The sequence below is a fragment of the Caballeronia glebae genome (assembly GCF_001545035.1).
Taxonomy (GTDB): Bacteria; Pseudomonadota; Gammaproteobacteria; order Burkholderiales; family Burkholderiaceae; genus Caballeronia; species Caballeronia glebae.
On sequence record NZ_FCOJ02000035.1, the window covers coordinates 1 to 56,756 of the forward strand.

Annotated in this window: 52 protein-coding genes and 1 pseudogene (1 of these 53 running past the window's edge); 27 read left to right on the forward strand and 26 right to left on the reverse strand. The window is 63.2% G+C overall.

Features of this window, described 5'->3' with window-relative positions; genetic code table 11:
* From AWB82_RS22250 to AWB82_RS22285, 8 genes are all read right to left on the reverse strand, one after another.
* A partial coding sequence (locus AWB82_RS22250) for an ESPR domain-containing protein (RefSeq protein WP_200818181.1) occupies window positions 1-293 on the reverse strand: 293 nt, incomplete at its 3' end.
* A 160-nt stretch (window positions 294-453) separates the two neighbouring features.
* The gene (locus tag AWB82_RS22255) at window positions 454-921 is read right to left on the reverse strand and encodes a hypothetical protein (protein ID WP_086971068.1); all 468 of its coding nucleotides are present in this window, start codon (window positions 919-921) and stop codon (window positions 454-456) included.
* A gap of 91 nt (window positions 922-1,012) precedes the next feature.
* Entirely contained in the window at window positions 1,013-2,494 is a 1,482-nt protein-coding gene (locus tag AWB82_RS22260) for a cytochrome P450 (protein WP_086971070.1), read from the reverse strand.
* A 141-nt stretch (window positions 2,495-2,635) separates the two neighbouring features.
* On the reverse strand, window positions 2,636-3,490 hold the full coding sequence (locus tag AWB82_RS22265) for an IclR family transcriptional regulator (protein WP_086971072.1): 855 nt from the start codon (window positions 3,488-3,490) through the stop codon (window positions 2,636-2,638).
* A gap of 70 nt (window positions 3,491-3,560) precedes the next feature.
* Window positions 3,561-4,385, reverse strand: coding sequence for a sugar phosphate isomerase/epimerase family protein (locus tag AWB82_RS22270; protein ID WP_086971074.1), 825 nt, complete (start codon window positions 4,383-4,385; stop codon window positions 3,561-3,563).
* Window positions 4,386-4,399: 14 nt separating this feature from the next.
* On the reverse strand, window positions 4,400-5,011 hold the full coding sequence (locus tag AWB82_RS22275; RefSeq protein WP_086971076.1) for an NIPSNAP family protein: 612 nt from the start codon (window positions 5,009-5,011) through the stop codon (window positions 4,400-4,402).
* The gene (locus AWB82_RS22280) at window positions 5,008-6,753 is read right to left on the reverse strand and encodes an FAD-dependent oxidoreductase (protein ID WP_086971078.1); all 1,746 of its coding nucleotides are present in this window, start codon (window positions 6,751-6,753) and stop codon (window positions 5,008-5,010) included. The genes AWB82_RS22275 and AWB82_RS22280 overlap by 4 nt, the downstream gene beginning before the upstream one ends.
* A complete protein-coding gene (locus AWB82_RS22285; RefSeq protein WP_086971080.1) occupies window positions 6,750-8,531 on the reverse strand; it encodes an FAD-dependent oxidoreductase in 1,782 nt (593 codons plus the stop codon). The genes AWB82_RS22280 and AWB82_RS22285 overlap by 4 nt, the downstream gene beginning before the upstream one ends.
* A 144-nt stretch (window positions 8,532-8,675) precedes the next feature.
* Here AWB82_RS22285 and AWB82_RS22290 point away from each other — a divergent pair, with 144 nt between their 5' ends.
* From AWB82_RS22290 to AWB82_RS22310, 5 genes are all read left to right on the forward strand, one after another.
* Complete coding sequence (locus AWB82_RS22290; protein ID WP_086971082.1) at window positions 8,676-9,563, forward strand: NAD-dependent epimerase/dehydratase family protein; 888 nt, start codon at window positions 8,676-8,678, stop codon at window positions 9,561-9,563.
* 68 nt (window positions 9,564-9,631) lie between these two features.
* Window positions 9,632-11,350 carry a SulP family inorganic anion transporter gene (locus AWB82_RS22295; protein WP_086971083.1) on the forward strand — a complete coding sequence of 573 codons (1,719 nt, stop codon included), beginning with the start codon at window positions 9,632-9,634 and terminating at the stop codon, window positions 11,348-11,350.
* A gap of 163 nt (window positions 11,351-11,513) precedes the next feature.
* On the forward strand, window positions 11,514-12,341 hold the full coding sequence (locus tag AWB82_RS22300) for a shikimate dehydrogenase family protein (protein ID WP_086971085.1): 828 nt from the start codon (window positions 11,514-11,516) through the stop codon (window positions 12,339-12,341).
* Window positions 12,342-12,599: 258 nt separating this feature from the next.
* On the forward strand, window positions 12,600-13,469 hold the full coding sequence (locus AWB82_RS22305) for an alpha/beta fold hydrolase (RefSeq protein ID WP_086971087.1): 870 nt from the start codon (window positions 12,600-12,602) through the stop codon (window positions 13,467-13,469).
* Between the two features lie 204 nt (window positions 13,470-13,673).
* Window positions 13,674-14,156: a hypothetical protein gene (locus AWB82_RS22310; RefSeq protein WP_086971089.1), complete on the forward strand. Its 483-nt coding sequence runs from the start codon at window positions 13,674-13,676 to the stop codon at window positions 14,154-14,156.
* On the opposite strand, the gene AWB82_RS22315 is transcribed toward AWB82_RS22310, so the two are convergent.
* Together AWB82_RS22315 and AWB82_RS22320 are read right to left on the reverse strand one after the other, a co-directional pair.
* Window positions 14,150-15,502 carry an MFS transporter gene (locus AWB82_RS22315; RefSeq protein ID WP_086971091.1) on the reverse strand — a complete coding sequence of 451 codons (1,353 nt, stop codon included), beginning with the start codon at window positions 15,500-15,502 and terminating at the stop codon, window positions 14,150-14,152. The genes AWB82_RS22310 and AWB82_RS22315 overlap by 7 nt on opposite strands.
* Before the next feature lie 108 nt (window positions 15,503-15,610).
* Window positions 15,611-16,570: an MBL fold metallo-hydrolase gene (locus AWB82_RS22320; protein ID WP_086971093.1), complete on the reverse strand. Its 960-nt coding sequence runs from the start codon at window positions 16,568-16,570 to the stop codon at window positions 15,611-15,613.
* A gap of 122 nt (window positions 16,571-16,692) precedes the next feature.
* Between AWB82_RS22320 and AWB82_RS38460 the strand changes: the two are divergent.
* Window positions 16,693-18,302: pseudogene (locus AWB82_RS38460) on the forward strand (IclR family transcriptional regulator).
* Here AWB82_RS38460 and pdxY read toward each other — a convergent pair.
* Complete coding sequence (pdxY, locus tag AWB82_RS22335) at window positions 18,299-19,180, reverse strand: pyridoxal kinase PdxY (protein ID WP_086971199.1); 882 nt, start codon at window positions 19,178-19,180, stop codon at window positions 18,299-18,301. The pseudogene AWB82_RS38460 and the gene pdxY sit on opposite strands and share 4 nt — an antisense overlap.
* Window positions 19,181-19,632: 452 nt before the next feature.
* Between pdxY and glgC the strand changes: the two genes are divergently transcribed.
* Genes glgC through AWB82_RS22360 form a run of 4 tightly spaced genes read left to right on the forward strand, consistent with a single transcriptional unit; the run spans window position 19,633 to window position 24,752 of the window.
* Entirely contained in the window at window positions 19,633-20,907 is a 1,275-nt protein-coding gene (gene glgC / locus AWB82_RS22345; RefSeq protein WP_086971098.1) for a glucose-1-phosphate adenylyltransferase, read from the forward strand.
* A gap of 54 nt (window positions 20,908-20,961) precedes the next feature.
* The gene (gene glgA, locus AWB82_RS22350) at window positions 20,962-22,425 is read left to right on the forward strand and encodes a glycogen synthase GlgA (RefSeq protein WP_086971099.1); all 1,464 of its coding nucleotides are present in this window, start codon (window positions 20,962-20,964) and stop codon (window positions 22,423-22,425) included.
* A 57-nt stretch (window positions 22,426-22,482) separates the two neighbouring features.
* On the forward strand, window positions 22,483-23,283 hold the full coding sequence (locus AWB82_RS22355) for a glucose 1-dehydrogenase (protein WP_086971101.1): 801 nt from the start codon (window positions 22,483-22,485) through the stop codon (window positions 23,281-23,283).
* Window positions 23,284-23,315: 32 nt separating this feature from the next.
* On the forward strand, window positions 23,316-24,752 hold the full coding sequence (locus AWB82_RS22360; RefSeq protein ID WP_086971102.1) for a dihydrolipoyl dehydrogenase: 1,437 nt from the start codon (window positions 23,316-23,318) through the stop codon (window positions 24,750-24,752).
* Window positions 24,753-24,823: 71 nt separating this feature from the next.
* Here the strand turns inward: AWB82_RS22360 and AWB82_RS22365 are convergent, their stop codons facing one another.
* From AWB82_RS22365 to AWB82_RS22375, 3 genes are all read right to left on the reverse strand, one after another.
* Window positions 24,824-25,180, reverse strand: a complete 357-nt coding sequence (locus AWB82_RS22365; RefSeq protein ID WP_235023399.1) for a hypothetical protein — start codon at window positions 25,178-25,180, stop codon at window positions 24,824-24,826.
* A gap of 277 nt (window positions 25,181-25,457) precedes the next feature.
* Window positions 25,458-26,342, reverse strand: coding sequence for a 3-hydroxyisobutyrate dehydrogenase (gene mmsB, locus AWB82_RS22370; RefSeq protein ID WP_086971105.1), 885 nt, complete (start codon window positions 26,340-26,342; stop codon window positions 25,458-25,460).
* Window positions 26,343-26,353: 11 nt separating this feature from the next.
* On the reverse strand, window positions 26,354-27,886 hold the full coding sequence (locus AWB82_RS22375; protein ID WP_086971107.1) for a CoA-acylating methylmalonate-semialdehyde dehydrogenase: 1,533 nt from the start codon (window positions 27,884-27,886) through the stop codon (window positions 26,354-26,356).
* Window positions 27,887-28,087: 201 nt separating this feature from the next.
* On the opposite strand from AWB82_RS22375, the gene AWB82_RS22380 reads away from it, so the two are divergent.
* The 3 genes from AWB82_RS22380 to infA all read left to right on the forward strand — a co-directional run bounded on the left by AWB82_RS22380 (window position 28,088) and on the right by infA (window position 31,105).
* A complete protein-coding gene (locus AWB82_RS22380) occupies window positions 28,088-29,062 on the forward strand; it encodes a LysR family transcriptional regulator (protein WP_086971109.1) in 975 nt (324 codons plus the stop codon).
* Window positions 29,063-29,384: 322 nt separating this feature from the next.
* Complete coding sequence (corA, locus tag AWB82_RS22385) at window positions 29,385-30,362, forward strand: magnesium/cobalt transporter CorA (RefSeq protein ID WP_086971111.1); 978 nt, start codon at window positions 29,385-29,387, stop codon at window positions 30,360-30,362.
* Window positions 30,363-30,838: 476 nt separating this feature from the next.
* Window positions 30,839-31,105, forward strand: coding sequence for a translation initiation factor IF-1 (gene infA, locus AWB82_RS22390; protein ID WP_086971113.1), 267 nt, complete (start codon window positions 30,839-30,841; stop codon window positions 31,103-31,105).
* Between the two features lie 150 nt (window positions 31,106-31,255).
* Here infA and AWB82_RS22395 read toward each other — a convergent pair whose 3' ends face one another.
* The 3 genes from AWB82_RS22395 to zwf form a co-directional block, all read right to left on the reverse strand.
* On the reverse strand, window positions 31,256-32,152 hold the full coding sequence (locus tag AWB82_RS22395) for a Cof-type HAD-IIB family hydrolase (protein ID WP_086971115.1): 897 nt from the start codon (window positions 32,150-32,152) through the stop codon (window positions 31,256-31,258).
* On the reverse strand, window positions 32,152-32,973 hold the full coding sequence (locus AWB82_RS22400) for an ROK family protein (protein ID WP_407643032.1): 822 nt from the start codon (window positions 32,971-32,973) through the stop codon (window positions 32,152-32,154). Before AWB82_RS22400 ends, AWB82_RS22395 begins: the two co-directional genes overlap by 1 nt.
* A 63-nt stretch (window positions 32,974-33,036) precedes the next feature.
* Window positions 33,037-34,584 (reverse strand): glucose-6-phosphate dehydrogenase, encoded by a 1,548-nt coding sequence (gene zwf / locus AWB82_RS22405; RefSeq protein WP_086971117.1) that lies wholly within the window; start codon window positions 34,582-34,584, stop codon window positions 33,037-33,039.
* A 208-nt stretch (window positions 34,585-34,792) separates the two neighbouring features.
* On the opposite strand from zwf, the gene AWB82_RS22410 reads away from it, so the two are divergent.
* The 6 genes from AWB82_RS22410 to AWB82_RS22435 all read left to right on the forward strand — a co-directional run bounded on the left by AWB82_RS22410 (window position 34,793) and on the right by AWB82_RS22435 (window position 39,295).
* Window positions 34,793-35,629 (forward strand): arylamine N-acetyltransferase family protein, encoded by an 837-nt coding sequence (locus AWB82_RS22410; protein ID WP_086971118.1) that lies wholly within the window; start codon window positions 34,793-34,795, stop codon window positions 35,627-35,629.
* A gap of 49 nt (window positions 35,630-35,678) precedes the next feature.
* Window positions 35,679-37,382: a peptidoglycan D,D-transpeptidase FtsI family protein gene (locus tag AWB82_RS22415; RefSeq protein WP_086971120.1), complete on the forward strand. Its 1,704-nt coding sequence runs from the start codon at window positions 35,679-35,681 to the stop codon at window positions 37,380-37,382.
* 124 nt (window positions 37,383-37,506) lie between these two features.
* Window positions 37,507-37,872 carry a hypothetical protein gene (locus tag AWB82_RS22420; protein WP_086971123.1) on the forward strand — a complete coding sequence of 122 codons (366 nt, stop codon included), beginning with the start codon at window positions 37,507-37,509 and terminating at the stop codon, window positions 37,870-37,872.
* Window positions 37,873-37,884: 12 nt separating this feature from the next.
* Window positions 37,885-38,175, forward strand: a complete 291-nt coding sequence (locus AWB82_RS22425; protein ID WP_086971125.1) for a hypothetical protein — start codon at window positions 37,885-37,887, stop codon at window positions 38,173-38,175.
* 296 nt (window positions 38,176-38,471) lie between these two features.
* Window positions 38,472-38,777, forward strand: a complete 306-nt coding sequence (locus tag AWB82_RS22430) for a hypothetical protein (RefSeq protein WP_086971127.1) — start codon at window positions 38,472-38,474, stop codon at window positions 38,775-38,777.
* A 197-nt stretch (window positions 38,778-38,974) separates the two neighbouring features.
* Window positions 38,975-39,295: a beta-xylosidase gene (locus AWB82_RS22435; RefSeq protein ID WP_086971128.1), complete on the forward strand. Its 321-nt coding sequence runs from the start codon at window positions 38,975-38,977 to the stop codon at window positions 39,293-39,295.
* 9 nt (window positions 39,296-39,304) lie between these two features.
* On the opposite strand, the gene AWB82_RS22440 is transcribed toward AWB82_RS22435, so the two are convergent.
* Window positions 39,305-40,162, reverse strand: a complete 858-nt coding sequence (locus AWB82_RS22440; RefSeq protein ID WP_086971130.1) for a formate/nitrite transporter family protein — start codon at window positions 40,160-40,162, stop codon at window positions 39,305-39,307.
* An 85-nt stretch (window positions 40,163-40,247) separates the two neighbouring features.
* A complete protein-coding gene (locus AWB82_RS22445) occupies window positions 40,248-41,315 on the reverse strand; it encodes a HoxN/HupN/NixA family nickel/cobalt transporter (protein WP_086971202.1) in 1,068 nt (355 codons plus the stop codon).
* A gap of 200 nt (window positions 41,316-41,515) precedes the next feature.
* Here AWB82_RS22445 and AWB82_RS22450 point away from each other — a divergent pair, with 200 nt between their 5' ends.
* From AWB82_RS22450 to AWB82_RS22480, 7 genes are all read left to right on the forward strand, one after another.
* Window positions 41,516-42,523, forward strand: a complete 1,008-nt coding sequence (locus tag AWB82_RS22450; protein WP_086971131.1) for a fatty acid desaturase — start codon at window positions 41,516-41,518, stop codon at window positions 42,521-42,523.
* 47 nt (window positions 42,524-42,570) lie between these two features.
* Window positions 42,571-43,374 (forward strand): phosphate/phosphite/phosphonate ABC transporter substrate-binding protein, encoded by an 804-nt coding sequence (locus AWB82_RS22455; RefSeq protein ID WP_086971133.1) that lies wholly within the window; start codon window positions 42,571-42,573, stop codon window positions 43,372-43,374.
* Between the two features lie 121 nt (window positions 43,375-43,495).
* Entirely contained in the window at window positions 43,496-44,491 is a 996-nt protein-coding gene (locus AWB82_RS22460) for an LLM class flavin-dependent oxidoreductase (RefSeq protein WP_086971135.1), read from the forward strand.
* A 236-nt stretch (window positions 44,492-44,727) separates the two neighbouring features.
* Window positions 44,728-44,973: a hypothetical protein gene (locus AWB82_RS22465; protein WP_086971204.1), complete on the forward strand. Its 246-nt coding sequence runs from the start codon at window positions 44,728-44,730 to the stop codon at window positions 44,971-44,973.
* A gap of 447 nt (window positions 44,974-45,420) precedes the next feature.
* Window positions 45,421-45,675, forward strand: a complete 255-nt coding sequence (locus tag AWB82_RS22470; protein ID WP_407643033.1) for a hypothetical protein — start codon at window positions 45,421-45,423, stop codon at window positions 45,673-45,675.
* Window positions 45,676-46,221: 546 nt separating this feature from the next.
* Window positions 46,222-46,626 carry a helix-turn-helix domain-containing protein gene (locus AWB82_RS22475; protein ID WP_086971139.1) on the forward strand — a complete coding sequence of 135 codons (405 nt, stop codon included), beginning with the start codon at window positions 46,222-46,224 and terminating at the stop codon, window positions 46,624-46,626.
* 46 nt (window positions 46,627-46,672) lie between these two features.
* Entirely contained in the window at window positions 46,673-47,278 is a 606-nt protein-coding gene (locus tag AWB82_RS22480) for a copper-binding protein (protein WP_086971140.1), read from the forward strand.
* A 146-nt stretch (window positions 47,279-47,424) separates the two neighbouring features.
* On the opposite strand, the gene AWB82_RS22485 is transcribed toward AWB82_RS22480, so the two are convergent.
* The 6 genes from AWB82_RS22485 to AWB82_RS22510 form a co-directional block, all read right to left on the reverse strand.
* Complete coding sequence (locus AWB82_RS22485; RefSeq protein WP_143756821.1) at window positions 47,425-48,837, reverse strand: hypothetical protein; 1,413 nt, start codon at window positions 48,835-48,837, stop codon at window positions 47,425-47,427.
* A complete protein-coding gene (locus AWB82_RS22490) occupies window positions 48,834-49,091 on the reverse strand; it encodes a PAAR domain-containing protein (protein ID WP_086971144.1) in 258 nt (85 codons plus the stop codon). The genes AWB82_RS22485 and AWB82_RS22490 overlap by 4 nt, the downstream gene beginning before the upstream one ends.
* Before the next feature lie 52 nt (window positions 49,092-49,143).
* A complete protein-coding gene (locus tag AWB82_RS37255) occupies window positions 49,144-50,490 on the reverse strand; it encodes a hypothetical protein (protein WP_143756823.1) in 1,347 nt (448 codons plus the stop codon).
* A complete protein-coding gene (locus AWB82_RS22500) occupies window positions 50,487-54,005 on the reverse strand; it encodes a type VI secretion system Vgr family protein (protein WP_086971148.1) in 3,519 nt (1,172 codons plus the stop codon). The genes AWB82_RS37255 and AWB82_RS22500 overlap by 4 nt, the downstream gene beginning before the upstream one ends.
* Before the next feature lie 125 nt (window positions 54,006-54,130).
* Window positions 54,131-54,529, reverse strand: coding sequence for a hypothetical protein (locus tag AWB82_RS22505; RefSeq protein WP_086971150.1), 399 nt, complete (start codon window positions 54,527-54,529; stop codon window positions 54,131-54,133).
* Between the two features lie 120 nt (window positions 54,530-54,649).
* A complete protein-coding gene (locus AWB82_RS22510; RefSeq protein WP_143756825.1) occupies window positions 54,650-55,165 on the reverse strand; it encodes a hypothetical protein in 516 nt (171 codons plus the stop codon).
* A gap of 362 nt (window positions 55,166-55,527) precedes the next feature.
* On the opposite strand from AWB82_RS22510, the gene AWB82_RS37715 reads away from it, so the two are divergent.
* Entirely contained in the window at window positions 55,528-55,689 is a 162-nt protein-coding gene (locus AWB82_RS37715) for a hypothetical protein (protein ID WP_159462618.1), read from the forward strand.
* 369 nt (window positions 55,690-56,058) lie between these two features.
* Here the strand turns inward: AWB82_RS37715 and rhaS are convergent, their stop codons facing one another.
* Window positions 56,059-56,756: the 3' portion of a rhamnose ABC transporter substrate-binding protein gene (gene rhaS, locus AWB82_RS22520; RefSeq protein ID WP_086971156.1), read on the reverse strand. The gene runs 316 nt beyond the window's last position; 698 of the gene's 1,014 nt are visible here — the last part of the coding sequence; the start codon falls outside the window, past its right edge; the stop codon is at window positions 56,059-56,061.

Here is a 56,756-nt window from a genome sequence, read left to right on the forward strand (position 1 = left end):
GGCCTCGCGATGTTTACCTGATTCAGACCATTCTGCGTTTGAATGACGTGCGCGCCCGACCCCGGAGCGGCCACGATCTGCGCAAGCGAAAGCGTCGAGGCGGTGCCCAGCATCAGCATCGCAGCCAGTGCGACGGCGCGAAGCGGAAGGATCAAACCAGACTGTTGAAAACGCGCGGCAGGAGTCCGCTGCGCGCTGCTGCCTTGGCCGCCATGCCCCGTGGCGAAATCGGCTACCGCGATCATCATGCCGCGAGTCTTATTGAAGACCAATTTGTACAGCTTATTATTCATCAGCCAGCTTCTTCTTATAGTTTGGGTTGCGACTTCCCCTCAGGAAGGGAACGCGCAAAGAACCGGCGATTATTCTCCTTTGCAACAATCGGTCATATACGAATTGTCTGAATTTTGACTATGGCGGGGTTCGCGTGCTTCCGTTCGCGAAAGCGGTTCCTCACGCGTGGTGTTGGGTTGCGGCACGGTGAGCGACCGAGCTAGCGCTGTTCTTGACCTGCGGAGTGAATTCGGCGAGCGTGCCCGCGGCTGGCGGGTGGCTGATGGACAGCACCGTCATTCCGACCGGAATCGGCAGATTGAAAAGGATCTCGGGCGCGCCTTTCAAGATCGGCGTGAGATCGAGCGTCACAATCGCATAGCTCGCGAGATTGACGATGTTGGTGCCCGCAGCGCTTAACGTGCCATCGGCGGCGACCGTGGTGCCGGAACCCGCGATGATCCCGCCGAGCGTCGTCGTGGTCGCAACAGGCAACGAATCAGGCCGGCGCGTGACCAGCACATCGTATTCGCCGTTCACCCGCGACAGGCACAGCGCGAACTTGCCGGGTTGAAGAACGACGCTCGGCGCAGCGACAGGTCCGCCCGTCCAGAGGAAATCACTGCCTTGCGTCAACAGATTGAGCACGCCCGCGCCGAACGCGAGCGCACGGCACGCTCACGGGCGGCGTGCCGGCACCCTCATCCGCGCGCGATGCGGTGGATGCCGGCTGACGCCGCTATCGCAGGAAAAGACGCATCGGCATTTCGCTCGGCACCGCGGTGAACGTGCAGACTTCGTGAATATTGGCTGGGTCGGTGGCGAGTTGCGCGGTGAAATTCGCCGTCAGCATCGACACGACGAGCCGCATCTCCACCGCCGCCAGATGCCGCCCCGGACAAACGCGCGGTCCCGCGCCGAACTGCAGATAGGCGCGCGATTCATGCGCGCCACGCGGCGACAAAGATGCCGGCGCATCGCTCTCATGCCGACGCTCATGCAGCCATCGATCGGGATCGTAGCGCGCGGGAACGGCGTAGTTTTTCGGGTCCATCATCGCCGGCCGATGCAGCATGAACATCTTCGTGCCGGCGGGCAGGCGCACGCCGCGCAGCCGCACTTCCTCAAGCGGTTCGAGCGACAGATACGGCGCGATCGGATGCAAACGGCTCGCTTCCGTGCACACGGCCTCGCACAGGTCGAGTTCGCGCATCGCGCCGTAACCCGGGCATACGGCCGATTCGCCGAGGACGCGCCGCGCGCTGGCGGCGACGCGGGCCTGCAATGCGTCGTCGGTGCCGAGAAAGAGCAGCGCCCACGCAATCGACGTCGCGGTCGTCTCCTCGCCCGCGACGAGCATCGTCAGCACGTTAGCGGCGACTTCGTCGTCGGTGATGCCGGAGCCGGGCGCGTCGCGCAACGCGAGCATCGCTTCGAGCAGATTGCGCGGCGCAGGGGCCGTCTCGGCGAGCGGCGTTGCGCACGCTTCGATGGCCGCTTCCTCGCGCATGCGGGCGCGCGTCCGTGCCATCAATTCGCGGATATGCCGATGCACGTCGATCATCGCCGCGTCGAACTTGCGGTCGCGCGGAAACCTGACGTAACGCCAGTACGCGAACGGCGCGTTCACGCGCGTCATCAGCATCGGCAGGAGCATCGCCAGTTGTTCCTGGATCAGCACGTGCTCGTTTTCCAGCGTGTTCGGATCTTCGCCGAACGCGAGCGCGCTCGTCACGTCGACGGTGAAGCGACGCAGATCCTCGATCATGTCGACGACGCCCCCGGCGCGCGCCGCCGCGTCCCAGCGCCGCCGCAGCCGTTCGGTGATCGCGGCGAGCGTCGGATAAAACGCCTTGATGTGCGGAATCGAAAGCGCCTGCATCACGAGACGGCGCTGCGGCTCCCAGGCCGCGCCTTCGATCGAGAAGAGACCATTGCAGCCGAATTCCTTCAGGATGTTCTCGATGGGCGCATAACGGCGATAACGATGCGGCCGCTCGCGCATGACGGCATGCGATAACTCGATGTCGTTCCAGACCGTGACGGGAGTCGTGCCGAAGCGGAACACGTAGGGCGTGCCGAGTTCGGCGGCCCAGCGCTCTAGCGTCAGATGGTGCGTGGCGGGTGGCAACTGATGCAGATTGCCGAGCAGAGGAAGGCCGCGCGGCGACGGTAAATCATCGACTTCGCGCGGGGACACGCTGACGGACGCTGCGTTCATGATCGGCCTCGCGAGGGCTTGATCTGTGCAGGATAGTGCAGGAGCGCAACGCCGGCGTGGAAAGTGTGAAGCGGCGCTTCACACTCATTTGCGCATGGCAAACATCCTTGAAAACGACAGTCTCGGCCACTCCGCGCAACGTCAAACGCTGCTCGCTTTCTTCGCTTTCGTCTTCGCCGCAGGTGCCGCGGCCGCGTCTTGCGCCTGCACCGCCGGCCGCTTGAAATAAGGCGAACTCAGGGTCGCCGCGCCCATGTCCGTCGCCGCTTCGAGCAGCGCCGGCGCGAGCTCCTTCAGGCGCGCATCGGGCAAACGGCTCGTCGGCCCGGCAAGACTCACGACGCCCACGACGACACCCGTCACCGGATGATGGATCGGCGCGGCCATCGACGTCATGCCGGCCTCGTAAGTCTCGCTCGCGACGCCGTAGCCGCGCTTGCGCGCCGCCTGCAGATCAGCGAGAAACTGCTGGATCGTCTTGGGCGCTTTCGGCCCGCCCGAGCCCGGCTTGCCGAGACCGCCCTGTTTCGATACGAGTTCGAGCGCCTCCTCATCGGAAAGCGACGACAGCCACGCCTGCCCGCTCGCCGTGCAATGCAAGGGCGGCTGGCTGCCCATGTCCGGGTCGTAGCGCAAGCCGGACTTCGCGCCCTGCGCCTTGCCGACGAACGTGATGTGATCGTCCTCGACGACGCCAAGCCGCGCCAGCTCGCCCGACTGCGAAGCGAGCCGGTCGAGCACCGGCTGCGACACATCGAGCACGCCGCCCGTCGACAGATAAATGAGCGCGAGCGACACGAGCTTCAGCGCGAGCATGTATTCGCCGTGATCCTCGTCCTGCCGCACATAGCCTTCGTCGATCAGCATCGCGAGCAGGCGATGCGTGCCGCTGCGCGGAATATCGAGCGTATCGGCGATGGCGGCGAGTTGCATCCGCCCGCCGTTTTTCGCCAGAAGCTCGATGATCGACAACGCCCGTTCAAGATTTCCCGCCATTTCTCGATCTCTCGAAGTTCCGAATCCCAAATGAGAACATGATTCCACCTCGGAATTCAACTGGCAGGCATCAGTGGCCGGCGTATGTTTCCTCCAGCACCGCAAGCGTCGCGTCGCGCAGGCGCTTCGCCCGCGTAAGCGCGCTCGCCGTTTTCGCCCATTCGTTCATCGGCACTTCGATCGAGAGCGGGAGATCGTCCGGCAACGCGCGCAGGATGCCCGCGAGATCGATGCCGCCCTCGCCCGGAATTATGCGTTCGGCGCGCGCCTGATACAGCAGCGTGTCGAGATCGGACGGGCGCTCGGCGGGCGCGTCGCAGAACTGCACGTAGCCGAACCATTCGCGCGGCAAATCGCTCAGCATCTGGGTCGACGATCCGGCGCGGTCGAAGTGGATCGGATCGACGATCAGGCCCGTATTCGCGCGCCGCGCCGCCTTCACGATGCGCGCGCCCTGCACGATATCTTTCGCGTCGGTCCAGGGCATCGGTTCGAGCGACGGCGACAATCTGTACGGTTTCGCGAGATCGCACAACGCGGCGAGCCGTTCGGCCGTGCGCGCCTCGTCGGGATCGTTGCCCGCCACGAGCACGTAGCGCGCGCCCAGTTCGGCGGCGGTTTCGAGCATCGGTTCGTAATCCACGACGTTCGTGTCGGGCTTCAAGCGCAGGATTTCCGCATCGAGTACGCCGATGCCGGTGTCTTTCAGCGCCGCGAGCGTTTCGCGCTTCAACGGCGTCGCGCCGACGATCGCGTGGCGCGCTTCCGTATCGGTCGCGGGCACGAGCCGCAGGCCCACGAAATCGTAACCGGCCTGCGCCGCGCACTCGACCATCTGCGGCGGCGTCAGTTCGAGGATCGTCAGCGCGGACAAAGATAGCTTGCGTCGTGACATCGGAAAGTCTCCGGTTAGCGCAGCGGCGAGAACGGCGCGGGCACGTAAATGGTCGATTCCATCGTCGTCAGATGCGCCGGTCCGCCCTTAGGCGGCCAGATGCCGTCCTTCACCGCTTCCGCGCGAATCCGCGAGCGCTCGTCCACGCTCTTGTACGGCCAGATGTTGAGAAAGCGCGGCACGGTGCCGTCGAGCGCATACATTGCGCCGATGAGCGGCGAGCGCTGCGTGCGCTCCGGCACGGCGTTGCGCCATGCATCGATCGTGTGTTGCAGGCTCGCGAGCCTGGTGCCGTAGACGCGCATCTCGTAGATGCCGCCGTGCACGGCCGGTTCGATCGGCGGCAGAAATGGAAACAGCGCGTAGCTATTCACTTCGATATCGGTGATGAACTCGCCGCAGCCGAACGGATTGCCTTCGAGCAGCAGACGCCGCCGTTCCTCAATCAATGCCGCTTCCGATTCGAAGCCGCGCAACACCATGATCTTGCCGAGCGCGCCGATATCCGAATACCAGCAGCCGAGCAGCTTCGAGCCGGGCGTGTCGCCGCTCGTCTTGATGTTCTCGAAAACCTGCGCATTCGCGCCGATCTTCACCGTCAACGTGACTGTGTCGTAAAGAGTCATTGCAGAGTCCTTGCCTGTTTGATGTTGGAGTTGGAGAGATTCGTGATGCCTTCGTCGCGCGGCGCTTCGGCGAGTTCGAGGCCCGCGAGATAGCCGAAAGTCATCGCCGGGCCGAGCGTGATGCCGCCCGCGGGATAGTGTCCGCCCATCATGCTGGCGGCGTCGTTGCCGACCGCGTAGAGACCGGGAATCGGCGCGCGCGCTTCGTCGAGCGCCCGCGAACGCGCATCCGTCGACAAGCCCGCGAAGGTGCCGAGGCTGCCCGGCACGATTTTCACCGCGTGAAACGGGCCGACGACGATCGGTGCGAGACACGGATTGGGCTTCATCGATGCATCGCCCTGCACGCGGTTGTACGGTGTCGAGCCTTTGTGGAACTGCGGATCGAAGCCGTCTTTCGCGTAGCCGTTGTAGGTGGCGACGGTATCGGCGAGGCCGCGCGCGTCGATGCCGCATTGCTGCGCCAGCGCTTCGAGCGTCGGCGCGGATTTCAGATACCCCGAGCGCTCGTAAGATCCGAGCGGAAACGGAAATGGCTTTGCGAAACCGAGACCGTATCTACGCTGAAAGCGGTGATCGCAGACAAGCCACGCGCACGCTTCTTCGCCCGCCTGCGTCGTGCCGATGAGCGCGCAGATGAAGTCGTAATAGGACGACGCCTCGTTCGTGAAGCGTCTGCCCGCGCGCGTCACCGCAATCACGCCCGGCTTCGCGCGCTCGATCAGGTGCGGAAACGCGGCGTCTCGTCCTTCGGACTTCGGCACGAGCGACACGGGCGCCCACGCGGCGGGCGTTTCAAGCGACGCGTCGAAATGCGCGCCCGCCCGTTCGCCCAGGCGAATGCCATCGCCGGTATTGCTCGGCGGCGCGGCCGACCAGTGCGGCATGACCGGAAATGTCTCTGCCTGCCGCTTCGCGTCGTGCGGATAACCGCCGCACGCGAGCACGACGCCGCGCCGCGCGCGCACGTCGTGCATCACGCCATCGATCTCGACGCGCGCGCCGGTCACGCGGTTCGCTTCGCGCGTCAGCGACACAGCCTTCGCCCGCGTGCGCAGATCGACGCCGCGATCCGCCGCCGACTTCAACAAACGCGCGACGAGCGCATTGCCGTTCACGAGATGCATCGAACGCCGATGACGCAGCATGTGCCACGCGAACGTGGCGAAACGCTTCGTGACGTGCCACGCCGACTTCGCGCTGCGCGTCGCGTTCAGAAAATGCGCGAGGTCCTGTCCCGACGCGATCGCCATGCCTTTGATCGTCACCTCGGCCAATGGCGGACGAAGCTTGTCGATGAGCGGTCCCAGCTCGCGTCCGTCGAACGGCATCGCGCAGACCGAGCGGCCGCCCGTCGCCGCGCCGTGCGTCGTGTGGAAATCGGGAATACGGTTGCCATCGATGAAACGCATCGACGTATTGCGCTCGAAGAACTCGATCATGCGCGGGCCATGTTCGATGAGCGCATCGGCTTTCGCGGCATCGAAATGCGCGCCAAGCTCGCTCTTCAGATACGTGCGCGGCGCGCTTTCGTCTTCGACGATGCCCGCGCGCGTCGCCAGCGGATTGCGCGGGATCCACATCCAGCCGCCCGACCACGCGGTCGTGCCGCCGAACACGTCTTCCTTTTCGCAGACGAGCACGGACAGACCGCGCGTCGCCGCGGTGACGGCCGTCGACAGACCGCCCGCGCCGGAACCCAGCACGAGGACGTCGCATTCAAGAATCGGTTGGAGCTTCATTTGGCGTGGGCGTGCGTGGGGAGATCGATTGGCAGGGCAAGCGTGGGCGCCGCGCTCGCCGGTTGCCTTGCGCGCATCGTCGCGTGTCGCGCCGCGAGATAGCCGAACGCGAGACCGGGTCCGAGCGTGATGCCGGGGCCGGGATACACGCCGCCCATCACCGATTGCGCATCGTTGCCGCATGCGTAGAGACCGTCGATCGGCCGGTCGGCGCGATCGAGCACGCGCGCGTCGGTGTCGATGACGAGGCCCGTCGCCGCGCCGATATCGCCCGGATAGAGCCGCACCGCATAGAACGGCGCCGCACCGATCGGACCGAGACACTTGTTCGGGCCGCTCCAGTTGACGTCGCCGTTGGCGTTCTGATAATCCGTCGTGCCGCGCTGAAAATCCGCGTCGACGCCGGTTTGCGCGTAGCGATTCATGCGCGCGACGCTATCGGCGAGTCCGGCCGCGTCGATATCGAGTTTCGTCGCCAGTTCGTCGAGCGTCTTGCCCGCCACGAGATAGCCATCGGCGAGAAACGGCGCGAGTCCCTTGCCGCCCGGACGCACCATGCCGAGACCGTACTTGCGCAATCCTTCGGAGTCCGTGACGAGATACGCGGGCACCGAAGGCGTCGACTTGTTCGCTTCCTGCATCGCGACGCCGAAGAGGTGATACGACGTGTTCTCGTTGAGAAACCGCCTGCCCGACTTGTCGACGGTGATCATGCCCGGCTTGCCGCGATCCATGATGAAGTGCGGGAACACGGCGGTCGTGCCGTCGGCGCGCCGGCGCACGGAAACCGGCGCCCAGAACGCGTTCGACAGCGCGCCTTCGCCGAAGCGCGCGCCGGCCGCGAGCGCGAGATCCTGCGCGCCGCCGCTGTGGCCGGGCGCGCCGGGACACCACGCCGGATCGGCGCCCGGCAGCATCTCGCCGCGACGCTTCGGATGACGGTTGAAGCCGCCGCTCGCGAGAACCACGCCGCCTCGCACGACGACACGCCGCCGCTCGTTGACGTGGCTCAGCGTCACGGCTTCGACGCCGTTCGCGCCCGTATGCAAGGCTTCGATCTTCGTGTTCGTCAGCACGGTCACGCCGCGCTGAAGCAGCGAATACAACAGCCGCCCGATCAGCGCGTTGCCCATCACGAGACGCGTGCCGCGCGGCGAACTCATGCGGTCGCGCGCATGACGCGCGAGCAGTTTCGCCGCATGCCTGAACGAGGCGAACGACTTCGTCATGTTCAAAAGATGCCCGACGTCGTCGCGGTCCACCATCATTGCGCCGAGCACGGTGAATTCCGGAATCGGCGGGCGGATGAGCGAGAACGCGCGACCGAGTTTGCGGCCGTCGAATGGAAGCGGCTCCAGCGCGCGGCCGCGCAAGGTCGAGCCTTCGATTTCCGACAGATAATCCGGATGAAACGGCCGCGCCCGGTATTTCACGTCCGAGTTCGCCTCGATGTGCGCGACCGCCTTCGGGCCGGCATCGAGAAACGCGCGGCGCATCGCGGCGCTGCTGCGCCCGCCGACCGCGCGATTCAGAAAAGCTTCGGCGTTCGCGGACGAATCGTCGGGATTGACGCTCGCCGCATGCATCGACGCGGGAATCCACGTCGTGCCCGCCGAATACGCGGTCGTGCCGCCGACGTATTCCGTGCCTTCGACAAGCAGCACGCGCGCCCCGTCGATAGCCGCGACGAGCGCCGCCGACATGCCCGCGCCGCCCGCGCCGACCACGATTACATCGAACGTTTCGTTCTGTTTCAGACTCTCCAGTGTCTCCGCCATTCGTCCGCTCCGTTGCGTTTCGTCCCGCCTTTTCTCCGACGATTCGAAACGCGTGTTTGCCGTAGAACTCTCTTTGATATTGGAATAGTATTCCAGAATAGCGACGTGAGCCAAGCTCTTTTTTGAGACGAAGGGAGAAACGATATGCGAGTGCTAGTAACAGGCGGAAGCGGTTTTCTGGCAGCCTGGGTGATGCGGCGGCTGCTTATGCGCGGCATGAACGTGCGCGCGTTCGACGTCCGCGAGGATGCGCGCCTTCTGCGTGCGCTCGCCCCCGAACGCGCCGATGAAGTCCAATGGCGCATCGGCGATATCGGCGAAGCGCTCGACGTTGCGCGCGCGCTCGACGGCTGCGATGCCGTCGTCCATCTCGCAGGCGTGCTTACGCCCGCCTGCGCGGCCGATCCGGTGCGCGGCGCGCGCATCAACCTGATCGGCTCGCTCAACGTGTTCGATGCGGCCGTCGCCAACGGCTTGCGCTCGGTGCTGTATGCGAGCAGCGCGGGCGTGTTCGGCCCCGACGATGGCGCGACGCCCTTTCCCCAGACTCACTACGGCGCGTTCAAGCTCGCGTGCGAAGGCTCGGCGCGCGCGTACTGGCACGATCATGGCGTGGCGAGCATCGGCTTGCGGCCGCTCGTCGTGTACGGCGCGGGGCGCGAGACGGGTTCGAGCGCGGGTCCGAGCCTCGCGTGCCGTGCCGCCGCGCGCGGCGAGCCGTACACGATTCCGTTCACCGGCGCGACCGGCCTCGTCTATGCCGACGACGTCGCCGCCGCGTATGAACTCGCCCTCGTACACGCGTTCGACGGGGCGTACGCGTTCACGCTCGCGGGCGACATCACGCCGATATCAAGCGTGATCGCGACGCTCAAGGAGATCGCGCCCGGCGCGCGCATCGACGCGCAAGGCGCGCCATTGCCCATCGCGACGTCCTTTCCCGACGATCCCGCGCTCGCCCGAGTGCTGCCCGGTCTCGCGAAAACGCCGCTCATCGAAGGACTGCGGCAAACCGTGGCGTTCTACCGGTAGACAAACCGACGCTTGGCACCGGCTGTTCCTTGGGGCACGATTCGCTTCTTCAGGAACACGGGGCCACGATGCAAGACACAACCAGAACGCCCGCGGCGCGCAAGACGCTGCTCAAAGGCATCCTTCCCATCAACCGCGCCGGCGCATTGCGCGATGCGCTCGCCGGCATCTCGCTTGCGTCGATGGACATTCCGCAAGTGCTCGGCTATGCGCGCATCGCCGGCATGCCCGCGGTGACGGGCCTTTACACGGCATTCCTGCCGCTCGTCGCGTTCGCGCTCTTCGGCGCGTCGCGGCATCTCGTGGTCGCGGCCGATTCGGCGACCGCGACGATCTTCGCGAGCAAGGTTTCGTCGATGGCCGCGATGGGCAGTCCGGAATACGTCGCGCTCGCGGGCATGGTTGCGCTGCAGACGGCCACGCTGCTTCTGCTCGCGCGGCTCTTCAAGCTCGGCTTTCTCGCCGATTTCCTGTCGCGCACCGTGCTGACGGGTTTTCTCGCGGGCGTCGGCATACAGGTGTCGATCGCGATGTTCGGCGATCTCTTCGGCATGACGGTGCCGTATCCGTCCTCGCGCAGTCTCGCCCAACTCGCCTACGTGATCGGCCATCTCATGCACGCGCATGGACCGACGCTCGTGCTCGCGCTCGCCGTGAGCGTCGCGATTCTCGGCTGCAAGCGCTTCGCGCCGCGCCTGCCGATGCCGCTCATCGCGGTGATCGGCAGCATCGCCGCGAGCAAGGCATTCGATTTCGCCGCGCACGGCATCTCGGTGCTCGGTCCGGTCGAGGGCGGCCTGCCCTCGATCCGCTTTCCCCACGTCACCTGGCAGCAATCGCTCGACCTCGTGCCCGTCGCGGCGTCGTGCTTCGTGATGATCATCGCGCAGAGCGCCGCCGCGTCGCGCGTCTTCGCGCAGCAATATCGCGAGGACGTCGATACCAACGGCGACATCCTCGGTCTCGCCGCGGCGAACGCGGCGGCGGCCATGACCGGCACCTTCGTCGTCAACGGCAGCCCGACGCAAACCGCGATGGCGGAGCGCGCCGGCACGCGCAGCCAGTTCGGACAACTCGTCTTCGCGGCCGTCGTCGCCGTCGTGCTGCTGTTTCTGAGCGGCTATCTGCGCTATCTGCCGCATTGCGTGCTGGCGGCCATCGTGTTCACGATCGCGATCGGCCTGATCAACGTGCAAAGCCTGCGGGACATTCGCGCGGAAAGCCCCGGCGAGTTCGCGCTCGCGCTCATCACGGCGGCAGCGGTGGTGATGGTGGGCGTCGAGCACGGCATTCTGCTCGCGGTGGCGCTGTCGCTGCTGCGGCACGTGCGCCACAGCTATCATCCGCACACGATGGTGCTCACGCCCGTCGCGCCCGGCAAACCCTGGCAGTACATGCCGACGGAGGCCGCCGCGATGACCACGCCGGACCTGATCGTGTATCGCTTCGGCGCGGATCTGTTCTACGCGAACGATCACTTTTTCGCGTCGGAAGTGACGAAACTCGTGGACACGGCTCCCGACGAATTACGTCATTTCGTCATCGATGCCGGCGCGATCACCGATCTCGATTATTCGGCTGCCCGCACGATCGGCGAGTTGGTCGAAACGCTGCGCACACGCGGCGTCGTTGTGATCTTCGGGCGCGTGAGCCGCTTCTTGCGCAACGACATGGACCGGCACGGACTGACGCACGTGCTCGGCGTATCGAACATGTACGACACGTTGCATGAGGCGCTGGCGGCGGTTGGTGTGAGCCCGGGCGCGCATGAGCCGAACGAGCTGTGACAGGCACCTTGGCCGCTGTTTGTGGCGGCCAGGTCGTGGAAAGACCGTTAGTTGCCTCCAATAAACTGAGCACAATTTGTTGAACGCTATTCCATTTTCAACTAGCATTCAGACTATGCGTTCACGAATTTTTTCAATCGGCGTTCAAGGAGGCAATCGAGGCATGGCGCAGGACACTTCTTTTTCCGCATCGCTCGATGCGGGCTTGAGCGGCGCGACGCGCGTCTATTTCATCGTCGGCGATCCGATCGCGCAGGTGCGCTCGCCTTCCGGCGTCACGGCGGCGTTGCGCGCGGCAGGCCGCGACGCGATCGTGATTCCGGCGCACGTCGCGCCCGAGGATCTCGGCGCGTTCTTCGCGGGCATCGCGCCGCTGCGCAATTGCGACGGCGTGATCATCACCGTGCCGCACAAGTTCAGCGCGACCGGACACTGCGGCTCGCTGACCGATGAAGGCGCGTTTCTCGGCGCGGTGAATATGCTCAGGCGCAATGCCGATGGCACGTGGCACGGCGGCGCGTCGGACGGCATCGGCATGGTGGCGGCGTTGAGGGACGCGGGTTGCGAGCCGAAGGGCAAGCGCGCGCTCTTGATCGGCGCGGGCGGCGCGGGGTCGGCGATCGGCCACGCGCTCGTCGATGCGGGCGTGGCGTCGCTCGCGATTCGCGATTTCGATGCCGCGCGCACGGGCGCCCTCGCCGCGCGCCTCGCTGCATTGGGGCGCGGCACGGTGAGCGTCGACGACGATTCCGCCGCCGAAACTTATGATCTCATCGTGAACGCGTCGCCGGCGGGCATGCGGCCGGGCGATCCACTGCCGATCGACGTCTCCCGCCTGTCGCCGACGACTTTCGTCGGCGACGTCGTGACCAAGCCGCCGCTCACGCCTTTCATCGAAGCGGCCCGCGCGCGCGGCTGCACGACCGTCACGGGCACGCAGATGTTCGGCCGCGTGTGCGATGCGATCGTCGCGTATTTATTGAAGGGCTGAATACGCGAAGGAGTACACGCGAGCGATGGCGCATGAGCCGCACCGACGCGGTTCTTTGGCATGTCGAACTAACGGCGATTGCTTTCGAAACGGCGATTTGTGGGCGGCGCTGCGCTTTGCCGCCCTGCCTCGTCGATCGTTCTCGCCGCGTCTCCAGGCGGCTTTCTCTACACGCGGCCTATTACCTTTGGCGTAATTGTGCCGCTCACTTTCTCCTGCGACGATGCAGTCACACCGTTCATCGACGAGGAGAATCACATGTCCGAGAAGCACCGACGAACCCACGCCGAAATCGCCCGCCCGGGTTTCATTGCGACCACTGACGGCGTCGAATTGTTTTACCGCGACTGGCAGCCGCTGGGCGGGCCGGGCAACGGAAGGACGATCCTCTTCGTTCCCAGCTATTCACTGCCGAGCGACATGTGGGCGTATCAGATGTTGCCGCTCGCGCGGCAAGGCTTTCGCTGCGTCGCCTACGACCGGCGCGGCCACGGCCGCTCAAGCGATCCGGGCGGCGGCTACGACTACGACACGCTCGCGGACGATCTCGCCGCCGTCATCGATGCGCTCGATCTGTCGGACATTACGCTCGTCGGCTATTCCATGGGCGGCGCGGAAGCAGTGCGCTATCTGACGCGTCACGGCAGCACGCGCGTCGCGCGCCTCGCGTTGATCGCATCGACCTTGCCGATGCTCGCGAAGACGCACGACAATCCCGATGGCATCGACCGCGCCTATGTCGATGCTTTCCAGCAAGACCTGCTGACCGATTATCCGCAGTGGCTCGCCAGCAACGCCCGTCCGTTCGCGGGGCCGGACGCATCGGAGTCCATGATCGACTGGGTTGGGGAAATGGCGTTGCGCACGTCGCATCAGGCGCTCTTCGCGTGCAACGAAACGGTGAGTCACGGCGATTTTCGCAACGAGTTGCGCGACATCGACGTGCCGACGCTGATCGTGCAAGGCGATCGCGATGTGTCGAATCCGCTCGAACTGACTTCGCAGCGCACCGCGCGCCTGATTCCGCATGCGCGGCTCGTCGTCTACGAAGGCGCGCCGCATGGCGTCTTTCTGAGCGATGCGGCGCGGCTGACGGCGGATATCGGCGCGTTTGCGTCGGCGTCGTGATTCGCTCTGTGCGGTAGCGGCTTAATTAAGTTCAGGCTCGGCGTTTGTCGGATAAGCGCTGAGTCCTGACGCGTTTGAAAACACTCATAACAATAGACTCTGGAAGAATCGCGAACACACCGTAGCACTGCGAATCGACACCCCAGCGCGCGACATGAAAGCATCGCCGCGCACGCCCTCCCACGTTCACCGGAGTCCATCGCGATGATCTTCCACGCATCCATTCCCGCCAACGATCCGAAACACGTCGCGCAGGTGCTCGCCGAACTGTGGGACGGCTTCGCCGCGCCGTTTTCGCCCTTTCCCGACGCCTGGATGGCGGTCGCCGGCGACGATCGCGGCAGCATCATCGAGGTGTATCCGAGCGACCAGGTCATCACGCCGGGCGGCGGCCACGAGGAAAGCGTCAGCTACGGCGCGGACACGATGAAGCGCCCGCAGTACAGCGCGTTCCACATGGCCATCGCGACGAAGCTGAGCACCGATGAAGTCATCGCGATCGGCGAGCGCGAAGGCTGGCGCGCGGTGCGCTGCACGCGCGGCGACAACTTCTTCCACGTGATCGAATTCTGGATCGAGAACTCGACCATGCTCGAATTCCTCACACCCGAAATGCAGGCTGAATATCTCGCCTTCGCGACGCCCGAAAACTTCAAGGCGCTCGCAGCCGCCGCCATGCCTCAATGATCGCCCGCCTTTGAAGCCGCATCGCCGCCGCGCAGCCCGAACATCAGCGCGGCGCCGCTCGCGAACAGCAGCAGCGAAAGCAGGAGCACGGCGAGATCCATGCTGCCCGTCGCGGTGCGGATCTGGCCGATCACCCACGGACTCACGATCCCGCTCGTGATGCCGATACTGCTGATGAACGCAATGCCCGCCGCCGCGCTTTTGCCCGGAAGCTCGCTCGCGGGCACGGCCCAGAAAATCGGCAGCGCGGCGAAAATCAGCGTCGCGGCGAGCGAGAGAATCGCGAGCATCAGCGCAAAACTCGGGAAATGCAGCGTGAGAGCCGCGAGCGCGATGCCGCCGCCGATCGTGCAGCACGCGAAGTGCTTGCGCCGCTCGGCGACGCGGTCCGAATGCCGCGCGATCAGAATCAGCCCCACCGCGCCGATCGCGTTGGGCACGACGGTATAAAGGCTGACGGACATGACATCGGTGATGCCGAAGTCGCGAATCATCAGCGGCATCCAGAAACTCAGCGTGAGCGACGCACAGGTCAGCGAGAAATAGATGAACGCGAAGAGATAGACGCGCGGGTTACGCAGCGCGTCGAGCATGCCGCGGCGGTCGTGCGCGTCGGCGCGGGCGTTCGTTTCGGCGCACAGCGCAGCGAGGCGCTCCTTGTCCGGCGGCGCGAGCCAGTGCGCGTCGCGCGGCGTATCGACGAGCAGACGCAGCGCGATCAGCCCGAGAACGAGCGCGGGCGCGCCTTCGATCGCGAACATCCACTGCCAGCCGTAGAGGCCCATCACGCCCGCCATGTCGCGCATGATCCAGCCCGACACGAGCCCGCCGAACACGCCCGCCACCGCCACGCCCGCGAAGAATACCGACATTACGCCCGCGCGCCGTTTGGCGGGAAACCAGTACGTCAGATAAAGCACGATGCCCGGAAAGAATCCCGCTTCGAACACGCCGAGCAGAAAGCGCAGCAGATAGAAATGGCCGGGCGTCGACACGAACATCATCCCGACCGACGCCGCGCCCCACAGCAGCATGATCCGCGTGAACGTGCGGCGCGCGCCGAACTTCGCGAGCAAGAGGTTGCTCGGCACCTCGAAGAGCACATAGCCGACGTAGAACACGGCGGCGCCGAGGCCGTACATCGCATCGGAGAAGCCCAGATCGTGCTTCATCTGCAACTGCGCGAAGCCGATATTGATGCGGTCCAGAAACGACACCACGTAGCACAGAAACAGAAACGGAATGATGCGCCACGCGATTTTGCTGAACAGCGCATCGTCCGACAGGGCGTGCTGCTCCGCGGCGGCGCTCGGGCTGAGCGCCGCCGTGCTGATCGACTTCGACATGTCTCGCTCCAGATGGGCGTGAAGAGGCCGGCGTCTTGATCGCGCCTGTTGAGCCTTTTGAGAGAAATGCGGCGCGCTCTCGCTAAAACGCGCCGCAAGGGATGAACGTCAGTCCTGCAATGCGGCCCACATGTCCTTATCGCGCTGGGCCGTCCAGATGCGCGGATGCTTGATGCCGCTCGCTTCGTCATAGGCGCGCGACACATCGAACGGCAGACAGTGCTCGTAGATGAAGACGTGACCGAACTTCGGGTCCATCGCGCGGCGGGTGAGCGCCATCGAGCCCTTCAGATCGAGCTTCTCGGCGACCGCGTCGCGGCCCGCCTGCAACAGCGTCGTGACGAAATCCTTCGTGTAATCGATGCCCTTGTCGACGTCCGCCGGCGACAGCAGCGCGGGGCCACGGCCCGGCACGAGCTTGTCGGCTTTCAGCGCGCGCAGCGCTTCGAGGGTCGTGGGCCACGCTTCGAGTTGCGCATCGCCGCAATAACAGGCGGCGTCGTACTCAACGAGATCGCCCGAAAACAGCACTTTCTGCGACGGCAACCAGACGACGGTGTCGCCCTTCGTATGGCCCGAACCGAGATGGGCGATCTTCACTTCGAGCTTGCCGAGGAACAGCGTGATTTCCTTTTCGAAGACGAGCGTCGGCCACGTGAGACCCGGCACCGTCTCGACGCCCGCGAAAAGACGCGGAAAGCGCTCGATCTCCGATTTCATGTCCTGCTCGCCGCGCTCGACGATCATTTCGTATGTGCCGCGGCTCGCGATGACCTGCTGCGCGCCTTCCGCGAAATACGCCGACGCGCCGAGCACGCGCACCGCGTGATAGTGCGACAGCACGACGTACTTGATCGGCTTGTCGGTGACGCTGCGGATTTTGGCGATGAGGTCCTGCGCCATCGCGGGCGTGGCGGTCGTATCGACGATGAGCACGCCGTCGTCCCCGATGATCACGCCCGAGTTCGGATCGCCCTCCGCCGTGTAGGCGTACGCGTTCTCGGAGAGTTGGGTGAAGGTGATCTTCTTCTCTTCCAGGTCGGCCTGCGATGCGAATGCTTTTGCCATGGTCGTGTCTCGCTTCCATTCTCGTGGGGATGGGTGGATGATCGGCGTGTCACCGATTTTTGTCAACAGCAAGCGAACTTGCTATTTGCAAATTACGGGTAAATACCGAATCGCTTCATCGGATGATTCCGGCTCGGCTAACATTTGCGGTTCGTTCATCCTTTATAGATCGCGGAGTGCTTTTGGCTCGTTCCGAAAACGGCGAAGAAAAGAAACAGCGCGGCATCCAGAGCGTCGAAGTGGGCGCGCGTCTGCTCGATGCGCTCGCCGCGCGGCGCGAGCCGCTCGCGCTCAGCGCGCTGGCCGAAGCGTCCGAGCTTTCGAGCGCGCAGGCGCACACCTATCTCGTGAGCCTCACGCGGCTCGGGCTCGTCAAGCGCGATGCGCTCACCGGCAATTACGAGCCGGGACCGCTCTCGCTCAGGCTCGGTTTGTTGAATCTGGAGCATCAGCCAGCGTATCGCGCGGCCGCGCCGCGTGTGTCGGCGCTCGCGCTCGCGACCGGCATGAGCGTCGCGGTCAGCGTCGCCGGGCCGCAAGGGCCAACGGTCGTGCGCTATGAGCGCGGCGGATATCCGCTGCACGTGAATCTGCACGTCGGCACGGTGATGTCGCTCTCGGCAACCTCCACCGGCCGCGTGTTCCGCGCTTTCGACGACGACGCCCGCGTCGCCGCGATGCTCGCGCATCAGGCCGAAGCCGATGCGCCGGAGATGGCGGCGCGCATCGGCGAGATCCGCACGCGCGGCATCGAACGCAGCGTCGATGCGCCGAGTCCGGGCGTAAGCAGCATGAGCGTGCCGGTATTCGACAGCGCGCGGCGCATGCAGCTCGCGCTGACCGCGATCGGGCCGACCGGTCTCGCCGACGTCGACTGGGACGGCCCGCTCGCGCACGCGCTGAAGGACGCCGCGCGCGACATCACCGGACTGCTTTCATGACCGCGTTCGACGAAGACACGAAGCCGCAGCGCGGCATCAACGCGCTCGACGCGACCGGCGATCTGCTGCGCGCACTCGTCGCGGCGGGCCAGCCGCTCACATTGCGCGACCTCGCGGCGGCGGCCGGCATGCCGCCCGCGAAGGCGTTCGCGCATCTGGTGAGTCTCGTGAAGGTCGGCCTGCTCGCGCGCGACGACGCCGGGCTCTTTCACGCGGGTCATTTGAGCCGCGAGCTGGGACTGATCGCGTTGCAGCGCCTTTCGCCGATCCGCGACGCGGAAAGCGAGATCGTCGCGCTCGCCGCGAGCACGTCGATGACGGTCGCCGCCGCCGCGCTCGGACCGCTCGGCCCGACAGTGATCCGGCTGGAGGAATCGGCGCGGCCGCAGCACGTGAGCCTGCGCGTCGGCACGGTGATGTCGCTCGTCAATACGGCGATCGGGCGCGTGTACGCCGCGCATCTTCCCGCCGATATGCTCACGAGCCTGATGGCGCAAGACGCGATCCGCCTCGCGGGCGCGCAACCGGATGCGGGACTCGATGCCGCCTATCGCGCACGGCTCGATGAGATTCGCAAACGCGGCCTCGACACCGCGCTCGGCACGCCGGTGCCCGGCATTCATACGCTGGCCGCGCCAGTGTTCGATCACACGGGCAGCGTGTGTCTCGTGATTGCGTTGATCGGTTCGTCGGGCGGCTTCGACAGCGCCCCGGACGGCCCGCTCGCCCGTGCGCTGCTAGCCGCGACGCGGCGTCTGTCGTGGCGTTTCGGGCTGATGGAGGCGAGTTAGCCGCCCTTGATCGTCCCCGTTCCGGTCACGCGGATCGCGGGGAAACGGTCGGTCGGCTTCGCGATTTCGTCCTGCGACGCGACGATCTCCAGCTCGTAGCGCCCCGCATCGTAAGTCGCCCTGACGACGGCGTTGACCGCCGCGAGCGTGTGCTCCAGCGCGGTGCGCAGCGAATCGCCTTGCAACGTGCGCGCGACGAAAACCGCGCTCGTCAGATCGCCGACGCCCACCGGCTGACGCGCGAACGGATAGAGCGGGCGCTGCGCGAACCACGCTTCGGTGGGCGTCACGGCGAGCATGTTGAAGGTGTCGGCGCGACTGTTGCGATCGAGCAGATGCTTGACCAGCACGATACGCGGCCCCCGCGCGATCAATTCGCGACATGCGTCGACGGCTTCCTCCACCGTCTCGATCGCGCGCCCGGCGAGCTTTTCCAGTTCGACGTGATTCGGCATGATCGCGTCGGCGATCTCGGGCATTGTCGTGACGAGGAAATCCTCGATGCCGGCCGCGACCGTGCAGCCGCCCGTCTGACCCATGACCGGATCGCAGAAATAGAGCGCGCGCGGATTCACCGCCTTCACCATCTTCACGATTTCGACGACCGCGCGGCCCTGATCCGGCGCGCCGAGAAAGCCCGAGAGCACCGCGTTGCAGCGCCCGAGCACGCCGATCGCGCCGATGCCCTCGATCACGTTCTGGAGTTCCTCGGCATCGAACGCGCTGCCGGTCCAGCGGCCGTACTGCGTGTGATTGGAGAACTGCACGGTGTTGAGCGGCCAGACGTTCACGCCGAGCCGCCGCATCGGGAAAACCGCCGCGCTGTTGCCCGCATGGCCGAACACCACATGCGATTGAATGCTCAGGACGTTATTCATGTTCTGCTTTCCCGATTGATCGTGTCCGGTCAGGTGAAACGTTTGTCGCGCCAGGGCCGTGCAGCGCAGCGCGGCGATGGCTTCGGAAAGCCCGCCCGTGGGCGTCGTGGGCGGACAGCGCAACTTTCGTATTGTGCCGTGCCTCGACGCACTGCGGCATGGCGTGCTCGTTTTAAATTGCGAGGGCGCATTTTATCGAGCGATGCGAACGATCGGAAGCTCAAAAAGGTCGCGCCGCCGCAACAAGTACACGGCCCGTGCGACGTTCGGCACGCCACTTGCTCGATCGAGCGGCTGCACCGGCGTTTCGCGCATCGCAAAAAAACGGGCGACTGCAGCACACGAATTCGAATGCGCGCCGGATAATGCTCCATCGGCGCATACGTCGAAAGCATACGAGGACGAACACACGGCAAGACATCAATAGTCGCAGGTCAAATCAGGAGGCTGACATGGAGACGCTGTCGAAGAATCGCACCGATTTGCAGAAGTCGACCCTCGCAATCGTTCTCGCCGGCGGGCGTGGCACCCGGCTCGGTCCGCTTACCGACAAACGCGTGAAGCCGGCCGTCCACTTCGGCGGCAAGTACCGAATCGTGGACTTCGCGCTGTCCAACTGCCTCAATTCCGGCATCCGGCGCATCGCTGTCGTCACGCAATACAAGGCGCATTCGCTCATCCGCCATCTGCAGCGCGGCTGGGGGTTCCTGCGCGGCGAGTTCAACGAGTTCATCGATATCTGGCCGGCGCAACAACGCGTCGATTCGAGCTGGTATCGCGGCACGGCCGACGCGGTGTATCAGAACCTCGATATCGTCCGCTCGATCGGGCCGGAGTTCGTGATCGTGCTGGCGGGCGATCACATCTACAAGATGGATTACACGCGCATGGTTCTCGACCATGTGGAAAGCGGCGCGGACTGCACGGTCGGCTGTATCGAGGTGCCGCGCATGGATGCGGTCGCGTTCGGCGTGATGCACGTCGACGAGAACCGCCGCGTCACCGCCTTCCTCGAAAAGCCCGCCGATCCGCCCGCGATGCCCGGCAAGCCCGACATCGCGCTCGCGAGTATGGGCATCTACGTGTTCAGCGCGAAGTATCTCTACGACATGCTGCAGGAGAACATCGAAACGTCGAACACGGATCACGACTTCGGTAAGGACATCATTCCGCGCGTCGTGACGACCGGCAAGGCGATCGCACATCCGTTCGGCATGTCGTGCGTGACGTCGAGCAGCGACCCGGAGGCGCCCGCGTACTGGCGCGACGTCGGCACCGTCGACGCGTACTGGTCCGCGAACCTCGATCTCGCGTCGACGATTCCGGAACTCGACTTGTACGACCGTAAATGGCCGATCTGGACGAATCAGGAGCAACTGCCGCCCGGCAAGTTCGTGCGCGACCTGAACGGCCAGCAAGGCGCGATCACCAATCTGCTGGTGTGCGGCGGCTGCGTGATCTCGGGATCGCAGGTGTCGAAGTCGGTGTTTTCGTCGGCGGTGCGGGTGCACTCGTTCTGTAACATCAATGAGGCAGTCTTGTTGCCGCAAGTGACCATCGGGCCGAGTTGCAGATTGCAGCGCGTCGTGATCGACCGCGGTTGCACGGTACCCGAAGGGCTCGTGGTCGGCGAGGACCCGGACGACGACGCCGCGCGTTTCTTCCGCACGGAGTCCGGCATCACGCTCATCACGCGCGAGGCGCTGGCGCGGCTGCCGCAAAGTTAGCCGGCGGCGCGCCGGACGACCACGACAACACGAATCCATCCGACGGGAGCGCCGATGACCGTATGCGTGCTGCATGCCGCAGCAGAAATGTTTCCGCTGTTGAAAACCGGCGGTCTCGCCGACGTGGTCGGCGCGCTGCCGCCCGCGCAATCGCAACTGGGCACGCACGCGCGCGTCGTGTTGCCGGGCTTTCCCGCCGTGCTGGCGGGGCTCGACGACCTTCAGAGCGTCGCCGATCTGGGCGGCGCGTTCGGCGCGGGCAATATCCGGCTTGAGCGCGGCGTGCTGCAACCGCACGGCGTGGTCGTGTACGTGGTGCGCGCCGATCAGTTCTACGACCGTCCGGGCAATCCGTATCTGGATGCAGGACATCGCCCATACGCGGATAACGATCGCCGCTTCGCGCTGCTCGGCTGGGCGGCGGCGCGCATCGCGACGGGCGCCGATCCGGCGTGGAAGCCGCATATCGTCCACGCGCACGACTGGCACGCCGGGCTCGCGCCCGCGTATCTGCGCGCGTTTGAGCGTGGCGGCGCGGCCCGGGTCGGCAGCGTGATGACGGTGCACAACCTGGCGTATCAGGGCACGTTCCCGGCGTCGGAGTTCGGCGCGCTCCAGTTGCCCGGCGACTTTTACGCGGTGGAAGGCGTCGAGTTCTATGGCCACGTCTCGTTTCTCAAAGCGGGCCTCTATTACGCCGATCGCATCACGACCGTCAGCCCGACCTATGCGCGCGAAATCCAGACGCAGGCCCAAGGCGCTGGTCTGCACGGGCTGTTGCAGACGCGCACGCACGACATCACCGGCATTCTGAACGGCGTCGATTATTCGATCTGGAGCCCGAGCTCCGATGAATCCATCGCGTCGAAATACACGCAGTCGAAATTCGGCGGCAAGTCGAAGTGCAAAACGGCGCTGCAGGAACGCATGGGTCTCGCGCGCGACGACGACGCCCTGCTCTTCGGCGTCGTCAGTCGGCTGACCGAGCAGAAGGGACTCGATCTGCTGCTCTCGGCCGTGCCCGACATCGTGCAGCGCGGCGGCCAGCTTGCCGTGCTCGGCACCGGCGACCCGGCGCTCGAAACCGGCATGAAGAACGCGGCGGCGGCGCATCCGGGCGCGGTCGCGGTCGAGCTGGGTTTCGACGAGACGCTGTCGCATTCGATCATCGCCGGCAGCGATGTGGTGATGGTGCCTTCGCGCTTCGAGCCGTGCGGCCTCACGCAGCTCTACGCGCTCGCCTACGGCTCGCTGCCGCTCGTGCATCGCGTAGGCGGGCTGGCCGATACCGTCGTCGACAGTTCGCTCGAAAATCTCGCGGAGGACCTCGCGACCGGCTTCGTGTTCGACACCTTCGATCGCGCGGGCATCGTCGGCGCGATCCGGCGCGCGTTCGCGCTCAAGGCGCGGCGCTCGGAGTGGAAAGCCGTCGTCAAGCGCACCATGGGCCAGAGCTTCGGCTGGGAAGACGCGGCGCTCAAGTACGCGGAGGTTTATCGGGGTCTGGTCGACGCCTGAGGTTCATCGGGCGCGCAATTTGCGTCGCGCACGGGGAAACCTCACACGAGAACGCACATGCACAAACCCCTCGCAGGCCAGATCGCGCTCGTGACAGGCGCGAGTTCCGGCATCGGCACGGGCGTAGCGACCGCGCTCGCCGATGCGGGCGCGCACGTCGCCATCAACTATCACTCGCACGCGGAACCCGCTGAAAAGCTCGCCGCCGCCATCGCGGCAAAAGGCGGCGAAGCGTTCGCGGTCGGCGCGGACGTGACCGACGAAACCCAGATCGACGCGATGTTCGATGCCGTCGTGAAACGCTACGGCACGGTCGATATCGTCATCGCGAATTCGGGCTTGCAGAAGGATGCGAAGTTCACCGCGCTCACGCTCGCCGACTGGAATACGGTCATCGAAACGAATCTCACCGGCCAGTTCCTCACCGCGCAGCGCGCCGTGCGCGAATTCGAGCGGCGCGGCATGCGCGACGTGTCGAAGGCGCTCGGGAAAATCATCTGCATGAGTTCCGTGCACGAGGTCATTCCGTGGGCCGGGCACGTGAACTACGCGGCGTCCAAAGGCGGCATCCAGATGATGATGAAAACGATCGCGCAGGAAGTTGCGCCGCAGCGTATCCGCGTGAACGGCATCGCGCCCGGCGCGATTCGCACGCCGATCAACAAGGACGCGTGGGACACGCAGGAACAGCTCGATCGCCTGCTGAAGCTGATTCCGTACGGGCGCGTCGGCGAGGTCGAGGATATCGGGCGCGCGGCGGTCTGGCTTGCGTCGGACGAAAGCGATTACGTCGTCGGCACAACGCTTTTCGTCGATGGCGGCATGACGCTTTACCCGGGATTCGCGGATAACGGCTGATACCGCATCGACATGAAAACAACGGAAAACGGATGAACGAAATCGAGGTGGAGGTCGCCGTGATCGGCGCCGGCACGGCGGGCATGGCCGCGTTTCGCGCGGCGCGGCTCGCGGGCGTGAGCGCGGTGCTGATCGAAGGCGGCGAACTGGGCACGACCTGCGCGCGCGTCGGCTGCATGCCGTCGAAGCTCTTGCTCGCGGCGGCGAACGGTCTGCACGATGCGCATTCGCTGGCCGCGCGCGGCATCGAAGGCACGCACGCGCTCGAAGCCGACTACGCGCACGTGCACGACTACGTGCGGCGCGAGCGCGATCACTTCGTCAAAGGCGTGCTCGACGAAATAGAAGCGCTGCCCGACGGCATGCTGCTGCGCGGCAAGGCGCGCTTCGAAGCGCCGACGCGATTGCTGGTCGGCGACGACACGCGCGTAAAAGCCCAACGCGTCGTGATCGCGACGGGCGCGGCGCCGCGCGTGCCAGACGAGCTGAAGGTGTTCGGCGACAAACTCATCACGAGCGACGATCTCTTCGAGTTGCGCACGCTGCCCGGGCGCATCGCCGTGTTCGGCGGCGGGCCGATCGCGCTGGAACTCGGGCAGGCGCTCGCGCGGCTGGGCATCGAAATCTTCATGTTCGGCAAAGGCGGCGGCGTTGGGGCGCTCACGGACAAACCGGTGCGCGACGCACTGGCCAGTGCGCTCGCCGACGAGTTCTATTTCGATCCCGACGCGAAGTTCGACGTGATGTCGCTCGAAGACGGCCAGCCGACGCTGCGCTTCACTTCGCCGGACGGCGAGGCGCATGTCGAACGGTTCGACCTCGTGCTCGCCGCGACCGGCCGCGCGCCGAATCTGAAGCCGCTCGCGCTCGAAAACGCGGGCATCGAACTGAACGAAAAGGGCGTGCCGCTGTTCGATGAAACCACGATGCAATGCGGCAAAAGCGCTATTTTCATCGCGGGCGATTGCGACGGCACGCGCCCGTGGCTTCACGACGCCGCCGACGAAGGCAAGCTCGCGGGCGACAACGCCGCGCGCTTTCCCGACGTGCAGCGGATCAAACGCAAGGTGCCGTTCTCGATCGTCTTCTGCGAGCCGCAGGTGGCGATCGTCGGCGCATCGTATGACGATCTCGACAAGCAGATGACGGTGACTGGCGAAGTTTCGTTCGAGAATCAGGGCCGGAGCCGCGTGATGCGGCAGAATCGCGGCCTGCTGCACGTCTACGCCGACGCGAAAACCGGCAAGCTGCGCGGCGCCCAGGGTTGCGGCCCGGCAATGGAGCATCTCGGGCATCTGCTCGCGTGGGCGCTGCAACTGGAACTGACGCTCGATGAAGCGCTCAATCTGCCCTTCTATCACCCGACCGTGGAAGAAGGCTTGCGCAGCGCGCTGAAAGATGCGGACAAAAAGTGCTACGAGGAAAGGTCGGAAACGCCGCCGGCCCTGGCAAGCGCGGCGGGTTGCTAGGAGAAAAGAAAATGCCGGTTGCGAGCAACCGGCATCTTTACTTTCGGATCAGGCGCGCGAACCGTTATCGATCAGCTACCGCTCAAACCGTATTGCAGCGCCAGATCGAAACCCAGCACCACCATCGAGCAGAAAAGCCCCAGCGCCAGATTCGCCAGCCTATGGCCGACGTCCTTGTGCTTCGTCAGAACGGCGCCCGCGAGGAACGCGATTTCCACGATTATCTGCATGCAGAACACGGCAATCATCAACGCGAACTCATAACCCATCGAGCTGTAGTTCATGAAGTTGAAGCCGTTCACCGCGACCCAGGACCCCACTCGCCAAACTTCGTATGCCAATAGCAGCAACGGGAAGAAATAGCTGGCGACATAAGTCGGCACCGTGGCGTGCCGCAATTCCATATTTAAGTGACGTGTTACTTGCATCGCGCGCTCCCTCATCTGATTGCCCGAAAACGACGGGCGTTCTACCTGCACTGTGGCGCAACCGGAGCGTTCTGAGCGAACGGCTGACGGGCGTCGTGCTTTCAGAATAGGACAATTTTCGGGAAAGCGAATCATCGTATTCCCGATGATCACGTCCAATAAGGAAGCGCGCGAAGCTTTGTGCAGTGCAACTGAATAAAGCAGTTATTTCCCGGCCCTTAATTCGGCACGCGCGTGCGTGCCGATTTCCTAAAGTATTTGAGTTTTATCGAGCGCGTCAGTTCTTCGCGTATAGCTTGATAATGCCGGAAAAGTCGAGCGCGCCGAGTCCTTGCTGGCTCATCGACTGATACAACTGTTGTGCCAGCGCGCCCATGAAAACCGGCTGCTTCGCGCCGCGCGCCGCATCCACGGCGAGGCCGAGATCCTTCAACATCAGATCCGCGCCGAATCCGCCCGAATAACCGCGCGAAGCCGGCGCCGTTTCGACGATACCCGGATAGGGATTACACGTATCCGAACTCCAGCAACGCCCTGTCGAAGTATTCAGGATGCTCGCCAGCTTCGCCGGATCGATGCCGAGCGTTTCGCCGAGTTTCATCGCTTCGGCGACTCCGATCATGGAAATCCCTAGCAGCAGGTTATTGCAAATCTTCGCGATCTGGCCGGTGCCGGTTTCGCCGCAGCGCACCATATTTTTTCCCATACCGGACAACACGGGACGCAAAGTTTCGAATAGCGCTTCGTCCGCGCCGACCATGAAGGTCAGCGTGCCCGCCTGCGCACCGACGACGCCGCCGGAAACGGGCGCATCCGCGAACGGATTGCCCTGCTTCGAAGCCGCTTCGCCGATGAACCTCGCGGTAGACGGATCGATCGTGCTGCTATCGACGAGCGGCACGCCCGCGGCGACCCCGGCGAGCACGCCGTCATCGCCCAGATAGACCGTCTTCACATGCTGCGCCGCGGGCAGCATGGTGATGACGACCTGCGCGCCTTCGACCGCCGCGCGCGGCGATGCGGCGAGCGTCGCGCCCGCCGCCTTCGCTGCGTCGAGCGCGGCGGGCACGAGATCGAACGCCGTCACCGCGTGACCCGCTTTCAGGAGATTGGCGGCCATCGGACCGCCCATGTGACCCAAGCCAATGAAGCCGATTTGCATGAGAAATCTCCTCAACGAAGCGCGATGGTCGTGTTGACGCCGTCGTTCACCGTGGCGTCGTCGAACCAGCGCGCCGTGACCGTCTTCGTCTGCGTGTAGAACTGCACGACCTGTTTGCCGTACGGGCCGAGGTCGCCGAGCTTCGAGCCGCGCGAGCCGGTAAAGCTGAACGCGGGCACAGGCACCGGAATCGGAATGTTTATGCCGACCTGGCCGATATCGATCTCGCTCTGGAACTTGCGCGCCGCCGCGCCGCTTTGCGTGAAGAGACCGACGCCGTTGCCCATCGGATTGCGGTTGACGAGCGCGATGGCGTCGTCGAGCGTGTCGGCTTCCACCACGCAAAGCACCGGGCCGAAGATCTCCGTCTTGTAGATCGACATGTTGGTGTCGACGTTCGTGAAAATCGTCGGGCCGATGAAATTGCCGCTCTCGTAGCCCTTCACGTCGATATTGCGGCCATCGAGCGCGAGCGTCGCGCCCTCTTCCACGCCCTGGCCGATCAGCCCGAGAACGCGCTCCTTCGCCGCCTTCGACACGACCGGGCCGACATCCGTATTCGGCTCGGTGCCGCCATTGACCTTGAGGGTTTTCGCTTTCTCGACGAGTTCGGGCACCCAGTCCTTCGACGCCCCGACGAACACGGCCACCGACGTCGCCATGCAGCGCTGACCCGCCGCGCCGAAGCCCGCGCCCGCGAGCGCATTGAGCGTCTGCTCCTTGTTCGCGTCGGGCAGCACGACGGCGTGATTCTTCGCGCCCATCATCGATTGCACGCGTTTGCCGTGCTGGCTCGCGAGGTTGTAGACGTGCGTGCCGACGGCCGTCGAGCCGACGAACGAGATCGCCTTGATATCGGGATGCGTGCAGATCGCATCGACGACCTCCTTGCCGCCATGCACGACGTTCAGCACGCCGGCCGGCACGCCCGCTTCGAGTGCGAGTTCCACGAGTTCCATGGTCGAAAGCGGGTCCTGTTCCGACGGCTTCAGCACGAAGGTGTTGCCGCAGACGATGGCCATCGGGAACATCCATAGCGGGATCATCGCGGGAAAATTGAACGGCGTGATGCCCGCGCACACGCCGATGGGCTGGCGCAGCGTGTACGTGTCGACGCCGCCCGCGACGTTTTCCGAGAACTCGCCTTGCTGCAAGGTGCTGATCGAGCACGCATGCTCGACGACTTCAAGACCGCGGAAGATGTCGCCTTCGGCATCGGCGAGCGTCTTGCCCTGCTCGGCCGTCAAGGTCTGCGCGATGCGCTTCTGGTTCTGGCGCACGAGATCCTGGAACTTGAGCATCAGGCGCATGCGCGCGCCGAGCGGCGTCGTGCGCCACGTCTGAAACGCCTTGTGCGCCGCGGCGACGGCGGCGTTCACTTCGTCCATCGTCGCAAACGGCACGCGGCCGACGACTTCCTGCGTCGCCGGATTGACGATGTCGCGCCACTCCGTCGTCTTCGAATCGACGAACTGACCGTCGATGAGCAGCTTGGCCGTGCGGACGGACGCACTTTGCGCCGGATGTTCAGCAGCGATATTCACGAGTCACTCCTTGATTGGAAAGTTGCCGATGCGGCGGATGGGATGGGAAGCGAAGACGCGCGGCCGAAGCGCCGGTGCGGCGCCGTAGAGAAAGGCATGTCGTCTCCGTCTATAAGAATCGGCGTGCCGTGCCGCACGCTCGTTTCCTTGAGTATAGTTATGCAAAAGTCCATCATGGCACTATAAAAATACCCGATCGATATGCAAAAACACGCCATGCAAACCGGCAAGCTCGACCTGACCCGACTCAACTGGGACGATCTGCGATTCTTCCTCGAAGTTGCCCGCACCCAGCGCGCGAGCGGCGCGGCGAAGCGGCTGGGCGTCGATTACACGACCGTCGCACGGCGCGTGCGCGCGCTGGAAGACGCGCTCGGCACACTTCTGTTCGACAAGTCGCGCAGCGGCGGATTCATTCTGACCGCCGAGGGCCAGCGGCTGCTCGGTTATGTCGATTCGATCGAGACGACGGTGCAATCCGCGACCGAACAGATCGCCAATACGGGACACGCGCTGTCCGGACACGTGCGGGTCGGATCGACGGAAGGCTTCGGCTGCTTCTTTCTCGCGCCGCAGCTCGCGCGCTTTCAGGACGCACATCCGAACATTTCCATCGATCTTTTGCCGGTGCCGCATTTCGTGAGCTTGTCGAAGCGCGAGGCGGATATCGCGGTGACGCTAGAGCGCCCCGAGCAAGGCCAGTATGTCTACACGAAGCTGTGCGAATACCGGCTCAAGCTCTACGCGACCGCCGAATATCTCGACGCGCACGGACCGATTCGCACGAGCGACGATCTGCGCCATCATCGCTTTGCAAGCTATATCGACGATCTCGCGTTCAGCTACGAATTGCTGTATCTCGAACGCGCGGTGCCGGGCGCGGTGTCGCGCTGGCGCAGCACGAGTGCGATCGCGCAATACTTCGCCGCGCTGCAGGGCCGCGCGCTCGCGATCCTGCCGTGCTTCATGACCTCGGCCGATCCGCGCTTCGTGCCCGTATTGCCCGACGAAATCGTCGTGACGCGCGCCTTCTATCTGTCCTGCCGCGAGGACTTGCGCAAGTTGAAGCGCATCACGGCCGTGTGGGACTATCTGCGCGCGGCGGCCGAAGCGAATCGCGCCTTCCTGATGGGCGACGGCTCGCAAATGGCCTGGGTCGATATCAAGTCATCCTGATTGCGCGGACGTCACAATTCTTGACTCGCCAGATCGTGGAATTTTGCTTCGATATCCTGCTGAAACGTCACTCGCATGTGGACGTGCGCAAGCTCGCACCATGTCTGCGTCACCGGCGATGTCACCGTCTCATTTCGTCGAACTCGAGTCCACCGCGCGTGCTGGGCAACTTGCACGCTCGCCACTCGCTGGCAACCCGGCGCATGTCCAGCTAAGATTCGGTGGATGAAGGCCACGCGCTCGCGCCCTTAGCGAATCACGCGACTTCGAGCGCCCATCGACGCGTGGCCGGTGACATCGAAATAACTATAAAGGGCGCCCCATGCTGGTCAATTGCGCGGCTTATCAAAATGGCCGAAAGCTCGCGGATGTCGAGATCGACGATATCAACGCCTACCGCGATCTGCCCGACTCTTTCATTTGGGTTGCACTGAAGGAACCCGGTCCCGGCGAACTCGCGCACATGACGCAGCAGTTCGGCCTGCATGAACTGGCGGTCGAAGACGCACAACACGGTCATCAGCGGCCGAAGATCGAGGAATACGGCGATTCGCTGTTCGCGGTCTTTCATACGGTCGAGTTCGATGAAGAAGGCGAAGTCCTCGTCGGCGAGATGAACGTGTTCGTCGGCACGAACTACGTGCTTTCGGTGCGCAACCGCACGACGCAGGGCTTTCAGGAAGTGCGCAAGCGCTGCGAGCGCGAGCCGCATCTGCTCAAGCACGGTCCGGCGTTCGTGATGTACGCGCTGCTCGATGCGGTCGTCGATCGATACTTTCCCGTGCTCGAAACGCTCGGCGCGGAAGTCGACGAGGTGGAAGAACGCATCTTCGAGCAGAAAGGTTCGGTGGAATCGCGCGAGATCATCGAGGATCTATACTCGCTCAAGCGCCGCATGACGATCCTGCAACACCACACCGCGCCGCTGCTCGAAGCCGTCAGCAAACTGTATGGTGGGCGCTCGCCCGGCGTATGCTCCGGCATGCAGGAATATTTCCGCGACGTGTACGATCATTTGCTGCGCATCGTGAAGACCATCGAAGGACGGCGCGAAATGATCGTCACGGCGATCCAGGTGAATCTCGGCCTGATCGCGCTCGCGGAGAGCGAAGTGACCAAGCGCCTCGGCTCGTTCGCCGCGCTCTTCGCCGTGCCGACCATGATCGCCGGCATCTACGGGATGAATTTCAAGTCGATTCCGGAGCTGGACTGGGTCTACGGCTATCCGACCTGTCTCGCGGTCATGCTGATCGTCGACGTCGCGCTCTACTGGCGCTTCAAGAAAGCCGGCTGGCTGTAGTGCAACAGTTCCTTGCAAGAACCTGAAGGCGAAATTCATTGTCTAATCAAGCGATTTGCGAGAGAATATCGTCCGGCCTTGCAAAATCGGCTTATCGACCGCACATGACGTAAGCGCACCGCAGAAGCGCTCACTTCCGCAGCACACGTTGCTTTTCCGTTTCACCCGCACGTCGGCTCCGCTGTCCGCCGATGTCGCCGTCCCGGTCATGCCGGCCGCGGCGCGCCGCCTCCGCGGTTCGCCCTTTTGTCCGGCCTATGCCGTCAAGCTCACGACGAGCCTGAATTTGAGACGCGGCGCGCTCCGATTGCACGTTCGATCGTGCATGGAGGTGCCAGGCCACGCTTTGCATCGCCTCTTACGATTCGTAGCGACGACGCTTTCCGGCAGCGGCGCTTAACGGATCATTGGCGCAAATGCGCGTTTTTCGGACGATGCGCGGCAGCACCCACTACAACTCATCACAGGAGCCGCATATGGCGAAAGAAGAACTACTCGAACTCGACGGTATCGTTGACGAAGTGCTTCCCGACAGCCGCTATCGCGTCACGCTGGACAACGGCGTCGTCGTGGGCGCTTACGCCTCGGGCCGCATGCGCAAGAATCACATCCGTATTCTGGCCGGCGACCGCGTAACGCTGGAACTGTCGGTGTACGACCTGACCAAGGGCCGCATCAACTTCCGTCACAAAGACGAGCGTGCCGGCACCGGCGGCCCGCGCGCGCCGATGCGCCGTCGTTGATTTTCGGCCGTTTCATCTGAATCATCCGCAACGAGCGTGAGCCTGATCCGCAGCGCACGCTTTTGACCAACGCGCGGATCGCCCCCTGCTTCGACGCGGCCGCATGCCTGTTTGCACCGGCCGCGCCACGCGTCGACGCCTCTTCCCCTTTCAGCCTCCCGCCGCACCGCGCGCCGCAAGCAGCGCGTCGATGCCGATCGCGAAGCCGTCCTCGTCGTTGCTCTTCGAGACCAGGCTCGCGTGACGCTGCACGGTGTCGGATGCCTGCCCCATCGCGATCGAAACGCCCGCGATCTCGAACATCGCCACATCGTTGCCCATGTCGCCGAGCACAGCCACGCGCTCAAGCGGTACGCCCGCGAGTTGCGCGAGCTCGCGCACCGCGGTGCCCTTGTTGGCTTCGAGGCTCGTGATATCGAGATAATAGGTTTGCGAGCGCGCCGCGTGTCCACGGCCTTCCAGTTGCTTCTGCACGCTGCTTTCAACACGCGCGAGCAGCGCCGTATCTGCGGTCGAACCGACAATCTTGTCGACCGCGTCGAGATCGAGGTCGTCGAAACGCGTGACGCACACGCCTTCGTAGCCGACCGTGCGCGTCTCTAGCGCCACGTAGGCGCCTTCGGGATGGGTCAGATACCACGCGTCGTCGATGAACACCCACGCGTCGACCTTCGCGGCGGCGAGCGCTTCGAGCGACGTCTGCACGACGTCGCGCGGCAGTTTGTGCGACGACAGCACTTCCCACGTGCCAGGCTTAACCAGACTGCCGCCGTTGTACGACGCGTAAGGCATGTCGACGCCCAGCGCCTCGACGATATGCCGCATGCCCTTGCCCGGCCGGCTGCTCGCCACGGTAAAACGCACGCCGGCCTCCTTCAGACGGCGCACGGCGTCGACCGCTGGCTCGCCCAGAGCCTTGTCGGTATAGAGCAGCGTGCCGTCGCAATCGGTGACGACGAGTTCCACTTTCGCGAGCGCTTCGTAGGCGGCGTCGTCGTCATCGCCGTCGCTCGCGCCGTGAAGACCGAATCTGCCGATGCCGTTCATCAGTGCGCTCCTTCACGCTGATTGAAGTGCGGCAACTGGCGCGTCTCGCGCACCGAGCGCGGATGCCACAGTTGCGCGCCGCCTTCAATGCCCGCCGCGTTCGACACGATCGCGACGTTATCCGGCAGCTTGAACTTGATGTTCGCCGCATTGCCGCCGCCGATCCAGAGCTTGTCGTAATTCACGAGCGTCGCCAGGATGCCGATGATCTTCTCCACGCGCCGGTTCCAGCGCTTCTTGCCCGCCTTCTCAAACGCCGCGTTGCCGATGTACTCGTCGTAAGTCTTGTCCTTCGCGACCGGATGATGCGCGAGCTCCAGATGCGGCATCAGCTCGCCATCGCGAAAGAGCGCGGTGCCCGCGCCCGTGCCGAGCGTCAGCACCAGCTCGATACCGCGCCCTTCGATTGCCGCGAGCCCTTGCATCTCGGCGTCGTTGATCATGCGCGCGGGCACGTTGCCGAGCCGCTCGGAAATCAGCTGGGCGAGCGGCACGCCGCGCCAGGCGGGCGTGCCGAGATTCGGTGCGGTCAGCACGATGTTGTCGCGCACGACGCCGGGAAAGCCGATGGAAATGTGCGTCGGCGGTTCGGCGACGATCGGCGCAATCAGTTTGATGATCGCCTCGACGACCACGTCGGGCTTCGACGGATGCGGCGTCGCCACGCGCACGCGATCGCTCTTCATCTCTCCGTCCTCCGAGATGATGGCCGCCTTCAATCCGGTCCCGCCGATATCGATCGCGAGAATGCGGTCCGCCTTGATCGCGAGTTTGTCCGCCGAGACATGGGTCTTCTGTTTGGCTCTTGATTCTGTGCTCACGCTCGTTGTCCTTTTGGTTGGCATTGTGGTTGGCGTTGCGGTTGGCGTTGCGGTTGCATGGGTTCAGTCCTTCTTGTGCGCGTCGGTCAGCGGGCGCCACGCGCGGCCGTCCTCCGCAAGCAGCCGGTCCGCTTCCGCCGGTCCCGCGCTGCCCGCCGCATAGCCGCGCACGGGCAGCGGGCTGTCCGGATGCAGCACGCGATCCACCGCCGCCCACGCCGTCTCGATGCTGTCCGCGCGCTGGAAAAGCGTGGCGTCGCCGAGCATGCAGTCGTAAAGCAGCGTCTCATAGCCGACGTTCGCGCGCTCCGCGAAGAAATCGGCGTAATTGAACGCCGAGCGCACCTTGCCGATCTGCATCAGCGGACCCGGCACCTTCACGTTGAAGTCGAAGGACGTGCCGTGCGCCGGATCGATGCGCAGCGTGAACACGTTCGGCGTGAGCGCATCGACGGGCGTATCGCGGAACATCAGAAACGGCACCGCTTTCAATTGCACCGTGATCTCCGTGCGCCGCTCGGAAAGACGCTTGCCCGTGCGCAGATAGAACGGCACGCCCGCCCAGCGCCAGTTATCCACATACACGCGCGCCGCCGCGTAGGTTTCGGTGCGGCTGTCCTTCGCGACGCCCGGCTCTTCCTTGTAGCCCTGCCCGGCGGGACCGGCTTCGTACTGGCCGAGCACGACATCGTCCGCCGTGAGCGGGCGGATCGCATCGAAGACTTCGGCTTTTCTGTCGCGCACGGCTTCGGCATCGAAGGAATTGGGCGGCTCCATCGCGACCATGCCGAGCAACTGGAACAGATGGTTCGGCAGCATGTCGCGAAACGCGCCCGTCTGCTCGTAAAACGCGCCGCGCGCTTCCACGCCGATCGTCTCCGCCGCCGTGATCTGCACGTTGTCGATATATTCGCGCCGCCAGATGGGCTCGAACATCGCGTTGGCGAAGCGCACGGCCAGAATGCTCTGCACGGTATCCTTGCCGAGAAAATGGTCGATGCGATAGACCTGCGACTCGCCCGCGTACTTCTGGATGCAGCGGTTGAGTGCCTGTGCCGACGCCAGATCGCTGCCAAACGGCTTCTCGATGACGAGCCGTCTGAAATTGCCGTCCTTCTCTTCGAGCATTCCGGCCGCGCCGAGATGCTCAATGATCGGCTGGAAAAAGCGCGCGCCGACCGCGAGATAGAACATGACATTGCCCGACTTCGCCTTCGCGAGCCGCGCCTTGAGCCGCGCGAAGGTTTCGTCTTCCTCGAACTCGCCGGGGAAATATTCGAGCCGTCCGACGACCCAGTTCCACGCGTCCTCGTTCAACTGCGACGTATGGAACGTCGCGGCCTTGTCGGCGGCGAACGTGCGCAGCGACTGCGTAAGTTCGTCGCGCCATTCGGACGTCTCGCGCTCGCCGTGATTCACGCCGATGATTTCCATGCCGTCGTCGAGCAGCTTGTCGGCGGACAGGTTATAGAGCGACGGCATCAACAACCGCTTGGTGAGATCGCCGCCCGCTCCGAAAATCACGAGCGTGCATGGCGGCGCGGGATGCTTGCCGGCGCATGTCGCGCTCACCGGGTTCGCGGGATTTGCTTTGTTCGATTCTTGCGGCATGGCTTATCGCCCCTTGTCATTTGCACTTGAACATAGAAAGACCTTAATCGATGCGGCACAGTTCATTCGGACAGTACCGTGCCAGCTTGCGCGACGATTAACGTATGCAGTTTGTAATTTTTAACCTTTCGTGTCGTAAAATATGCGCGCCTGGCGACAGCGCTCGCGGACATTGCGAAATCGAAGCTTTACGAAGCCTGAACTCCACATGAACGCACACGACAGTTCCATCGACCTTTCCGCTTACTTCGAGCGCATCGGATTTTCCGGACCGGCGCGACCCGCGCCGACGCTCGACACGTTGCGCGCGCTGCATCTGCTGCATCCTCAGGCCATTCCGTTCGAAAATCTAGACGTACTGATCGGTCGGCAGGTCAGTCTTGATCTGGACTTGATCCAGCGCAAGCTCGTGACCGAGCGGCGCGGCGGCTACTGCTTCGAACAAAACCGGCTTTTTCGCAGCGTATTGCAGACGCTGGGTTTTCGCGTGCGCAGCTTCGCGGGCCGCGTCCTGTGGGGACGTGAAGCGCAGGACATGCCGCCGCGCACGCACATGCTGCTGCTCGTCGATCTCGACGAAGGCACGTATCTCGCCGATGTTGGCTTCGGCGGCATGACGCTGTCCGCGCCGCTCGCGCTCCAGACGAACCTCGAACAAATCACGCCGCACGGCGCGTTTCGTCTCGACGACACCGATGGCGATGCGCCCGGCTATATCCTGCGGGCGCTCGTAAATGGCGCATGGACGAACGTCTATCGCTTCGACCTCGGCCCGCAGTATGACGCCGACTACGAGACGGCCAACCATTTCGTGTCGACGCATCCGCAGTCGATCTTCCTGCACAACCTGCTTGCCGCGCGTCTCGCGCCGGGCAAGCGCCTCGGCCTGTTCAACCGCCGCTTCTCGGTTCACGACGAACGCGAAGGCAGCGATCAGCGCGAACTCGACGGCGTGGCCGACCTGCGCCGCGTGCTCGAAAGCGAACTGGGCATTCGTCTGCCGGATAGCCCCGATCTCGACGCCGCGCTCGCCCGTTTGCCCTGAATGCGCGGACATCCCGACCGGCACAACCAAGCTTAATCACAAGGCCACGATGTTCAAGAAGAAGACGCGCGGCGCCAGCGATTTCCACACGCATCACCGCAACACGGTGCTCGCGAACCGGCTGCCGGCATGGCGCTCGCGGCTCGTCGTGATCGGCGTGACGGCGGCGTTTCTCGCGCTCGCCGGGCGCGCGCTATGGGTGCAGGTCATCGACCACGAGTTTTATCTCGGCGAAGGACAGAAGCGCTATCAGCGCACGCTGGCGCTCTCGGCGACGCGCGGGCGCATCGTCGATCGCAATGGCGCGATGCTCGCCGTGAGCCTCGCCACTTACGAAGTCTGGGCGACGCCCAAGCTCTTCGACGGCGACCACGGCGAGGAGATCGGGCGTCTGCTCGACATGCCGCCGAAGGATCTGCAACGGCGCATGGACGGGAATCGCGCGTTCGTGCTGCTCAAACGTCAGGTCGAAGCGGAAACCGCCGAACGTATCGCGACGATTGGACGCGCGGGCATCACGCTCGTGCCGGACACGAAGCGCTTCTATCCGGAAGGCGAATCGGCGGCGCACGTGGTCGGCTTCACGAATAACGAGGATCACGGGCAGGAAGGCGTCGAACTTGCCGCCGATGCGCGTCTGACGGGCGCGGCCGGCCAGCGCGAAGTGATCCGCGACCGGCTCGGGCGCGTCGTCCTGGAGATCGGCGAAACGGCCATGCCGCAGAACGGCGAGACCATTCAACTGACGATCGACCGGCGCATTCAGCAGCTCGCGCACTCGCAACTCAAGGCCGCGATCGCGAAGCACAAGGCGCGCGCGGGCAGCGTCGTCGTGCTCGATGCGAAGACCGGCGAAGTGCTCGCGCTCGCCAATTATCCGAGCTTCGATCCGAACGACCGCTCGCGCCTCAATGGCGAGCAGTTGCGCAACCGCGCGCTCACGGACACCTTCGAGCCCGGTTCGACCATCAAGCCGCTCGTCGCCGCGTTGTCGATCGATCTCGGCCGCGTGCGGCCCGAAACGCGCATCGACACCACGCCCGGCACGTTCAAGCTCGGCCCGAACGTGATTCACGACACGTCGAATCACGGGATCATCACCGTGGCCGAGGCGGTGCAGATGTCGAGCAACGTCGCGCTCACGAAGCTCGCGCTGCAGATTCCCGCGCAGACGATCTGGGACAAGTACCGCGAATACGGCATCGGCCGCGCGCCCGAGCTAACGTTTCCGGGCGCCGCGACCGGCCGCCTGCGCTCGCCCGAGCGCTGGAAGCCGATCGAACAGGCGACGATGGCTTACGGCTACGGCATGTCGCTCTCGCTCGTGCAGATCGCGCAGATCTATACCGCTTACGCCGGCGACGGACGCTTTCACCCCGCCACGCTGATTCAGGGCGAAACGCGCCGTGACGCTCTGCAAGTGACGAAGCCCGCGACCGCGAAGGCCGTGCGCAACATGCTCGAAAATGCGACCGGCGACCACGGCACCGGGCGCGCGGCGGCGGTCGAAGGCTATCGCGTCGGCGGCAAGACGGGCACCGCGCGTAAGCAGGTCGGACGCTCGTATGCGGCGAACAAGTACCGGGCGTCTTTCGTCGGCATCGCGCCGATGAGCGATCCGCGCGTGATCGTGGCCGTCATGATCGACGAGCCCACGGGCGGCACCTACTACGGCGGCACGGTGGCCGGGCCGGTGTTCTCGGGCATCGTCGGCGCGACGCTGCCGCTGCTCGACGTGCCGCCCGACGCGTGAAGCGCGGCGCATGCGGGCGCGGGCCTTGCTGCGTCGATCGGGTGCATCCCGCCAACCTGACCGGACTGTAAAGGGCTTGTGCTCTAATGTCGCGTTCGGCACCAAGAGATCAACGGGGAATACCATGAAAAAACTCGCCGCGGCGCTCGCGTTGCCTGTGCTTTTCGCCGCCTGCGCCCAGTTTCATAACGAAGATGCGGGACAACCCGAAGTCGAGAAGTCGTCGACGGAGAACAAGGTGAACGGCATCGTGCAATGCATCGCCGGCGAAGCGAAAAAGCACGACGCCCAATATAAACAGACGTCCATCCCGCAAGGCGTGATGCTCGAATTCGGCGATTCGAACGTGATCAAGGTCCGCTACGACAACGGCGAGACCACATATCGCTACTATCCGGGCCAGCGTCATCCGTCGAACTTGTGGATCGAAGGCGCGGGCAAGAAATGCGCGCCGGCGGATTCGACCGCCCACGACGAACCCCAGAAATAAGCAGGCACGAACATGCGCTCGACCAAAGCCATCGGCGCCGTGGAACGGCTCAAGACGCGCAGCGGCAACGCCAATTACGCGGCCATCTCGATGCCGGGCGGCTACTTCTATCTCGTTGAGCGTTCGCCCGAAGGCTTGAAAAAAATCTCCGAGCCGATGCCCATGGACGACTTCGTCGCGTTCGTCAACGCGCGCGATCCGGCCAAGCCGCGCAAGGTCAGCAAGTTCGATCGCGCGCTGGAAGAGCAGATCGGCCGCAGCGGCAAACGCACGGAGAAAGCGCCCGCCGGCGACGACGAATAAGCATCGCCGCACGTCTATTCCAATCGGTCCGCGTCGCCCTTGCGCGACGCAACATCGAAATCCCCGCGTTGCTCACGCATGAATGTGCGATGACAGACGGAGCCTGTAGGCCCGCATTGCGTACATTTTTGCTAACGATCGAACTCGCTGAGACGGGAAAAGATCGGTCATCCGAAGAAAAGAGCAAGGGCCACCCGCCGACGTACAAAAAAATGCGCGGGTGAACGGGGTGCCTCAACGACGCGCGTGTCCGATGCCGGGACTATGCGTCGTATGGCCGAGAGGAAGACCAGAAAATGAAGAAGAAAAGCGAGACCAAGGGCAGTCTTTTGCCCTCGGCGTTGGCGGACGTCGAGCTTCAACACATCGAGCGCGCAGTCGCGCAACTCCGCACGATGCATAAGCAATCTTCCGGCACGCTCAACGTCGAATACTGGCGCGAGCGGCTTACCGCCGTGCTCAAAGGCTATGCGCTCGTGCCGGCGCAAAAGCAGCGCATCGAGGCGCTGCGCGTCGCGCTCGACACGGTCGACAGCGGTCCGCGCGACGGCTCCGGCAGCCGTAAAAGGTCGACCAACAGGCTTTGGGCGAAAGCGGCCTGATCGCCGCTTTCGCCGCTCGCGCTGCGGCGCGAAACCCTCGTTCGCGCCCGCGTCTCGCGACGAGCCGGGCGCGCACCGCCGTTGGAAGTTCCGACGATTCGCGGCACGCGCATCTCGAACGCGCCGCTGTGCCGATGTGCTGCGTCAGGCACCGTTCATGCTCCAAAGCTAGTCTTTCGATCATGCCGGGAACTGTTATGTCCACTCTTCTTCACGACCGCACGCGCGCGCCGCGCCTGCTCGCCAACACGATCCTCGCTAGCCTCATCGCGACGTTCAGCACGTATGGCGTCGCGCAGATCCCGAACGGCGGCGGCTCGGAGCGTCAGGAAAGCCGTCAGTCGGATTCGAGCTCGCGCGACAATCCATCGGGCTCGCCGCTGGTCGAATCGCAGAAACCGCAATCGAAGGATGCCGCGCAAGGCCGCGCCGCGACCGCGGACAAGAATCACAAACCCGAAGGCAGCAGTGGCTTCGGCAACGGCTTGTACGGCACGGGCGCGGGCAACAACAAATGATGCGCACGTTCAGTCGCGATGTTCGTGCGGCCCGCCCTCGATTTCCGGCGCGATCGCCGCATGATTGACGATCGCGACAAGCGACACGCCGCCGATCACATTGCCGATGAACGTCGGCACGAGGAACACGAAGAAGTAATCGGAGACGCCGGCCGCGCCGATCATCACGGCATACGCCGCTTCGACCGATCCCGCGATCACATGCGTGAGCTTGCTCACGGCGACGGTGTAGGTCACGAGCAGGATCGTCAAGAGACGCCCCGAGCGCGCGCTCGGCAAGAGCCACACCATCAGCGCGATGAGCCAGCCGGAAAACACGCCGCGCACGACCGTCACGCCGAAGTCGGCGGAAAGCGGCGTCATCGCGATTCTGGCGAGCGCCTCGCTCACTTCCGGCGAAAAGACGCCGCGAATCTGCAGGATCGCGGCGAAGATCGTCGTGCCGATCAGGTTGAAGAAGAGCACGATCGCCCAGAGACGCAGCGCCTTGAACAAGGTCGCGAGATCGCGCCGCGTGAGCACGGGCAGCACGGCCGTTAGCGTGCTCTCGGTGAAGAGTTGCTGACGCGCGAGGATCACGAAGACGAAGCCGATCGTGTAGCCGAAACTCGAAACGAGCCCGCTCCAGTCCGACTTCGGTAGCGCGCTTTCGAGAATCGACTGGACGAGAAACGAAAAGCCCATCGAGAGACCGGCGGCGAGCGCCGACCACATCAGCGCGGAGAAGGTGCGCTCCATCGCGACTTCGCCTTCCTCGCGCACGATCTCGTGGATGACGAGCGGATGCGGCGCGGAATGCTCGGCCGCCTGCTCCTGCTCGGCGCTATCGAGGTGCGGCGAGTCGGCCCCGGCTTGCGGGTCGTTCATATTCGTTCTCCGTGAACGCCGCTCGATACGGAATGTGGATGAGCGGCTGGCGCATCCACGAAGCACGAAGAATGCCCAAAAGGTCTTATCGGACGATGCCGCCGTCGAGCGATTCGTAACCGCGCCACTTGTAGATGAGCGCGGAAACGATCCAGCACGCGGCGAAGAGCGCGACGATCCCGTAGCCGAGCATGCCGAAGTGCTCGGAGAGCGACGCGGCCACGTCCCACAACCCGCCCTTCAGTCGCAGCCGGTCCGCGATCAGCCCGAGCGCCTCGATGCCGCCGACCAGCACGGCGATCAGCACCGACACGAGCGTGACGGTGAGGTTGTAGTAGAGCTTGCGGATCGGCTTCATGAACGCCCAGCCGTAGGCGCCGGTCATGAGCATGCTGTCGGCGGTGTCGATGAGCGACATGCCCGCCGTGAACAGCACCGGAAAAACGAGAATGGACCACACCGGCATGCCGCGCGCCGCCTCGGCCGCCGCGATGCCCATCAGCCCGATTTCGGTCGCCGTGTCGAAGCCCAGGCCGAACAGAAAGCCGAGCGGATACATGTGCCAGCTCTTGCCGATCAGCCTGAAGAGCGGGCGAGCGATGCGCGCGAGCGGACCGCCGCCGACCGTGAGCATGTCGATGTCGTCGTCGCTCCACGCTTCGCCGCGCCGCACGCGTCTGAAGGCGCGCCACACGCCGCGCAGCACGAACAGGTTCATCGCCGCGATCGCGAACAAAAAGAACGACGACACCGACGTGCCGATGATCCCGCCGATCTCGCGGAATTCGGCGAATCGGCCCTGCACGGCCAGCGCCGTCGCCGCGATGAGCGCGGTGGCCGCGACGACGATCGTCGAATGCCCGAGCGAAAAGAAGAAGCCGGCGAAGAGCGGCCGCTTGCCTTCGTGCATCAGTTTGCGCGTGACGTTGTCGATGGCTGCGATGTGATCGGCATCGACCGCATGGCGCAATCCGAGCGAATAGGCGAGCAACGACGTGCCGAGCAGCAGCGGATAGTGACGGAACGCGGCGAGCGCCCAGAGCCATGCGAGCACGTTGAAGGCGATCAGCCCGCCGATGAGACGCGCGGATTTGCGCGGCAGGTTGCGATGCGCCGGATTGGGCGCGGCAGCGGGCTCGATCGGTTCGGACATGGGCGCACGCGCATGCGGTGAGGAAGGGACCAAGGATACCGTGCGCGGACGCGTGGCCAAAAATCGAATGATCGGCCGCTTCGTGAATGCTGGATGCTGAATGCTTATTGCGCGGATCGCGAAATCCATAGCCGGATTCGTTGGTTGGGACGGATTCGACGCGCCGCTACCATGGCCCTTCGCCTTTTTCGAAGTCCGCCATGCCCCGCTACCTCGACGACGCCCAACGCCAGGAACTCCAGTGCCAGCGCGAAACCTGGCGGTGGCGCAGCGAATGGCCGACGTGGGTGGTCATCCTGGCGATCTACGGTGGCTGGTTCGGCGTCGCGCTCAACGCGCGCGCCATCGGGATCGTTCCGGCCGTCGCGCTGCTCGCAGTGCTGTCGTGCTGGTACATGTCGCTACAGCACGAGTTGATGCACGGTCATCCGACGCGCTGGCCGTTCGTCAACATGCTGCTCGGCATCGCCCCGCTCGCCGTGTGGTTTCCCTACGAGGTCTATCGCGAGTCGCATCTGCGGCATCACGACGACGCGCATCTGACCGAACCCGGCCGCGATCCCGAAAGCTTTTACGTGACGCCCAAGCACTGGGCGAGCGCGGGCCCCGTCCTGCGCGCCGGGCTCGCCGCGCGCAATACCTTCGTCGGGCGCATGCTGATCGGGCCGTGGTTCGCCATCGCTGCATCGTGGCGGGAGGCGGCGCAGGCCGTCGTCGAACGGCGCTGGCGCATTGTCGCGAGCTGGGCGGTGCATCTCGCATCGCTCGTGCTGCTCGCGAGCTGGCTCGACACGCACTGCGGCATTCCGTGGCGCGCCTTCGTATTCGGCGTCGGATATGTGTCGCTCGCGCTGGCTTCGGTGCGCTCGTTTCAGGAGCATCGCGCGGCGGAGCGGGAAAGCGAACGCACGGTCGTCAACGAAGCTGCGTGGCCGTGGCGTCTGCTCTTTCTCAACAATAACTTTCACGCCGTGCATCACGATCTGCCCGGCGTGCCGTGGTTCGCGCTCGGCCGGATCTATGCGCGCCGGCGAAAAGCCTATCGCGCGAGCAACGGCGGCTTCGTCGTGCGCGGATACGGCGAATGGGCGAGTCGTCACGCGTTCGCACAGGCGGCGCAGCCCGTGCATCCGTTCGCCGCACCGGAATCTCCGGCCCGCCGAAACCGGAGCGCGCGCGGCGGCGATACGGCCAGCCTCGCGAGCTGACCCGGCGGCCTGTACGATTCGTCATCGTCATTCGTCGACCGCTCGTCATGCACTGGCTCGCCGCCCTGCCGATGTACAACGTCGCGCCCGCCCTTGCCGCCGACTGGCGCACGCTGCTCGAACGCGTTCGCGAGCGTCTCGCGGACTGGCTGCGCGCGCGCGGCGATACGCTCGAAATCGTCGAACCCGGCCCGGACCTCACCGCCTTCTGGCTGCGCGACGACGTGTTGCTGTCGCAAACCTGCGGCTATCCGCTCGTGCATGCGCTCGCGAACCGCGTGCGGGTCGTCGGCGCACCCGATTTCGACGTGCCCGGCTGCGAAAACGGCGCTTATCGCAGCGTGATCGTCGTCGGCGCGCATGTCGCCGCACGGTCGATCGAAGACTGCCGGGATTTGCGCGCGGCCTATAACGACGACGATTCCAACAGCGGCATGAACCTCTTTCGGCGCGCCGTGGCCCCGTTCGCGCACGACGGACGCTTTTTCGCTTCGGCCACGAAAACCGGCGCGCATCTCGCGTCGCTGCGCGCAATCGCCGAATCGCGCGCGGACATCGCCGCGATAGATTGCGTCACATTCGCATTCGCGCAGTCGCATCTTCCGGAACTGACGGCCGGCGCACGCGTGCTCGGCGTGACGGCCAGTGCGAGCGCGCTGCCGTTCATCGCATCGATGCGCGCGCCCCAGGAAACAATTTTTGACGCCCTCTCCGATGCGCTCGCTTCCGACCCCGCGCTCGCCACCCGCTTAAGGCTCAAAGGCGTCGTGCGACGCGCGCCGGCGGACTACGCGCCGATTCTCGACTACGAACGCGAGGCTATCGAGCGCGGATATCCACGGCTCGCCTGATCGGACCGCGCCCGTCCGCTCCGGCAGATTCCGCGGAGTTTGTGCACAATCGGCTTTTTAAACGCGTGCCGGCGCCACGATGCGCATGCATCGCGATCCGTCACGCTTTCGGAAAGCCGCAATGATCCCCTTCTCGCTTCTCGACCTTTCTCCCGTCCCACTCGGCTCGACGCCGGCCGACGCCTTCGCTCATTCACTCGATCTGGCCCGGCACGCCGAGCGCTGGGGCTATCTGCGCTACTGGCTCGCCGAGCATCACAACATGACGGGCATCGCCAGCGCCGCGACCGCCGTCGTGATCGGCCATATCGCGGCGGGCACGAAGACGATCCGCGTCGGTTCGGGCGGCGTCATGCTGCCGAATCACGCGCCGCTCGTGATCGCCGAGCAGTTCGGCACGCTGGCGTCGCTGTTTCCGGGGCGCATCGATCTCGGACTCGGACGCGCGCCCGGCACCGACCAGACCACCGCGCGGGCGTTGCGCCGCGACCTGCACGGCAGCGCCGAATCGTTCCCCGACGACGTGGTGGAACTGCAGCGTTATTTCGCCGATCCGGTCGAAGGCCAGCGCGTGCGCGCCGTGCCGGGCGCCGGGCTGCACGTGCCGATCTGGCTGCTCGGCTCGTCGCTCTTCTCGGCGCAGCTCGCGGCCGCGCTTGGGCTTCCGTTCGCATTCGCGTCGCATTTCGCGCCGGATTATCTCCTGACCGCGCTCGAGGTCTATCGCAAGCAATTCCGCCGGTCCGCGACGCTGCAAAAACCCTACGCGATGGTCGGCGTGAACGTCTTCGCCGCCGATACCGCCGATGAAGCACGCTTTCACTTCACGTCGCTGCAACAGCAGTTCATCAATTTGCGGCGTGGGACGCCCGGCCAGTTGCCGCCGCCGGTCGAATCGATCGCGTGGAACGAGGCCGAGCGCGCAGGCGTCGAGCACTCGCTCGCCTGCTCCGTCGTCGGCGCGCCGGCCGATGTCGAAGCCGGCCTGCGCTCGGTCATCGATCAGACCCAGGCCGACGAGTTGATCATCACCGCGCAGATTTTCGATCACAAAGCGCGGCTGCGCTCCTTCGAACTCACGAGTCAGGCGCGCGACGCGATCGGCGCCGACGCCTGAGCCGCGGCCCGGGCAGAGAAAATAGGGTCGCAACTTCAACGAGTCTCCCGCTGGACGCGCGCGCTTTTGACAGGCAATAATGAGATACCGGAGGGCGGCGCGGGCCGCGCTGCTCTTCGCGTCCGCGTCATTCGCTCAGTCGAAACACCGCAAAGCGCGCCTGAAATTCGTGCACGCCGGAAGTCGACGCGGCGAAACAACAACAACAACGTCGCAAGACGGGAGGAAGAATGTCGATGCCGAGAAGCGCCGCCACCGGCGCCATGACGCTCCTGACGGAATACGACGAAGCCAGCGGTCAGGAAGTGCGTTCGCTGCGCCTCGAACCGGCAGCCGACGGCAAAGCCGTGCTGCTGGTTGAAATCGACGAGCGCAAACCCGGCATTCACCGCGAAGTGCGTTATGAAATTACGCCCGCGGAACTGATTGCCGCCATTCGCGCGCACGGTGCGGAATTACCGGGGGAACAACACAGTCGTTAAACCGTTTTAATACTGGCCATAAGCAGCATACAATAGAGTTAGGCGAAGTTTTCGGCCACCATGCTACATCGGCGGCGGGCTTCGCCATCGGTTCGTGGCTCCCTGTCGTGACGTTCCGCGCGCATTCTGTTCGCGCGTCCGTCACGGCGGTGCTTTGGCGGGCGAACGTTCGCATTGGTGGCAATGCCCACATTAAAGAGGCAAAGTCAGCGGGCGAATTAATAGGGGTGCGGTAAATACACTAATTGACGCGCGGCAAGCACAGCGTCACGCTTCATAAAACACTTATATCTAAGTCATCGAACCGCCCCGGTCCGCGCGGGGTATCGGTTCATCCTCTGAAAATCAAAAAGCTGAATCAGGAAAGCCGTGGACGAAAGAAAGCGAGACAGCATCATTGCGTATTTGCGCAGCCGAATGGCTGAGTTCGGCATCTCGGAGAGTGCGTTGGCCGAAGCATTGGCCGAAGCGCCGGTGGAGAACCCGCCGCCGCCCTCCTTCACCAGGACCAACGGGGCTCTTGGCGCGCCCAAGGCAAAGCGGCCAATGCCGCAAGTGCCCTTGATACCGCATTCGGCGGGCGGCGCAGCGCCGATATTCCGGAACGCGAATGGCGACACGTGGGACGGCCTCGGCGATATGCCCGAGTGGCTAAAGCGCGCGGTGCACGCGGGCCAGGACATCGAGTTTTATCGCGTCTGAGAACCGTCGGCGCTGGCCGCGACGCGCCGCGAACCACTCGCGGCGGATCACGCGCGCGCGGCGCGTACGAATGCCATGCCGTCGATGCACACAAGGCAGCATGAGGCGAGCCTTCCGCGTGACATCAAACCCGCTTTGAAACGGACACCCGCCGCATTGCACTCCGCGTAGCGCTCGGCGCGTTGCCCGCTCCGATTTCGCTGCCAATCAGCAGCTACATAGACAATTCGCAGAGATTTATCAAGCCCAAAAAAATTTCGCCGATGGTTGCCCATCGAGCCTGAAAACGTTTATTGATACTTCTCTGTAAGTCGGCTCGTAAGCGAGCCACGCATCGACCTGACGTCAAGCACGCCCGATCAAGTCTCGCCGTCTCCATTCGACAAGGGGCACGCATGAACGCATACGGACGCCGCAACGTTGCACCCGTCGCTCGCTCGCGTCGGCCGGCACGGGAAGGAGCGCCAGGCATCGGCTTCGGTTCGTGCAGTGGCGTCTGACGTCTCATTCAATCGAAGCAATCCTAACGATCGAGCGGCGCGCGCCATGCTCTCCCGTCCCGACACACTGCCGAGCGTTGTGCGACGCATGACGGCCGGACGCATGTTGCTCGATGGCGCGTCGGTCGAGGCGGTGGCCGAGGCGTTGCATCTTTCGGTGCAGACGGTGCGGCGTTACAAGGCGATCGTCAGCGAGGGCGGCCTCGACGCGCTCGGCAAGATGGGCGTTGGCGGACGCGCGTCGGTGCTGGACCGCGAGGCGCTCGACTGGATCGCCGCCGCGCTGCGTGGACCCGCGCGCGCGCACGGTTTCGAAAGCGATGCGTGGACCAATGCGCGTCTGCGCGAACTGATCGAGCGGCGCTATGGCGTGCGTTATTCGCGCGTTTATATCTGGCAGATCGCCACGAATCTCGGTCTCGGGCATTTGTTGTCCAAGTCGCGCCGCTGAGCGCGTTTTGCATGCTGTGAAGCAACTCGAACACAAGGAGCAACGCATGGTTCACTCGTCATCTCACCCTTCGCATCGTTCACTCAAGATTGTCGTGGCCTGCATGGCGCTCGCGTTCGGCGCGGTAGGAAGCGCTTCCGCCGACGATGCCGCGTCCGCACCGACGGCGCGCGGCGCGGCGGCCATCGCGCAAGTCCAGGCGCGCGTGGTCGGCATCGATCCGACGTCGAACAGCGTGTCGCTGCAAGGACCGTCCGGGCGCGTCGTCGAAGTGGCGGTGAACCCCGAAGTCGGCGATGTGAAGAAACTCCAGCTCGGCGATATCGTGAACATCGAGTATCGCAGCGCGTTGCTCGTGAGCGCGACGAAGGTCAAGTCCGATGGCATCCGCGAGCGCATCGACACCCAGGCGACGATTCCCGCGTCGGGCGGCGTGACGGCGGAGGCGCGCGTCGTCGAGGTGATCGGGACGATCGAACGTGTCGATACGAAGAACCGCCGCGTGACGCTGCGTGGACCGAACCGGACGGTGACGCTGCAGGCCGCGCCGGATGTGTCGCTCGCCGGGTTGAAGGCGGGGGACATGGTGCACGCGCGGTTTGAATCGGCGACGGCCGTGCAGGTGATGCGGGGTGGGCAGGCGATCAGATGAACGCGTGGGGTTGTCCGCCAGCCGGATACGGGCGACCCACGCAGCCAGCGCAAACTGAATCAAACCTGCGCCAACGCTCGCGCCGTCGCTCTTTCCGGCAGCCATTGAGGATGGTGCTACGGAACGCGCGAGGACACTTTTAATTTTCATCTTCGTGCAGCACGTCGATAGAACTCGTTCGTCACCATACGCCGCTTGAAGATCGCCCCCGCTGGCATGCCAAAGAACAAGAGCAGCAAGGTAACGCCAAATACTCCTATAGCCCAGCCCATGCCCGCATCCAATTCGAGAAGGCAGAGCATGAGCAGGCACATGAGGCAAGCCACCCCGCCAGAGATCGAAGCTTCCCAAAAATCGATTTCCGGCTCCTCGACGGATGCGATTGGCGCGTAGTCGCTTCCAACGAGATTCAGGCGCAGGCCGTTCGCGTCGGGCATTGCGACAAGCTGCGGTCCTTGTCCATTCAACACGGCTTGCGCGGCAAGCGCTTGCAACAACAGTGGACTTGTCGACTCCGACACACCGAGCGCTTGGTCGAGATCGAGCAAGGTCAAGGCTGGCTCGCTGTCCTTGGCGATGGCTTTCACAACATGTCCATCCCGCTTGGCCAGATTGCTGACCCAAAAATTACGCAGTCGCTTGAGTGGCGTCGGCTCGGCCGTGAACAGGGTCTTGAGCGCGTCAGGTATTTCATCGGTCGTCGTGGGGATGGAGCGGAACAATCGAGCTTTGGGCTTGAGCTTCGCATGCTTGAGAAAGTCCCATGACCCGAACAGCAACGCCACGGCTGCCTCGGAAGCAGGCGATTGGGTCGATTGCTCATTGAGGTGAAAAGCGAGCACCAGACACAAATCCGGCATCATCTTCTGCCTTTGGGAGCCGTAGCTATATCGCACTTTCTGACTAGTCATCCACTCATTGAGGTTATTCGGCAACTCTTTCAGTTCGAAGCGGGACATGGCGACGGCCTTGGTGTCGATCTCCAGCCGTTGCAACACGCTTCGCAAGATTCCCAAATGCGTTTCGTCGCCGGATTGAATCGCAATGTGGATGGTTCGCTTGCCTGCGAAGCGCTGAAACATTCCGGAGAACGGCGTGACGAGCCGCGTCAGAACGTCGTCGATGCCCGCGTGCTGTAGCGTCAGAATTTGCCCGGCGTTCGTGGGCGGCGTACCTTCCAGCCCGAGCATGCGTTCGGCCAGTTCTACTTCCGGCGTGAGCGTCACCGTGTTGAGAATCGACAGGTTCCACTGCGTCCAGCCGCGCCAATCGTTGAAGTAATCTTTACAGAGGAAGTTCCACCACGCCGCGCGGTTGTTCCAGTCCTCCGAGGGCAGATAAAGGAAGGCACAGAACACGCCCCACAGCAGCACGGGGACGATGAGCGCGCAAGCGAAGAATCGGGCCGAGACGATGGACGTGCCCTGTTTCCAGTTGAGGATGGTAACGATGAAGCCGACGATGAGCGCGACGAACAACGCAACCACGGCGATCCCGATGGAGGGCGGCTTGGTGGGCTTATGCTCGGGCACGTCGGGAATGCGCCAATCCATGCTCATGCGATGTCCATCCCCTTCGTCGTTGCTCGGACAATGCTGCCGCATTGCGTGCGGCAACCGTCCGCGACGAGCTGTCGGCCATTCTCGTTGTAGCCGTCGCCGCATTCGGTGATCCGGTTGTCACCGTGAAGGGGGCACGTGACGATGTCATGCAGCAGCGCCACATTGCGCCCGTCGATGTCAAACGAGGACGAGGCGGTTTTGACGACGCCACCGTGCGAGGTGGGATCGCCCAGGCGAACAGGTTGTTTCATCGAAGTCTCCTGAAGGATGCGGTTAGCCGGGGCAGAACGCCCCGGAACGAACTTAGGCGCCGAGCCATTCCCAATAAAGTTTCGACGCGGCTTCGTTCGACACTTCGAAAGTCGGCAGCGACTCGCCCGCGCGGAAACGCCGCTCGTACTGCGTATGCGTCTTATCGTCGGCTGCGGGCGTCCACTGCATAGTGCGTAACACCCAGCGCCCATCGCGCGCGCATGCTTCACCCGGCTTGCAGATCGTCGCCAGTGCGAGATCGGCTTCCCATTGCCACTGATCCCATTTCGCGTAGTCAAACTTGGGCGCGGTCTTCCCCGCTTCAAGCTTGGTCAGGAAGGAGCCGCGCGTCCCGCCGATGGCGGAGAGGCGGTAGTAGCCCGACTCGGCGACCATCGCGCCGGATGGCAGTGCCGACACTTCCTTAGCCTTGCGAGTTTCGAAGTCTTTCCACTCTTGCGGGGTCGAGGGGTAGTCCCGATCGATTGTTATTGATGTCGATTGCATTTTGAAATCCACTCGATTCGCTAGTGTCTTGCCGTCCAGAACGTAAGTCACGAGTGTGAAACAGATACCGCGAAAATCGAACGTCCCCTTCTTGGCTATTTTTTCAGGTGCCACTTTAAATGTCAGATTTTTGCTACTTCGTGTCGGTAAAACTACTGTTCCATCCGGAAATTCTTCAGAATTAACAAGTGGAACCCCGCTAAGAGTGAAACTCCAATTGGTTCCTGCTCCGTAGCTACCGACGCCGAGCGTTCCATCCTCCATTCGCCCTGACCACATATCAGGTGTAGAAAATGAGAGCGGGGTGTCACCCGCGTTGACAAATCGGATTGATACTAGATACGCACCCGGTTTAGGTTCGATCTTCTCAACCTTCGCGTACAGGTTGAGCAGTTTTGTTCCACGTTTAATTGCGGCTTCCTGCCACTCAGCCGCAAGCGTTCCTATCCGGGCTCTGCGTTCTTGCGGAATACGGTGCAGCGAACCATCTACGTTAGTCCGTTGGCCATCGTGCGAGCAAATTGCGCTGAAACGCGCTGAGGTTTCTGAATCGAGTGTAGAAGGTGGGCCGCTCTGGTTTTCGGGAGCACAGAGCAACTCGGCAACCTCTGCTACTTTGCTCGCGCCGATCTCTCGAACCGGCAGTTCAAAAATTCCCACACTATCTAACCTTGAATCGTTAATAGCGTCCCAAACAGCGACCCTTACCTTGTCGTTGTTAATCTCAATAGAGCGGTCGCCATACTGCATACCGCCGCTCCAAGAAAGGGAAAATGTAGGTGCCTCAGTCATCGAATTTTCCCTCGCAAACGTGTCATCACTCTGATTTAAAAAAATTACCAACCCCAAAAACATCGAAGCTGAACGACTAAATATTTTGCCGGTCATCATTTCGTGCCTACTCTCCATGCCATATTTGTTCGCGCGGTGAACCAGAACCTCATATACTCCATATAATGGGCTGGGATAACTGCTTTCGGTAACACGGCTCCACCTCCCATCAGGTTTCGGGGAGAATACATCTGCCATTTATGTTTGCCGATGTTAGAGTTTCCCAACTGAAAATTGAGACTCTTGTCATTTTTAACGTAGGTAGAATGCACGAATCCTCCGCCTTGCCAGTATTCATCCGGGAAGTTTAAAAGGTGGCCGCATTCGTGTGCAGCCACATTCAGAGCCATCGCAACAGGAACTGCGTTTCCCCCGTTGTCGATTTCTATATTGTCCTCACCCCAGTTCGCTGCATCAGCTCTTGCCGCTTGCGGATAGATATGCACTTTGCGAACATCCGTCATGGCGTCCGCTTCGGCTTCGTTAGCAATTAAAAAGTCAACCCGAAACACGATCGAAACTCGCCTTCCGCAAGCACTTCCTTTGCTACATCCATCGAGAACGAGTTTGTAGTTTCCTTGGTTCAGAGTTCGTTCCACGTCTGCTTTGTATTTGCTCGTATTGATATGCGAGCCAACACGGGCAATTTGTTTGAGGCCAAAATTAGAAAATGGCTGAAGGCTATTAGCGCCGTTCGCGTAGGTTTCGTAGGGCGTTGTTTCGTATGACCCGTCTGCCCTGACGATTGGTTCATTAGTTATTGGATCAAGGTTGGCGAGCAACACCGGGATCAAAACGACTGTAACAGTCGCGGTAAGTGTCTTGTTCTTATCGTCGTATTCAATGGGAAATTTAGTGGTCGCGATGCCAGAACAAAGCGAAGTTGTCTTGCTTGTTTCAGTGTTCCCGTACTTATAATATTGCGGGGTCTCGCGCGCCCAAATGAATTCGTCGGAAAACGATGGCATGGACCATTCACAAATGGCTGCTTCGCTTAGTGCGATAGGTTCACTTGGACTGGCTGCTAGAGGCAGTGTCGGTTCGTCGCTCGGATTTTTGTCAACGTCCTCTGTTTTGGGTAGGCTTGCTTTCTCGGCCTTCTTGGGTTGCGTTGTCTTTGCTTTCTCGGCCTTCTTGGATTGCGCTGTTTTTGCAGGCGGTTCAAGGCCAGTGGGCGCAGCAGGGACTGCTACTCCAGCATTGGCGTACTGTTCCCAAGAGGCAAACTTCGATTCCGGCGGCGCGAGCTTTTCAATGGTATTTGAACCGCCAATCCATGCGTCACATCTAGTGGACCAAGGTGCTACAGCGGGCGCGAACGACGGCCCCGCCAAGTGCATGATCTCCGGCGCTTGTTTGGTCATGCCCGGCAGCTTCAGTTGGAGCGGCTTGGCGCTGCCCAGCGTGATGGTGCCGTCCTTCAACTCGATATATGCGCCACCGCATTCGAGAACAAGTTCCTTGTTAGCCCGCACGCGCACCGCACCGTCGGCGCTGGTCACGACGACATCCTTTTGCGCGGCCAGCGCCAGCACGTCGGATTGCGCCTGAATCTCCACTGGGCCTTTGCCGGCAATCAGCTTGGCCCCAAGCGTGTTGGCGAACAGCGACAGCTTTTCACGGGCAGCAATCGCGACGTTCCTGAACGCGCTGACGTTGAAGCCCTGCGAAGTCGCCACGCTCACGTCCTTGCCTGCCCCTATCATCACGCGATCCGGCGTGGCAAGCCCGATGCCCTGCGGTGCGGAGAGCGCGATGACCTGCTTCTTGATGTCGGCTAGCTCGTCTTTAAGCCACTGGTTCTCGGCCTTCAGATCCGCGATTTCGGCGTTCGATGCGCTCGCACCTTGAGCCAGCGCGCCAGCCTGCGCCTGCGTGCGCTCGAACAGCGCTGTCGCGCCGCTGGTGTCCGTGACCTGAGCTTGCGTGGCCTGCGGCTCGGTCGAGATGAGCAGTCCCTGAGCTGCACGGAGTGCGCCTTTGAAATTGGTCTTCAGCTCGAAACCGTCACCGCGCTTCTTGCGCGCCGCGTCAACGATATGCCCGAGGTTCAGTTGCGACTTGCCGCGTTCGCTCGCGAGCTTGATGTGCTCTTCGTCCGGCCAGTCGTCGGTTCTGAACTTGTTCCGGTGCGTCTGCAAGATCGTGCGGCTCATCCAGCGATCTTCAGCGACGATCGGATCGTCATTCAGCGAGTTATGGAATATATGGGCGATGTACAGGAGTTCAGGATTGCCGAGATGACCTGCTACGCCTACCTCTGTTCCGTCATGCAGACCATAGTGAAAGCCCGTCCGGTGCGAGCCCGCGAAAGGTTTGGCCAGGCGTAGCAGGCAGCTTTCCATGCCCTTGATGCGCGGATCACGGTCGGCGAGGATTCGGGCAACATACTCGCCGTCTTTGGTGATGAACGGTTGGGAATACTGGTTCGGGGAGGCAATCACGGCCGTGATGTCGCCCTGCATGCGGGGCCATGTCTCTTCCAGCAAGGGCATCCGATAGAGGCGATCCGATGGAATCGCTTTGTACTCGACCCTGAAGGGCTGCTTGCGCGCGGCGCTGAATTTCGCGAAGAAGATCAGCATGCCGTACTTGGTGTCCGGAAGCGTGCGATTCGACGGCTTAACCACGTTGCCCGGCATGGCATCCAGCATATTGGTGCTGCCGTGGTACTCGACCTGCTGCGAAATGGCTGCTTCCTGCCGCAGCAGCGCCTCGACCTGTGCGTCCTCCTTGGTCAGCACAGGCACGCCGTAGGTGTAGCTTTCGCCGTAGGTGGTCTTGTCGTCGTGGATGACGCTCGTCGCTTCGATGGCATCCGGCGCTTTGCGGTAGTTGTACCCGCGCACCGTGTACGACTGAGGAATCACCTTGGTGTGCGTTTCCAGCGAGAAGATTGATTCGGCTCCATCGCTGTTCATGCCGCCTTCGGGCAGCACCGGCACGTTGAGGTTGTCATCGTGCCGATAATGCGTGAAGTCATCGTGGACGTAGATCATCTCGCAGTCTGCGACCGTGTCGCTTTCGCCGCACACGAACCAGATGCCCGCACGGCGGCAAAGCCGCTGGATGAAGGTCAGATCGTCCTCTTCCCACTGAGCGATCACGGCACGCTTCACATACTGGCGATAGAGCCGCACCTTGAAATCGGCGCGCAGTTGATCGAAGCCATGCTCTTTGAGTATCTGGACGATCACATCGACAAAGCTCTTGTCCCAAAACCAGCGGACCTTCGGCGCATTTCTCAGCAACGCCAGTCGTGATTCGAGAACCAGTTCATAGAAACTTTCATCCCGGTTGCTGCTCAGGTGTGTGAAGCCCGTGATGATCCCGTGTATGCCACGCGGCTGCTCCGGCTTGATGCCTCGACTCGGTTCGTGCGGCGGCTGAATCAGGAACTTCGCCATCTTGCCCACATAGTCCAGGCGCGTGAGCGCATGCGATGGGTGCGTGAAGCGGAGCTTGACGTGCGTGGGCTCGCCAATGGCACGGGTGCCCTCGACGCTGAAGATGTCCGCAAAAACCGAACTCGGCTCCTGCGGCATGTCGAGGGAATAGTGCTGATGCGCAGACAAATGTCTAACGCGCTCGATTTCATAGTCAGACCGTCTATTCAAGGACACCCCCGTGAAAGTGAATGAAACGTTCAACTCTATCCCGAGCGACTCGGAATTTGAACGTTGGTATTCCTATTTAATGATTAAACGTCAGATATTTTGAGAACAACCTCAAGTGCGGCGGTCGTATGCTGAGCGATCGACTGCGTTTCGCGTGTGGCGATAAGTAGCGTTTCAAGGTTTTCTATCAAACGCGGGTCATCAGGCGCGTCACGCTGCACGATCAGCACGATGTTGACGAGCGCCGATAGCGCCTCAGCCATTGCGGCCATGCCTGATTGAGTCTGCGCAACGACGGGTTCGTACACCAACGCGAGGCGTTCGTAATCGCGCGCATGCCTGCGCGCATGCCGAAGCTGTGATACGAGCTTGCCGTTGCGCGCCCGCTCGTCCAGTAGTTGTGTCCGGAGTGCTTCGACTGGCGGATTCAGAGAGATGATCCGGTCCATGAAGTCCTTGAATTGCCAGGGAGGTTCAGTCATAGGAAGTCCTGATTCGACAAGTAGATTCCTAAAAAAAAACCCGCCGAACTGAAAGCGCGGCGGGGCAAAAAGAGAGAAGTCTCCGTAAGCCGTTACGGTGACTTCTCCGAGGCGCCAGAATCAGGTGAGGGTTGATTCAATCGGCATTGCACCGCGCTTTTCCAGCCACGCGAGCAGCGGTTCGGCGGCGGCGCATAAGTCGCCCAGCACGCCGCGCAGAGCCGCAACCTTGCAGCGCATCGCGATCGCGTTATCTGCATAGGCAGCCAACGAGTGAATCACTTCCAGATTGAATCTCGTCACTGCCACGCTGACGGTGTCCTTGAATCGTTGCTTCAACGCTTGGTAGTCCTGATCGATAGGGTCGATCAAAGCGTCGCTATGGTTCAGATAGTCAGCCAGGGTTCGGTTAAGGGCGTAGGCACCCTCCGAAACAATTTCCTCATAGGCTGCAAAGGAGATGGCGTTGCGTCCTTGAGCCTCGCGCAGCAACCACGAGCAACGCACCGCCTTTTCTTGAAGGTTTCGCACGCGCATAGCGACGCGCGTAGCAAGCACGGGCGTCTTATTGAAACGCAGTGAATGCCGGGGCGGCTTCGACGGGCTTGCTGCTTCGCGTTTGACTTCTTGCAACATGGATGGTCCTCTGTTCGTGGACCCACCCCACACGAGGGGTGGACGGGCACAGCAGCAGGTTCAACCCCGATATGCGGAAAGACGTACATACCGGCCCTGCTGCGGCCCGCCCATAGGCGAACAGCAGCACTCGCGGCCCGAATGGGCGCGCGATGCCGAGTGCTCCGCCCGTGTCGGCGCGGAGCGTCTTTCCTAACTGCTACATCACGCCGGGGTTGAACCAGCGCTCGACGCAAAACGTCGAGGACTCAAGGATAGACGGCATTTGCGCGAAGGGCATTGTAGCCCGATGTCAAATTATGTTGCGCCTGAAGCGCGAACGTGGTCTAAGCCGACATCCGCCACACGTCGCGGAGCGCGAGATGAAAATGATGATAGGGATGTTGATCTGGCTGGTGCCGCTCACGGCCTGCACTTCGATCTCCGACAGTTCGAACGTCAGTATCGAACGCGGGCCGTGGATCAGCCTGCATGACTTCGGTGCGCCTTCATTGCCTGCATCTGACGCGCAGGCCAACAAGTAGATGCGCTGTAGTCGTATTGACAACAAGTAGTTTTTTTGTTACAATACTTACAGTTTGAGAGGTGTCTGATTGCCTCTCAAACGAAAAATCATGGGGTGTGATTTTCACGGGCCGTATACAACTTGTCTGAAACGCTTTTTGTTCAACAACTTAGATGTTCTATCTCAAGGTAGAGAGGTGGTGCGACGCAGCATAAATCTATCCACAGTTTTCGTGTAGAGCCTTGTGGATAGCCTTGGGAGCATCGCCTCAACTCGCTGATCTCCAAGGCTTTTCCGTCATACACCGCAAACGCGGCAGGCGCTGAAAAAAAAGAAACGCCCCGAAGGGCGTTTCATCATCTCTCAGGTTCCAATCGAACCCGCTGCCTCAAAAATTGAAGTTGTCGATATTAGCCGCATCGAAGGTCGTCGGCGGGCCGAGAATCACCTCGCCGCTCTTGCCGACCGTGCGCTTGCCCAGCTTGCCCGCCTCGAACGAATCGCCTTCCTTGCCGGTGATCGTCCCGGACGCGAGATTGGCCGCCGCGAACGCCGCGAGATAACCCAGTTGACCCGGGTCCCACAACTGGAACGCCTTGACCGTGCCGTTCTTCACGAACGCGCGCATCTGATTCGGCGTGCCGAGGCCCGTCACGACCACCTTGCCCTTAGCCGGAGAGCTGGAGATATAACGCGCCGCCGCCGCGATCCCGACCGATGTCGGCGCGACGATGCCCTTCAGGTTCGGATAAGCCTGCAACAAACCCTGCGTTTCGACGAAGGACTTTTGATCGTCGTCGTTGCCGTAGGCGATCTTCACGAGCTTCATCTTCGAATACTCGGGCTTCTTCAGTTCCTCCTGCATCCACTTGATCCAGGTGTTCTGGTTCGTCGCGTTGGGCGTCGCCGAGAGAATTGCAAACTCGCCCTCGCCGCCGATCAGCTTCGACAGCAATTGAATCTGCCCGCGCCCGATCGCTTCCGAATCGGCCTGATTGACGAAGATCTGCCGGCCGTCGGACGCCGTGTCGGAATCGAAGGTCACGACCTTGATGCCCTGCGACATCGCCTTCTTCAGATACGGCA

What these genes read in the sequence shown, in the direction of transcription:
- AWB82_RS22480 (WP_086971140.1), top strand. Translation starts at nt 46,673, where the DNA reads ATGGTTCACTCGTCATCTCACCCTTCGCATCGTTCACTCAAGATTGTC.
- AWB82_RS22275 (WP_086971076.1), bottom strand. Translation starts at nt 5,011, where the DNA reads ATGACTCTTTACGACACAGTCACGTTGACGGTGAAGATCGGCGCGAAT.
- AWB82_RS22315 (WP_086971091.1), bottom strand. Translation starts at nt 15,502, where the DNA reads ATGTCGAAGTCGATCAGCACGGCGGCGCTCAGCCCGAGCGCCGCCGCG.
- AWB82_RS37255 (WP_143756823.1), bottom strand. Translation starts at nt 50,490, where the DNA reads ATGATGACCGGCAAAATATTTAGTCGTTCAGCTTCGATGTTTTTGGGG.
- AWB82_RS22510 (WP_143756825.1), bottom strand. Translation starts at nt 55,165, where the DNA reads ATGTTGCAAGAAGTCAAACGCGAAGCAGCAAGCCCGTCGAAGCCGCCC.
- AWB82_RS22290 (WP_086971082.1), top strand. Translation starts at nt 8,676, where the DNA reads ATGCGAGTGCTAGTAACAGGCGGAAGCGGTTTTCTGGCAGCCTGGGTG.
- AWB82_RS22425 (WP_086971125.1), top strand. Translation starts at nt 37,885, where the DNA reads ATGCGCTCGACCAAAGCCATCGGCGCCGTGGAACGGCTCAAGACGCGC.
- AWB82_RS22305 (WP_086971087.1), top strand. Translation starts at nt 12,600, where the DNA reads ATGTCCGAGAAGCACCGACGAACCCACGCCGAAATCGCCCGCCCGGGT.
- AWB82_RS22485 (WP_143756821.1), bottom strand. Translation starts at nt 48,837, where the DNA reads ATGAGCATGGATTGGCGCATTCCCGACGTGCCCGAGCATAAGCCCACC.
- AWB82_RS22490 (WP_086971144.1), bottom strand. Translation starts at nt 49,091, where the DNA reads ATGAAACAACCTGTTCGCCTGGGCGATCCCACCTCGCACGGTGGCGTC.
- AWB82_RS22420 (WP_086971123.1), top strand. Translation starts at nt 37,507, where the DNA reads ATGAAAAAACTCGCCGCGGCGCTCGCGTTGCCTGTGCTTTTCGCCGCC.
- AWB82_RS22365 (WP_235023399.1), bottom strand. Translation starts at nt 25,180, where the DNA reads ATGCAAGTAACACGTCACTTAAATATGGAATTGCGGCACGCCACGGTG.
- AWB82_RS22260 (WP_086971070.1), bottom strand. Translation starts at nt 2,494, where the DNA reads ATGAACGCAGCGTCCGTCAGCGTGTCCCCGCGCGAAGTCGATGATTTA.
- AWB82_RS22395 (WP_086971115.1), bottom strand. Translation starts at nt 32,152, where the DNA reads ATGAACGGCATCGGCAGATTCGGTCTTCACGGCGCGAGCGACGGCGAT.
- glgC (WP_086971098.1), top strand. Translation starts at nt 19,633, where the DNA reads ATGGAGACGCTGTCGAAGAATCGCACCGATTTGCAGAAGTCGACCCTC.
- AWB82_RS22295 (WP_086971083.1), top strand. Translation starts at nt 9,632, where the DNA reads ATGCAAGACACAACCAGAACGCCCGCGGCGCGCAAGACGCTGCTCAAA.
- AWB82_RS22355 (WP_086971101.1), top strand. Translation starts at nt 22,483, where the DNA reads ATGCACAAACCCCTCGCAGGCCAGATCGCGCTCGTGACAGGCGCGAGT.
- glgA (WP_086971099.1), top strand. Translation starts at nt 20,962, where the DNA reads ATGACCGTATGCGTGCTGCATGCCGCAGCAGAAATGTTTCCGCTGTTG.
- pdxY (WP_086971199.1), bottom strand. Translation starts at nt 19,180, where the DNA reads ATGAATAACGTCCTGAGCATTCAATCGCATGTGGTGTTCGGCCATGCG.
- AWB82_RS22265 (WP_086971072.1), bottom strand. Translation starts at nt 3,490, where the DNA reads ATGGCGGGAAATCTTGAACGGGCGTTGTCGATCATCGAGCTTCTGGCG.
- AWB82_RS22360 (WP_086971102.1), top strand. Translation starts at nt 23,316, where the DNA reads ATGAACGAAATCGAGGTGGAGGTCGCCGTGATCGGCGCCGGCACGGCG.
- AWB82_RS22455 (WP_086971133.1), top strand. Translation starts at nt 42,571, where the DNA reads ATGCACTGGCTCGCCGCCCTGCCGATGTACAACGTCGCGCCCGCCCTT.
- AWB82_RS22440 (WP_086971130.1), bottom strand. Translation starts at nt 40,162, where the DNA reads ATGAACGACCCGCAAGCCGGGGCCGACTCGCCGCACCTCGATAGCGCC.
- AWB82_RS22415 (WP_086971120.1), top strand. Translation starts at nt 35,679, where the DNA reads ATGTTCAAGAAGAAGACGCGCGGCGCCAGCGATTTCCACACGCATCAC.
- AWB82_RS22505 (WP_086971150.1), bottom strand. Translation starts at nt 54,529, where the DNA reads ATGACTGAACCTCCCTGGCAATTCAAGGACTTCATGGACCGGATCATC.
- AWB82_RS22280 (WP_086971078.1), bottom strand. Translation starts at nt 6,753, where the DNA reads ATGAAGCTCCAACCGATTCTTGAATGCGACGTCCTCGTGCTGGGTTCC.
- AWB82_RS22465 (WP_086971204.1), top strand. Translation starts at nt 44,728, where the DNA reads ATGCCGAGAAGCGCCGCCACCGGCGCCATGACGCTCCTGACGGAATAC.
- AWB82_RS22285 (WP_086971080.1), bottom strand. Translation starts at nt 8,531, where the DNA reads ATGGCGGAGACACTGGAGAGTCTGAAACAGAACGAAACGTTCGATGTA.
- AWB82_RS22430 (WP_086971127.1), top strand. Translation starts at nt 38,472, where the DNA reads ATGAAGAAGAAAAGCGAGACCAAGGGCAGTCTTTTGCCCTCGGCGTTG.
- AWB82_RS37715 (WP_159462618.1), top strand. Translation starts at nt 55,528, where the DNA reads ATGAAAATGATGATAGGGATGTTGATCTGGCTGGTGCCGCTCACGGCC.
- infA (WP_086971113.1), top strand. Translation starts at nt 30,839, where the DNA reads ATGGCGAAAGAAGAACTACTCGAACTCGACGGTATCGTTGACGAAGTG.
- zwf (WP_086971117.1), bottom strand. Translation starts at nt 34,584, where the DNA reads ATGCCGCAAGAATCGAACAAAGCAAATCCCGCGAACCCGGTGAGCGCG.
- AWB82_RS22445 (WP_086971202.1), bottom strand. Translation starts at nt 41,315, where the DNA reads ATGTCCGAACCGATCGAGCCCGCTGCCGCGCCCAATCCGGCGCATCGC.
- AWB82_RS22300 (WP_086971085.1), top strand. Translation starts at nt 11,514, where the DNA reads ATGGCGCAGGACACTTCTTTTTCCGCATCGCTCGATGCGGGCTTGAGC.
- AWB82_RS22270 (WP_086971074.1), bottom strand. Translation starts at nt 4,385, where the DNA reads ATGTCACGACGCAAGCTATCTTTGTCCGCGCTGACGATCCTCGAACTG.
- AWB82_RS22310 (WP_086971089.1), top strand. Translation starts at nt 13,674, where the DNA reads ATGATCTTCCACGCATCCATTCCCGCCAACGATCCGAAACACGTCGCG.
- AWB82_RS22435 (WP_086971128.1), top strand. Translation starts at nt 38,975, where the DNA reads ATGTCCACTCTTCTTCACGACCGCACGCGCGCGCCGCGCCTGCTCGCC.
- AWB82_RS22320 (WP_086971093.1), bottom strand. Translation starts at nt 16,570, where the DNA reads ATGGCAAAAGCATTCGCATCGCAGGCCGACCTGGAAGAGAAGAAGATC.
- AWB82_RS22475 (WP_086971139.1), top strand. Translation starts at nt 46,222, where the DNA reads ATGCTCTCCCGTCCCGACACACTGCCGAGCGTTGTGCGACGCATGACG.
- corA (WP_086971111.1), top strand. Translation starts at nt 29,385, where the DNA reads ATGCTGGTCAATTGCGCGGCTTATCAAAATGGCCGAAAGCTCGCGGAT.
- mmsB (WP_086971105.1), bottom strand. Translation starts at nt 26,342, where the DNA reads ATGCAAATCGGCTTCATTGGCTTGGGTCACATGGGCGGTCCGATGGCC.
- AWB82_RS22460 (WP_086971135.1), top strand. Translation starts at nt 43,496, where the DNA reads ATGATCCCCTTCTCGCTTCTCGACCTTTCTCCCGTCCCACTCGGCTCG.
- AWB82_RS22380 (WP_086971109.1), top strand. Translation starts at nt 28,088, where the DNA reads ATGCAAAAACACGCCATGCAAACCGGCAAGCTCGACCTGACCCGACTC.
- AWB82_RS22450 (WP_086971131.1), top strand. Translation starts at nt 41,516, where the DNA reads ATGCCCCGCTACCTCGACGACGCCCAACGCCAGGAACTCCAGTGCCAG.
- AWB82_RS22410 (WP_086971118.1), top strand. Translation starts at nt 34,793, where the DNA reads ATGAACGCACACGACAGTTCCATCGACCTTTCCGCTTACTTCGAGCGC.